At 70.7% G+C, this 55,849-nt stretch carries 53 protein-coding genes and 1 rRNA gene (1 of these 54 cut by a window edge); 18 read left to right on the forward strand and 36 right to left on the reverse strand.

All coding sequences use genetic code 11. The features are described from left to right. Positions 1 to 52: 52 nt before the first annotated feature. Positions 53 to 1,580 (reverse strand): 16S ribosomal RNA (locus D1369_RS17625). An 837-nt stretch (positions 1,581 to 2,417) separates the two neighbouring features. Here D1369_RS17625 and trpS point away from each other — a divergent pair. Beyond that, positions 2,418 to 3,464, forward strand: coding sequence for a tryptophan--tRNA ligase (gene trpS / locus D1369_RS17635; RefSeq protein WP_007383804.1), 1,047 nt, complete (start codon positions 2,418 to 2,420; stop codon positions 3,462 to 3,464). Between the two features lie 73 nt (positions 3,465 to 3,537). On the opposite strand, the gene proC is transcribed toward trpS, so the two are convergent. The 7 genes from proC to D1369_RS17670 form a co-directional block, all read right to left on the reverse strand. Next, complete coding sequence (gene proC / locus D1369_RS17640; RefSeq protein ID WP_037901010.1) at positions 3,538 to 4,350, reverse strand: pyrroline-5-carboxylate reductase; 813 nt, start codon at positions 4,348 to 4,350, stop codon at positions 3,538 to 3,540. An 86-nt stretch (positions 4,351 to 4,436) separates the two neighbouring features. Then, complete coding sequence (locus D1369_RS17645; protein WP_007383802.1) at positions 4,437 to 5,222, reverse strand: ABC transporter permease; 786 nt, start codon at positions 5,220 to 5,222, stop codon at positions 4,437 to 4,439. Next, on the reverse strand, positions 5,219 to 6,034 hold the full coding sequence (locus tag D1369_RS17650) for an ABC transporter ATP-binding protein (protein ID WP_007383801.1): 816 nt from the start codon (positions 6,032 to 6,034) through the stop codon (positions 5,219 to 5,221). The genes D1369_RS17645 and D1369_RS17650 overlap by 4 nt, the downstream gene beginning before the upstream one ends. 77 nt (positions 6,035 to 6,111) lie before the next feature. Then, positions 6,112 to 6,891 (reverse strand): class I SAM-dependent methyltransferase, encoded by a 780-nt coding sequence (locus D1369_RS17655; RefSeq protein WP_007383800.1) that lies wholly within the window; start codon positions 6,889 to 6,891, stop codon positions 6,112 to 6,114. Positions 6,892 to 6,982: 91 nt separating this feature from the next. Then, on the reverse strand, positions 6,983 to 7,492 hold the full coding sequence (locus tag D1369_RS17660) for a hypothetical protein (RefSeq protein ID WP_007383799.1): 510 nt from the start codon (positions 7,490 to 7,492) through the stop codon (positions 6,983 to 6,985). A gap of 44 nt (positions 7,493 to 7,536) precedes the next feature. Then, complete coding sequence (locus D1369_RS17665) at positions 7,537 to 7,845, reverse strand: SH3 domain-containing protein (protein WP_050789903.1); 309 nt, start codon at positions 7,843 to 7,845, stop codon at positions 7,537 to 7,539. A gap of 47 nt (positions 7,846 to 7,892) precedes the next feature. Continuing rightward, positions 7,893 to 8,210, reverse strand: coding sequence for an SH3 domain-containing protein (locus D1369_RS17670; protein ID WP_007383797.1), 318 nt, complete (start codon positions 8,208 to 8,210; stop codon positions 7,893 to 7,895). 182 nt (positions 8,211 to 8,392) lie between these two features. Here D1369_RS17670 and D1369_RS17675 point away from each other — a divergent pair, with 182 nt between their 5' ends. Then, the gene (locus D1369_RS17675) at positions 8,393 to 10,483 is read left to right on the forward strand and encodes a serine/threonine-protein kinase (RefSeq protein ID WP_007383796.1); all 2,091 of its coding nucleotides are present in this window, start codon (positions 8,393 to 8,395) and stop codon (positions 10,481 to 10,483) included. A gap of 52 nt (positions 10,484 to 10,535) precedes the next feature. Here D1369_RS17675 and ilvD read toward each other — a convergent pair whose 3' ends face one another. From ilvD to D1369_RS17695, 4 genes are all read right to left on the reverse strand, one after another. Then, complete coding sequence (ilvD, locus tag D1369_RS17680) at positions 10,536 to 12,389, reverse strand: dihydroxy-acid dehydratase (protein WP_007383795.1); 1,854 nt, start codon at positions 12,387 to 12,389, stop codon at positions 10,536 to 10,538. A 136-nt stretch (positions 12,390 to 12,525) separates the two neighbouring features. Next, positions 12,526 to 13,137: a TetR family transcriptional regulator gene (locus tag D1369_RS17685; RefSeq protein ID WP_007383794.1), complete on the reverse strand. Its 612-nt coding sequence runs from the start codon at positions 13,135 to 13,137 to the stop codon at positions 12,526 to 12,528. A gap of 50 nt (positions 13,138 to 13,187) precedes the next feature. Then, positions 13,188 to 14,012, reverse strand: a complete 825-nt coding sequence (locus D1369_RS17690; RefSeq protein ID WP_037901007.1) for a sugar phosphate isomerase/epimerase — start codon at positions 14,010 to 14,012, stop codon at positions 13,188 to 13,190. A 177-nt stretch (positions 14,013 to 14,189) separates the two neighbouring features. Continuing rightward, positions 14,190 to 15,131 carry a Ppx/GppA phosphatase family protein gene (locus D1369_RS17695; protein ID WP_007383792.1) on the reverse strand — a complete coding sequence of 314 codons (942 nt, stop codon included), beginning with the start codon at positions 15,129 to 15,131 and terminating at the stop codon, positions 14,190 to 14,192. Positions 15,132 to 15,295: 164 nt separating this feature from the next. Here D1369_RS17695 and D1369_RS17700 point away from each other — a divergent pair, with 164 nt between their 5' ends. Beyond that, positions 15,296 to 16,060: a hypothetical protein gene (locus D1369_RS17700; protein ID WP_086023215.1), complete on the forward strand. Its 765-nt coding sequence runs from the start codon at positions 15,296 to 15,298 to the stop codon at positions 16,058 to 16,060. Positions 16,061 to 16,148: 88 nt separating this feature from the next. On the opposite strand, the gene D1369_RS17705 is transcribed toward D1369_RS17700, so the two are convergent. Beyond that, complete coding sequence (locus D1369_RS17705) at positions 16,149 to 17,825, reverse strand: sigma-70 family RNA polymerase sigma factor (protein ID WP_118082522.1); 1,677 nt, start codon at positions 17,823 to 17,825, stop codon at positions 16,149 to 16,151. A gap of 230 nt (positions 17,826 to 18,055) precedes the next feature. Between D1369_RS17705 and radA the strand changes: the two genes are divergently transcribed. Continuing rightward, positions 18,056 to 19,465, forward strand: a complete 1,410-nt coding sequence (radA, locus tag D1369_RS17710) for a DNA repair protein RadA (protein WP_007383788.1) — start codon at positions 18,056 to 18,058, stop codon at positions 19,463 to 19,465. An 81-nt stretch (positions 19,466 to 19,546) separates the two neighbouring features. After that, complete coding sequence (disA, locus tag D1369_RS17715) at positions 19,547 to 20,671, forward strand: DNA integrity scanning diadenylate cyclase DisA (protein ID WP_007383787.1); 1,125 nt, start codon at positions 19,547 to 19,549, stop codon at positions 20,669 to 20,671. 115 nt (positions 20,672 to 20,786) lie between these two features. Here the strand turns inward: disA and D1369_RS17720 are convergent, their stop codons facing one another. Continuing rightward, positions 20,787 to 21,656 (reverse strand): hypothetical protein, encoded by an 870-nt coding sequence (locus D1369_RS17720; RefSeq protein WP_082319440.1) that lies wholly within the window; start codon positions 21,654 to 21,656, stop codon positions 20,787 to 20,789. Between the two features lie 464 nt (positions 21,657 to 22,120). On the opposite strand from D1369_RS17720, the gene D1369_RS17725 reads away from it, so the two are divergent. The 5 genes from D1369_RS17725 to cseC all read left to right on the forward strand — a co-directional run bounded on the left by D1369_RS17725 (position 22,121) and on the right by cseC (position 26,647). Beyond that, the gene (locus D1369_RS17725) at positions 22,121 to 23,083 is read left to right on the forward strand and encodes an A/G-specific adenine glycosylase (protein WP_007383785.1); all 963 of its coding nucleotides are present in this window, start codon (positions 22,121 to 22,123) and stop codon (positions 23,081 to 23,083) included. 237 nt (positions 23,084 to 23,320) lie between these two features. After that, positions 23,321 to 23,863, forward strand: a complete 543-nt coding sequence (locus D1369_RS17730) for a SigE family RNA polymerase sigma factor (protein ID WP_007383784.1) — start codon at positions 23,321 to 23,323, stop codon at positions 23,861 to 23,863. Next, entirely contained in the window at positions 23,848 to 24,525 is a 678-nt protein-coding gene (locus tag D1369_RS17735; RefSeq protein ID WP_007383783.1) for a hypothetical protein, read from the forward strand. The genes D1369_RS17730 and D1369_RS17735 overlap by 16 nt, the downstream gene beginning before the upstream one ends. A 66-nt stretch (positions 24,526 to 24,591) precedes the next feature. Continuing rightward, positions 24,592 to 25,296, forward strand: a complete 705-nt coding sequence (cseB, locus tag D1369_RS17740) for a two-component system response regulator CseB (RefSeq protein WP_007383782.1) — start codon at positions 24,592 to 24,594, stop codon at positions 25,294 to 25,296. 16 nt (positions 25,297 to 25,312) lie between these two features. Continuing rightward, positions 25,313 to 26,647, forward strand: a complete 1,335-nt coding sequence (gene cseC / locus D1369_RS17745) for a two-component system sensor histidine kinase CseC (protein WP_007383781.1) — start codon at positions 25,313 to 25,315, stop codon at positions 26,645 to 26,647. Between the two features lie 2 nt (positions 26,648 to 26,649). Here the strand turns inward: cseC and D1369_RS17750 are convergent, their stop codons facing one another. The 4 genes from D1369_RS17750 to D1369_RS17765 all read right to left on the reverse strand — a co-directional run bounded on the left by D1369_RS17750 (position 26,650) and on the right by D1369_RS17765 (position 30,130). Continuing rightward, a complete protein-coding gene (locus D1369_RS17750; RefSeq protein ID WP_037901001.1) occupies positions 26,650 to 27,498 on the reverse strand; it encodes a class I SAM-dependent methyltransferase in 849 nt (282 codons plus the stop codon). Then, entirely contained in the window at positions 27,495 to 27,929 is a 435-nt protein-coding gene (locus D1369_RS17755; RefSeq protein WP_007383779.1) for a VOC family protein, read from the reverse strand. Before D1369_RS17755 ends, D1369_RS17750 begins: the two co-directional genes overlap by 4 nt. Continuing rightward, positions 27,926 to 28,420 carry a helix-turn-helix transcriptional regulator gene (locus D1369_RS17760; RefSeq protein ID WP_037900998.1) on the reverse strand — a complete coding sequence of 165 codons (495 nt, stop codon included), beginning with the start codon at positions 28,418 to 28,420 and terminating at the stop codon, positions 27,926 to 27,928. Before D1369_RS17760 ends, D1369_RS17755 begins: the two co-directional genes overlap by 4 nt. A 144-nt stretch (positions 28,421 to 28,564) precedes the next feature. Next, a complete protein-coding gene (locus D1369_RS17765) occupies positions 28,565 to 30,130 on the reverse strand; it encodes an MDR family MFS transporter (protein ID WP_037900996.1) in 1,566 nt (521 codons plus the stop codon). A gap of 142 nt (positions 30,131 to 30,272) precedes the next feature. Here D1369_RS17765 and D1369_RS17770 point away from each other — a divergent pair, with 142 nt between their 5' ends. Beyond that, a complete protein-coding gene (locus D1369_RS17770) occupies positions 30,273 to 30,869 on the forward strand; it encodes a TetR/AcrR family transcriptional regulator (protein ID WP_037900994.1) in 597 nt (198 codons plus the stop codon). Positions 30,870 to 30,935: 66 nt separating this feature from the next. Here D1369_RS17770 and D1369_RS17775 read toward each other — a convergent pair whose 3' ends face one another. Further along, a complete protein-coding gene (locus D1369_RS17775) occupies positions 30,936 to 31,484 on the reverse strand; it encodes a M23 family metallopeptidase (RefSeq protein WP_037900993.1) in 549 nt (182 codons plus the stop codon). Between the two features lie 379 nt (positions 31,485 to 31,863). Between D1369_RS17775 and D1369_RS17780 the strand changes: the two genes are divergently transcribed. Next, positions 31,864 to 32,505 (forward strand): HAD family acid phosphatase, encoded by a 642-nt coding sequence (locus D1369_RS17780; RefSeq protein ID WP_037900991.1) that lies wholly within the window; start codon positions 31,864 to 31,866, stop codon positions 32,503 to 32,505. Positions 32,506 to 32,800: 295 nt separating this feature from the next. Here the strand turns inward: D1369_RS17780 and D1369_RS17785 are convergent, their stop codons facing one another. Next, positions 32,801 to 35,326 carry an ATP-dependent Clp protease ATP-binding subunit gene (locus D1369_RS17785; RefSeq protein ID WP_007383773.1) on the reverse strand — a complete coding sequence of 842 codons (2,526 nt, stop codon included), beginning with the start codon at positions 35,324 to 35,326 and terminating at the stop codon, positions 32,801 to 32,803. A gap of 431 nt (positions 35,327 to 35,757) precedes the next feature. Here D1369_RS17785 and D1369_RS17795 point away from each other — a divergent pair, with 431 nt between their 5' ends. Next, a complete protein-coding gene (locus tag D1369_RS17795) occupies positions 35,758 to 36,552 on the forward strand; it encodes an SCO3374 family protein (protein ID WP_037900989.1) in 795 nt (264 codons plus the stop codon). Positions 36,553 to 36,599: 47 nt separating this feature from the next. Here the strand turns inward: D1369_RS17795 and D1369_RS17800 are convergent, their stop codons facing one another. The 10 genes from D1369_RS17800 to D1369_RS17845 form a co-directional block, all read right to left on the reverse strand. Then, positions 36,600 to 36,935 (reverse strand): Lsr2 family protein, encoded by a 336-nt coding sequence (locus D1369_RS17800; RefSeq protein ID WP_007383771.1) that lies wholly within the window; start codon positions 36,933 to 36,935, stop codon positions 36,600 to 36,602. 222 nt (positions 36,936 to 37,157) lie between these two features. Next, positions 37,158 to 37,706 carry an amino-acid N-acetyltransferase gene (locus D1369_RS17805; RefSeq protein WP_007383770.1) on the reverse strand — a complete coding sequence of 183 codons (549 nt, stop codon included), beginning with the start codon at positions 37,704 to 37,706 and terminating at the stop codon, positions 37,158 to 37,160. Positions 37,707 to 37,715: 9 nt separating this feature from the next. Next, positions 37,716 to 38,108, reverse strand: coding sequence for a BlaI/MecI/CopY family transcriptional regulator (locus D1369_RS17810; protein WP_007383769.1), 393 nt, complete (start codon positions 38,106 to 38,108; stop codon positions 37,716 to 37,718). A gap of 146 nt (positions 38,109 to 38,254) precedes the next feature. Then, entirely contained in the window at positions 38,255 to 38,419 is a 165-nt protein-coding gene (locus D1369_RS17815; RefSeq protein ID WP_007383768.1) for a hypothetical protein, read from the reverse strand. A gap of 58 nt (positions 38,420 to 38,477) precedes the next feature. Then, complete coding sequence (locus tag D1369_RS17820) at positions 38,478 to 39,170, reverse strand: hypothetical protein (RefSeq protein ID WP_007383767.1); 693 nt, start codon at positions 39,168 to 39,170, stop codon at positions 38,478 to 38,480. Between the two features lie 133 nt (positions 39,171 to 39,303). Further along, positions 39,304 to 40,101 (reverse strand): type III pantothenate kinase, encoded by a 798-nt coding sequence (locus tag D1369_RS17825; protein ID WP_007383766.1) that lies wholly within the window; start codon positions 40,099 to 40,101, stop codon positions 39,304 to 39,306. 5 nt (positions 40,102 to 40,106) lie between these two features. Next, positions 40,107 to 41,093 (reverse strand): carboxylating nicotinate-nucleotide diphosphorylase, encoded by a 987-nt coding sequence (nadC, locus tag D1369_RS17830; protein ID WP_007383765.1) that lies wholly within the window; start codon positions 41,091 to 41,093, stop codon positions 40,107 to 40,109. A 5-nt stretch (positions 41,094 to 41,098) separates the two neighbouring features. Beyond that, the gene (locus tag D1369_RS17835; protein WP_118083140.1) at positions 41,099 to 42,847 is read right to left on the reverse strand and encodes an L-aspartate oxidase; all 1,749 of its coding nucleotides are present in this window, start codon (positions 42,845 to 42,847) and stop codon (positions 41,099 to 41,101) included. Between the two features lie 11 nt (positions 42,848 to 42,858). Next, the gene (panC, locus tag D1369_RS17840; protein ID WP_007383763.1) at positions 42,859 to 43,851 is read right to left on the reverse strand and encodes a pantoate--beta-alanine ligase; all 993 of its coding nucleotides are present in this window, start codon (positions 43,849 to 43,851) and stop codon (positions 42,859 to 42,861) included. Further along, positions 43,848 to 44,777: a DUF2520 domain-containing protein gene (locus tag D1369_RS17845; protein ID WP_037900985.1), complete on the reverse strand. Its 930-nt coding sequence runs from the start codon at positions 44,775 to 44,777 to the stop codon at positions 43,848 to 43,850. The genes panC and D1369_RS17845 overlap by 4 nt, the downstream gene beginning before the upstream one ends. 171 nt (positions 44,778 to 44,948) lie before the next feature. Here D1369_RS17845 and D1369_RS17850 point away from each other — a divergent pair, with 171 nt between their 5' ends. Further along, entirely contained in the window at positions 44,949 to 46,187 is a 1,239-nt protein-coding gene (locus D1369_RS17850) for a beta-eliminating lyase-related protein (protein WP_007383761.1), read from the forward strand. Positions 46,188 to 46,190: 3 nt separating this feature from the next. On the opposite strand, the gene D1369_RS17855 is transcribed toward D1369_RS17850, so the two are convergent. Next, complete coding sequence (locus tag D1369_RS17855) at positions 46,191 to 46,406, reverse strand: hypothetical protein (protein ID WP_007383760.1); 216 nt, start codon at positions 46,404 to 46,406, stop codon at positions 46,191 to 46,193. A gap of 99 nt (positions 46,407 to 46,505) precedes the next feature. Between D1369_RS17855 and D1369_RS17860 the strand changes: the two genes are divergently transcribed. Further along, the gene (locus tag D1369_RS17860; RefSeq protein ID WP_007383759.1) at positions 46,506 to 47,612 is read left to right on the forward strand and encodes a DUF5937 family protein; all 1,107 of its coding nucleotides are present in this window, start codon (positions 46,506 to 46,508) and stop codon (positions 47,610 to 47,612) included. A 109-nt stretch (positions 47,613 to 47,721) separates the two neighbouring features. On the opposite strand, the gene D1369_RS17865 is transcribed toward D1369_RS17860, so the two are convergent. Together D1369_RS17865 and D1369_RS17870 are read right to left on the reverse strand one after the other, a co-directional pair. Next, positions 47,722 to 48,393: a response regulator transcription factor gene (locus D1369_RS17865; protein WP_007383758.1), complete on the reverse strand. Its 672-nt coding sequence runs from the start codon at positions 48,391 to 48,393 to the stop codon at positions 47,722 to 47,724. A gap of 81 nt (positions 48,394 to 48,474) precedes the next feature. Then, positions 48,475 to 49,677 (reverse strand): sensor histidine kinase, encoded by a 1,203-nt coding sequence (locus D1369_RS17870; protein WP_007383757.1) that lies wholly within the window; start codon positions 49,675 to 49,677, stop codon positions 48,475 to 48,477. A 118-nt stretch (positions 49,678 to 49,795) separates the two neighbouring features. On the opposite strand from D1369_RS17870, the gene D1369_RS17875 reads away from it, so the two are divergent. Then, complete coding sequence (locus tag D1369_RS17875; protein ID WP_007383756.1) at positions 49,796 to 50,839, forward strand: SAM-dependent methyltransferase; 1,044 nt, start codon at positions 49,796 to 49,798, stop codon at positions 50,837 to 50,839. Here the strand turns inward: D1369_RS17875 and D1369_RS17880 are convergent. Continuing rightward, a complete protein-coding gene (locus D1369_RS17880) occupies positions 50,804 to 51,955 on the reverse strand; it encodes an NADH-quinone oxidoreductase subunit D (protein ID WP_007383755.1) in 1,152 nt (383 codons plus the stop codon). The genes D1369_RS17875 and D1369_RS17880 overlap by 36 nt on opposite strands. Positions 51,956 to 51,986: 31 nt before the next feature. Here D1369_RS17880 and D1369_RS17885 point away from each other — a divergent pair, with 31 nt between their 5' ends. Both D1369_RS17885 and D1369_RS17890 read left to right on the forward strand, forming a co-directional pair. Continuing rightward, entirely contained in the window at positions 51,987 to 52,490 is a 504-nt protein-coding gene (locus D1369_RS17885) for a PH domain-containing protein (protein WP_007383754.1), read from the forward strand. Then, on the forward strand, positions 52,487 to 53,830 hold the full coding sequence (locus D1369_RS17890; protein ID WP_007383753.1) for a PH domain-containing protein: 1,344 nt from the start codon (positions 52,487 to 52,489) through the stop codon (positions 53,828 to 53,830). The genes D1369_RS17885 and D1369_RS17890 overlap by 4 nt, the downstream gene beginning before the upstream one ends. Positions 53,831 to 53,869: 39 nt before the next feature. Here the strand turns inward: D1369_RS17890 and D1369_RS17895 are convergent, their stop codons facing one another. Both D1369_RS17895 and D1369_RS17900 read right to left on the reverse strand, forming a co-directional pair. Next, positions 53,870 to 55,126 (reverse strand): hypothetical protein, encoded by a 1,257-nt coding sequence (locus D1369_RS17895; RefSeq protein ID WP_162951019.1) that lies wholly within the window; start codon positions 55,124 to 55,126, stop codon positions 53,870 to 53,872. 155 nt (positions 55,127 to 55,281) lie between these two features. Beyond that, a protein-coding gene (locus D1369_RS17900) for an alpha/beta hydrolase-fold protein (RefSeq protein WP_007383751.1) crosses the window boundary here: on the reverse strand, positions 55,282 to 55,849 show its 3' portion. It continues 560 nt past the right edge of the window; 568 of the gene's 1,128 nt are visible here — the last part of the coding sequence; the start codon falls outside the window, past its right edge; the stop codon is at positions 55,282 to 55,284.

Raw genomic sequence — 55,849 nt, forward strand, 5'->3', positions numbered from 1 at the left:
CGTAGTGGCCTCTGACCTCACCCCGAGGGGATCGGTAAGAAGTGCTCCTTAGAAAGGAGGTGATCCAGCCGCACCTTCCGGTACGGCTACCTTGTTACGACTTCGTCCCAATCGCCAGTCCCACCTTCGACAGCTCCCTCCCCACAAGGAGGTTGGGCCACCGGCTTCGGGTGTTACCGACTTTCGTGACGTGACGGGCGGTGTGTACAAGGCCCGGGAACGTATTCACCGCAGCAATGCTGATCTGCGATTACTAGCAACTCCGACTTCATGGGGTCGAGTTGCAGACCCCAATCCGAACTGAGACAGGCTTTTTGAGATTCGCTCCACCTCACGGTATCGCAGCTCATTGTACCTGCCATTGTAGCACGTGTGCAGCCCAAGACATAAGGGGCATGATGACTTGACGTCGTCCCCACCTTCCTCCGAGTTGACCCCGGCGGTCTCCTGTGAGTCCCCATCACCCCGAAGGGCATGCTGGCAACACAGGACAAGGGTTGCGCTCGTTGCGGGACTTAACCCAACATCTCACGACACGAGCTGACGACAGCCATGCACCACCTGTACACCGACCACAAGGGGGGCACCATCTCTGATGCTTTCCGGTGTATGTCAAGCCTTGGTAAGGTTCTTCGCGTTGCGTCGAATTAAGCCACATGCTCCGCTGCTTGTGCGGGCCCCCGTCAATTCCTTTGAGTTTTAGCCTTGCGGCCGTACTCCCCAGGCGGGGAACTTAATGCGTTAGCTGCGGCACCGACGACGTGGAATGTCGCCAACACCTAGTTCCCACCGTTTACGGCGTGGACTACCAGGGTATCTAATCCTGTTCGCTCCCCACGCTTTCGCTCCTCAGCGTCAGTAATGGCCCAGAGATCCGCCTTCGCCACCGGTGTTCCTCCTGATATCTGCGCATTTCACCGCTACACCAGGAATTCCGATCTCCCCTACCACACTCTAGCTAGCCCGTATCGAATGCAGACCCGGGGTTAAGCCCCGGGCTTTCACACCCGACGTGACAAGCCGCCTACGAGCTCTTTACGCCCAATAATTCCGGACAACGCTTGCGCCCTACGTATTACCGCGGCTGCTGGCACGTAGTTAGCCGGCGCTTCTTCTGCAGGTACCGTCACTTTCGCTTCTTCCCTGCTGAAAGAGGTTTACAACCCGAAGGCCGTCATCCCTCACGCGGCGTCGCTGCATCAGGCTTTCGCCCATTGTGCAATATTCCCCACTGCTGCCTCCCGTAGGAGTCTGGGCCGTGTCTCAGTCCCAGTGTGGCCGGTCGCCCTCTCAGGCCGGCTACCCGTCGTCGCCTTGGTGAGCCATTACCTCACCAACAAGCTGATAGGCCGCGGGCTCATCCTTCACCGCCGGAGCTTTCAACCCGCACAGATGCCCGTGCGAGTGGTATCCGGTATTAGACCCCGTTTCCAGGGCTTGTCCCAGAGTGAAGGGCAGATTGCCCACGTGTTACTCACCCGTTCGCCACTAATCCCCACCGAAGTGGTTCATCGTTCGACTTGCATGTGTTAAGCACGCCGCCAGCGTTCGTCCTGAGCCAGGATCAAACTCTCCGTGAATGTTTACCCGTAATCGGGTGCACACACACGAGAGCGGAACAACCACCGGAATAAGGCGGTCGTTCACAGCGTCCTCGCTGTGTTTATTTCAAAGGAACCTCGTCCCAGCAGATGCTGGAGACGGGGTATCAACATATCTGGCGTTGATTTTTGGCACGCTGTTGAGTTCTCAAGGAACGGACGCTTCCTTTGTACTCACCCTCTCGGGCTTTCCTCCGGGCAGTTTCCCTTCGGTCTTGCGTTTCCGACTCTATCAGACCGTTTCCGGTTCTGATTTCCTCGGTGCTTTCCAGGTTCCCGCTCTCGCGTTTCCCTTTCCGGCGGTTCCGACTCTATCAGATCCTTTCGGGCCTGATTCCCAGTCAGCGGGGCTTGTCTTCCCGGCCGTTGGGCCGTTCCGACGAGTGAGACTTTAGCGGATTCCCGGCTCCCGAGCTAATCGGGGGCCACCGTCCTTTCGAACGTGGATTCCTCGTTTCGCGAATACGCACGCCAATACAGCGACGGCAGACAGAGCGACTGTCGTCGTTTGTTGGTTGGTACCTGCGGAATGGCTGTCCGGGGACCGACCGGAGTCGGCGCTCACGTCGGACAACTCGGAGAACACTACGTACCGGGCTGGGGGGTGTCAACTCAGGTCCGGACGAGCCCGTACAGGCGTAGGCTGGCCTGCATGACAACGCGTACGTGCACCCAGCAGTGGCGGGCCGCCTGACGGCGGCCGTAAGCACGTATGCACTCAACGGCCGCCTCCTCGGCGGCCGTTCGCATATCTCCCTCCAGGACTCCTGAGGGTCGGCCGGCCGGGGACGGCGGTCTCGACCAGGAGGTGGAGAGATGACGCGGGTCTTCAGCGGGGTCAAGCCGACGGGGCATCTGACGCTGGGGAACTACCTGGGAGCCATGCGGCAGTGGGCCGCGGTCGACCAGCACCGGGCGGAGTCGCTGTTCTGCATCGTCGACCTGCACGCCCTGACCGTCGACCATGATCCGGCGCGGGTGCGCCGGCTGAGTCGGCAGGCGGCGACGCTGTTGCTCGCGTCGGGGCTGGATCCCGAGTTGTGCACCGTGTTCGTGCAGAGTCATGTGGACGAGCACACGCGGCTGTCGTACGTGCTGGAGTGCGTGGCCACGGACGGCGAGATGCGGCGCATGATCCAGTACAAGGAGAAGGCCGCTCGGGAGCGGGCGCGCGGCGGGAGTGTCCGCCTGTCGCTGCTCACCTATCCCGTCCTGATGGCGGCGGACATCCTGGCGTACGGGGCCGACGAGGTGCCGGTCGGGGACGACCAGGCTCAGCATGTGGAGCTGACCCGGGATCTGGCGGTGCGGTTCAACCAGCGGTACGGCTACACGTTCGTGGTGCCCCGGGCCACCGTGCCGAAGGTGGGCGCGCGGGTCATGAACCTCCAGGATCCGCTGTCGAAGATGGGGAAGTCCGACGACTCCGGGCCGGGGATCGTCTATCTGCTCGACGAACCGGATGTGGTGCGGCGGAAGGTCATGCGGGCCGTGACCGACAGCGGGACGGACGTCGTGTACGACCGGGAGGACCGGCCCGGGCCGGCGAACCTGTTGGAGATCCTCGCGTCCTGCACGGGTGGGAACCCATCGGAGCTGAGCGGTGTATATGAGTCGTACGGCGCCTTGAAGAAGGACACCGCCGAGGCCGTGGTCGAGGTCCTGAGGCCCGTACAGGAGAGGCACAAGGAGTTGTGCGCGGATCCTGGCTATGTGGAGGGGGTGCTGCGGGATGGCGCGGAGAGGGCTCGGGCGATGGCGCGGCCGACCGTGGATGCCGCTTATCGCGCGATCGGGCTGCTTCCGGCCTCGGTCGATACCGGCGCGGTCGACAGCGGTGTCGTGATGAACGCCGCCACGTAGGACTGGTCCGCCCTGACGGGCGGTGGCGAGGCGCGATGCGCAGCGCCCGGCACATCGCGCCTCGCTGCCGGCGTCAGTCCTTCTTGCCGGAGGCCAGTGCGCGGCTGCGGTCGCGGGCGGCTTCGAGGGCGGCGATGAGGGCCGCTCGTACGCCGTGGTTCTCGAGTTCGCGGATGGCGTTGATGGTGGTGCCCGCGGGGGACGTGACGTTCTCGCGGAGCTTCACCGGGTGTTCGCCGCTGTCGCGGAGCATCGTGGCGGCGCCGATCGCGGACTGGACGATCAGGTCGTGGGCCTTGTCGCGGGGCAGGCCGAGCAGGATGCCCGCGTCGGTCATGGCTTCGACCAGGTAGAAGAAGTACGCCGGTCCGGAGCCGGAGAGGGCGGTGCAGGCGTCCTGCTGGGACTCGGGGACGCGGAGGGTCTTGCCGACGGCGCCGAAGATCTCCTCGGTGTGGGCGAGGTGGTCGGCGGTGGCGTGGGTGCCGGCGGAGATGACCGACATGGCCTCGTCGACCAGGGCGGGTGTGTTGGTCATGACGCGGACGACCGGGGTGCCGGTGGCGAGGCGCTCCTCGAAGAAGGAGGTGGGGATGCCGGCGGCACCGCTGATGACCAGGCGGTCGGCCGGGACGTGCGGGGCGAGTTCGTCGAGGAGGGTGCCCATGTCCTGCGGTTTGACCGTGAGGATCAGGGTGTCGGCGGACTTGGCGGCCTCCGGGTTGGTGACCGGGGTGACGCCGTAGCGGCTGCGGAGTTCCTCGGCTCGCTCGGGGCGGCGGGCGGTGACCAGGAGGTCGGCCGGGGCCCAGCCGGCGCGGATCATTCCGCTGAGCAGGGCTTCGCCGATCTTGCCGGTGCCGAGGACTGCGACTTTCTGGCTCATGCGGTTCAGTCTGGCACCGGGCCGGGACGGGCAGGGTGGGTGTCCGGTGGGCGGGACATGGGGGTGATGGCTGTTCTTGGGCGGTCCTATGCCGTCCTGCGCCTCAGTGTCGCCGCTCCCAGGCCCAGGACGAGCAGTGCGCAGCCCGCCACGATCAGTGCGTCGCGGACGAAGGTCGCTGTCATGTCCGTGTGCCTGAGGACCTCGTTCATGCCGTCGACGGCGTAGGACATCGGCAGGACGTCGGAGAGGGTCTCCAGGACGGGGTGCATGTTGTCGCGGGGGGTGAAGAGACCGCAGAGGAGGAGTTGGGGGAAGATCACGGCCGGCATGAACTGGACGGCCTGGAATTCGGAGGCCGCGAAGGCCGAGACGAACAGGCCGAGGGCGGTGCCGAGCAGGGCGTCGAGCAGGGCGACCAGCAGCAGGAGCCAGGGGCTGCCGGTGACGTCGAGGCCGAGGGTCCAGACGGCGAGGCCGGTGGCGAGGGCGGACTGGATGATCGCGAGGGTGCCGAAGGCGAGGGCGTAGCCGGCGATGAGGTCGCCTTTGCCGAGCGGCATGGCGAGGAGGCGTTCGAGGGTGCCGGAGGTGCGTTCGCGCAGGGTGGCGATGGAGGTGACCAGGAACATCGTGATCAGCGGGAAGATCCCGAGGAGGGAGGCGCCGATGCTGTCGAAGGTGCGCGGGCTGCCGTCGAAGACATAGCGCAGCAGGAAGAGCATCACGCAGGGGATGAGGATCATCATCGCGATGGTGCGCGGGTCGTGGCGGAGCTGGCGCAGGACCCGGGTGGCGGTGGCGGTGGTGCGGGAGAGGCTGAGGGCGCTGGTGGGGGCAGGCGCGAGACGGGGTGTGGTGGTCGTGCTCATCGCGTGTGCTCCTTGGTGCGGCTTGCCTCGACGGCCTGGTCGACCAGGTGGAGGAAGGCGCTCTCGACGGTGTCCGTGTCGGTGCGGGTGCGGAGGGCTTCGGGGGTGTCGTCGGCGAGGATCTGGCCCTCGCGCATCAGGAGGAGGCGGTGGCAGCGCTCGGCCTCGTCCATGACGTGGGAGGAGATGAGCAGGGTGGCGCCGCGGCGGGCGGCGATGTCGTGGAAGAGGTTCCACAGGTCGCGTCGCAAAACGGGGTCGAGACCGACGGTGGGTTCGTCGAGGACGAGGAGTTCGGGGGTGCCGAGGAGGGCGACGGCGAGGGAGACGCGGCTGCGCTGGCCGCCGGAGAGGTTGCCGGCGAGGGAGTCGGCGTGGGTGGCGAGGTCGACGTCGTCGATAGCCCGGGTGACGTCGGTGCGGCGGCGCTCGACGGCGGCGCGGCCGGGGGCGAGGATCGCGGCGAAGTAGTCGAGGTTCTGGCGGACGGTCAGGTCGTCGTAGACGGAGGGGGCCTGGGTGACGTAGCCGATGCGGGTGCGCAGGGTGGGGTGGCCCGCGGGTCGGCCGAGGACGTCGAGGGTGCCGGTGACCTTGGCCTGGGTGCCGACGATCGAGCGCATCAGGGTGGACTTGCCGCAGCCCGAGGGGCCGAGGAGGCCGGTGATCTGGCCGCGTGGGACGTCGAAGGCGAGGCCGCGCAGGACGGTGCGGGGGCCTCGGACGACGGTGAGGCCGTCGGCGTGGACGGCGGGAGTGGCCGGCTCTTCGTCCGTGCGGTCGGCGGGTGGCCCGGACTCCTTATTCATCATGCGATGAATAATGCTCTCGCGAGTCCGGGCCGTCAACCACGCGCGTGCGGCGGCGGGGGGCGGGCCGCGGCGCGGGGTCAGGCGTTGACCGCGACCAGCAGTTCGACGTCGTAGGTCTCCTCGACTGTTCCGTCGGGGAAGAGGTCCAGCAGGATGCGCCGCTCCTCGGTGAGGAAGACGCCCGCGTGGTCCTCACCCGCCACGAGGAACATCGAGTGGCTGCCGATGTTGGCGAGGTGGGTGTCGACGGGGACGTGGCGGCTCCAGCGGACCAGCCGGTGGGTGAAGTCGAGGCGGCCGCTGGGGTCGGCCAGGGCGGATCGGGCTCCGTTGCCGTTCACCTCGACGGTCGGGTGGGCGCCGTAGTCCTTGAAGTGTTCGGCGACCCGGTCGACCTGCCCCTCGATCCAGGGGATGTCGAGGGCGTAGGTGTTCCACCACAGGGCCAGCGCACCGCCCGGCCGCAGCACGCGGCAGGCTTCCGGGACCGCGCGGGCCGGGTCGGTCCAGTGCCAGGACTGGGCGTAGGTGAGGAGATCGGCGGAGTCCGTGAGGAGGGGGAGGTCGTTGCCGTCGCCCCTGATGATCGGGATGTCGGCGTGGGAGCGACGGAACTGCTCGGCCATGCCGCTCCCGGGTTCGACCGCGACCACCTCGGCGCCTCGGGCGTGCAGCAGCTCGGTCGCTATCCCGGTACCGGCTCCGACGTCGGCGACCCGGGCGCCGGCTAGGGGGCGCCCGGCGAGTTCCTCGATCGCGTCGAAGAGGGCGGGCGGATAGGAGGGGCGGTTGGCGGCGTACTGGGCGGCGGCGGAGTTGAAGGAGTGGGCTCGGGCGGTGTGAAAGGAAGCGGCCATGAGGCCATGGTGGCCGGATGGGGATCAGCAGGCGGTGAGTTTCCGGTGAGAGAAGCGCGGGAGCGGCACCCCGGGGAAAGCCCGAAGGTTCTCAGCGGCGGCGCTTCTTCTTCGAGGGGTTCCCGGTGCGACGGGCACCGCGCGTCTCGTGCTCCCTGCGGGCGGCCTCGTACTCCTGCCGGTGCAGTTTCTCGCCCGGCGCCTCCGCGAGGGACCGGAAGAAGTACGCGAGGAGGGATCCGACGAACCCGATGGCCAGGAGCCCGCGGAGGGAGGCCTGGCGGTCCGGGTCCGGGCGGCCGCCGAAGCCGTCCCAGGTGTTGCGGAAGGCCAGCGCGCTGCAGATCGCGAACATCGCGATGACGAGGACGGTCACGAAGCTGCCGGTGTCGGCGATCTCCAGGCCCTCGTAGGCGAAGCGGAGGATCAGGCAGGAGGCGACGGCGGCGGCGAGGGAGCCCACAGCGGCGCCGACGCGGCGGAGGGCGTAGCCGTTGCCGTGGTCCACCCAGGTGGTGCCGAAGAAGCGGATGGGTTCAGGGCGGGGGCCGCCCGAGGGGGAGCCCGCGGGGATGTCCTGGGTGCCGGATTCGTCGCTCACGGGACGATTATGGCTCCGGGACGGGGGCGGGCTCCCTTCGGGGATCAGCCGCAGCGTGACGCCACGTAGCCGTCGCTGCCGGTGTGGACGTAGGCGTCCGAGACGAACTCGCCGTTGGCGATGTTGTCCCAGATGTTCGACGTGCCGTAGTAACCCGACACCGTCTCGCCCGGCGTCTGGCAGTAGATCGCCACCTTGGCGCCCTCGGGCAGGACACGGACGATGCCGTACTGCGATCCGGGACCACGACGGACGTTGAGCCGTACATCCGGCGCGACGTCGTAGTAGTGGACGGCGGCCTCGGCGTGGGCCGCGCCGACCATGAGGAAGGCGGCGGCGAGGCCCAGGAGCATGGTGGATCTGCGTTTCAGGGACGTCATCAGGATTCCCCCAGGGAGGTTCAGGAGCAGCGGTCGGCGACGTAGCCGTCGCTGCCGGTGAGTACGTAGGCGTCGGCGACGTACTGGCCGTTGCTGATGTTGTCCCAGATGTTGCTGGTGCCGTACGGGCCGCTCACTGAGGTGCCCGGGGTCTGGCAGTAGATCGGGACCTTGGCGCCCTCGGGCAGCACCCGCACGACGCTGTAGCTCGTGCCCGGGCCGTTGCGGACGTTGAGCCGGACTCCGGGCGCGACCGAGTAGTAGCGGATCGATGCCACCGCCGACAGGGCCTCGGTCGCCTCGGCGCCCCCGGTCTCTTCCACACGGTCAACAGACATGCAAGTCCTCCCCCGTTGGTCCCCATGACTGCCATGGGGACCCGTTGATTCCCCTGAATCACGCCATGAAACACATGTGCGTAACTCGCACGCGGACACTAGCAAGCCGCCTCTGTCCCGTACGAGTCATCGAATAGGCTCCGTGTGTCGCGCGCGCGGACGATCAGCACGGGGGTGGTTCCATGGCGCCACAGGGCAACACCGGAGCGGGCGCGGAAGCGGAACTTCCCGAGTACGCCGGTCACTACCGGCTGGAGTCATGTCTCGGGTCCGGCGGGATGGGCGTGGTGCACGTCGCGCGCAGCACCTCGGGGATGAAGCTCGCGGTGAAGATCGTGCACACCGAGTTCGCCAAGGATCCCGAGTTCAGGGGACGTTTCCGGCAGGAGGTGGCCGCGGCGCGGAAGGTGAGCGGGGCATTCACCGCGTCCGTCGTCGATGCCGATCCCGATGCCGAGCGGCCGTGGATGGCCACGTTGTTCATCCCCGGGCCCACACTCTCCGACGAGGTGAAGCGGAACGGCCCGATGGCGCCGGACCAGTTGCGGCGCCTGATGGCCGGTCTGGCGGAGGCGCTGCGTGACATCCATCGGGTCGGCGTCGTGCACAGGGACCTCAAGCCGAGCAACGTGCTGCTCGCCGAGGACGGTCCCAAGGTCATCGACTTCGGCATTTCTCGGCCAAAGGACAGCGAACTTCGCACCGAGACGGGGAAGTTGATCGGGACTCCGCCGTTCATGGCGCCCGAGCAGTTCCGGCGGCCGCGTGAGGTGGGTCCCGCCGCCGACATCTTCGCCCTGGGCTCCGTGATGGTGCACGCGGCCACGGGACGCGGGCCGTTCGATTCCGACAGTCCGTATGTCGTCGCCTACCAGGTCGTGCACGACGAGCCGGACCTGACCGGCGTACCGACGAATCTCGCGCCGATCATCGTGCGGTGTCTCGCCAAGGAGCCCGAGGACCGGCCGACCCCGGACGAGCTGATGCGGGAGCTGCGGTCCGTCGCGGCCTCGTACGACACCCAGACGTTCATACCGGCGCAGCGCACGGGTGACGTGCCGGGGCCCGAGCCGAAGGAGCAGCCGTCACGGCCCGGGCGGCGTCCCTCCCGAAGGACGCTCCTCGTGGCCGTCGCGGTCGTGCTGGTCCTGGCCGGTGTCCTTGCCTCCGTCCAGTGGCTCGGCAGCAGCGAGGACGCCACCGCGAAGAGCGGTGACAAGCCCACAGCAGCCGCCCGGTTCGCCGGCTGGACGGCGAACCCGGTGCCCAAGGCCACGAGTCCGGCGCAATGCTCCTACGGGGCCGGTCAGTTGATCTGTGCGCAGTCCGGCACCGTCTTCGCTCTGAACCCGGCCGACGGCGCCCTGATGTGGCGACACTCCGTCGCCGAGTCGAAGCCCAGCAAGCCACCGGCCGTCGAGGGTGGTCTCGTACAGCCGATGGTGGAGGAATCGCGACGCCTCGAAGCGCTCGACCCCGCCTCGGGCGAGACGCGTTGGCAGCGCACTCTGCCCGAACACCACGGGATGCAGATCGTCGGAGGAATGCTCCTGCTGACTCTGCTCGACGGGACGGTCACCGGTGTGGACGCGGCGACGGGTGACACCAAGTGGAACCTGCGGATACCGGGGCAGCCCACGCCGGCCTTCGTCTCGTTCGACGGGGACCCTCTGGCGTACACGACCAACCTCTCCCTCGACGGCTTGAGCACCCGGGTCACCGCGGTGGACCCCAGGACCGGGACCGTGCGATGGGACTCCCGGCTGAGCGGCAACCTCACCCCAGTGGGCGCGCACGGAGGGTCCGTCTTCTTCCTCTCGACGAACAACCTGTACGGCGACACGGACGCTGTCGTCCGCTACACACCGGCCACCGAGTCGTCGCGCCGGGTGAAGCTCCCGGTGGCACGCCCCGATGCCCAGGCCACGGTGCGCGGGAACATGGTCTACGTACTGGCGATGAGTGGTTCCCTCGACGCCGTGGACACGGCGGCGGGCAAACGGCTCTGGAATCTCGAGACATCGGTGAGCCGGGGTTCCGTACCGGTGGCCGACGACCGCCATGTGTACTTCGCCACGGCAGACGGACGGCTGCTCGCCGTCGACGCCGGCAAGGGCCGGCTCGTCGGGCAGACCCCGGCGCGTCTCGGTTCGAACTCGGGTACGGTCGCCGGCGCACTGCCCTCACCTACCGTCGCCGACGGCCGGATCTACGCCACCGCCCCCGACGGCACCGTCTTCGCCGTGGACGCTCGCGAGCCGTCGGCCTGGTGATCCGGGCAACGCGAAGGGCCGCCCCCGAGGAGGCGGCCCCCGCGTCAGGTGCTCAGCCCAGCTTCGACACGTCCCGCACCGCGCCCTTGTCCGCGCTGGTGGCCATCGCCGCGTAGGCCCGCAGCGCGGCCGACACCTTGCGCTCGCGGTTCTTCGGGGCGTACACGCCGTCCAGGGCCGCCTCGCGGCGGGCGAGCTCGGTGTCGTCGACCAGGAGCTCGATCGAGCGGCCGGGGATGTCGATGCGGATGCGGTCCCCGTCCTCGACGAGGGCGATGGTGCCGCCGGCCGCCGCCTCCGGGGAGGCGTGGCCGATGGACAGGCCCGAGGTGCCGCCGGAGAAGCGGCCGTCGGTGATCAGGGCGCAGGCCTTGCCGAGGCCGCGGCCCTTCAGGTACGAGGTCGGGTAGAGCATCTCCTGCATGCCGGGGCCGCCCTTGGGGCCCTCGTAGCGGATGACGACGACGTCACCCTCCTTGACCTGCTGGGTGAGGATCTTCTGGACGGCCTCTTCCTGCGACTCGCAGACGACCGCAGGCCCCTCGAACGTCCAGATCGACTCGTCGACGCCGGCCGTCTTCACGACACAGCCGTCGACCGCCAGGTTGCCCTTGAGGACCGCGAGGCCGCCGTCCTTGGAGTACGCGTGCTCGGCGCTGCGGATGCAGCCCTCTGCGGCGTCCTCGTCCAGGGACTCCCAGCGCTCGGACTGGGAGAACGCCTCGGCGGAGCGGACGCAGCCGGGGGCCGCGTGCCACAGTTCCAGGGCCTTGGGGGACGGCGAGCCACCACGGACGTCCCAGGTCTTGAGCCAGTCCGCGAGGGAGGGGCTGTGGACCGAGTGCACGTCCTCGTTCAGCAGGCCGGCGCGGTGCAGTTCGCCGAGGAGGGCGGGGATGCCGCCCGCGCGGTGCACGTCCTCCATGTAGTACGTGCGGTTCTTCGCCACGTTCGGGGCGACCTTCGCGAGGCAGGGGACGCGGCGGGAGACGGCGTCGATCTCGGCGAGACCGAAGGGGACCTCCGCCTCCTGGGCCGCGGCCAGCAGGTGCAGGATCGTGTTGGTGGAGCCGCCCATGGCGATGTCGAGGGCCATGGCGTTCTCGAAGGCCGCGAAGGTGGCGACGTTGCGCGGCAGGACCGTCTCGTCGTCCTGCTCGTAGTAGCGGCGGGTGATGTCCATGACGGTGTCGGCCGCGTCGACGTACAGCTGCTTGCGGGCCGTGTGCGTGGCCAGGACCGAGCCGTTGCCGGGGAGCGAGAGGCCGATGGCCTCCGTCAGGCAGTTCATCGAGTTGGCCGTGAACATGCCGGAACAGCTGCCGCAGGTCGGACAGGCGTTCTCCTCGATACGGAGCATGTCCGCGTCCGAGATCTTCTCGTTCACGGCCTCGGACATCGCGTCGACCAGGTCGAGCGTGCGGACCGTACCGTCCACGAGGGTCGCGCGGCCGGACTCCATCGGGCCGCCGGAGACGAAGACCGTGGGGATGTTCAGGCGCAGGGCCGCGTTGAGCATGCCCGGGGTGATCTTGTCGCAGTTCGAGATGCAGATCAGGGCGTCGGCGCAGTGGGCCTCGACCATGTACTCGACCGAGTCGGCGATCAGGTCGCGGGAGGGCAGCGAGTACAGCATGCCGCCGTGGCCCATCGCGATGCCGTCGTCGACGGCGATGGTGTTGAACTCGCGCGGGATGCCGCCGGCCGCGACGATCGCCTCGGAGACGATCCGGCCGACCGGCTGCAGGTGGGTGTGGCCCGGCACGAACTCCGTGAAGGAGTTGGCGACCGCGATGATCGGCTTGCGGCCGATGTCCGCACCGGGTACACCGGAGGCGCGCATAAGGGCGCGTGCGCCCGCCATGTTGCGGCCGTGGGTGACTGTGCGGGACCTCAGCTCGGGCATCGTCGCTCGCTCCTTCAGAGACGGTCGTCAGAGACTTCGGAGACGGTCGTATCAGACTTCTGACTGCTGACGAGCGTACGCCGGTCATCCAGGGGCCGGGACAGGGTGTCCGGAATGCGGGACGCCCGTCTCGGAGTCAGGGACCGGTCAGATGGCCCTGCACCACCGGGGCCACCCGCGCGATGATCCGCTCGATGTCCGTCGACGCCAGCGGCTCCACCTTGATCACGTACCGCAGCATGGCCGTCCCGACGAGCTGCGCGGCCGCCAGTTCGACCCGCAGCTCCGCGTCCGGCAGGTCCAGCTGGTCGGCGACGCGGCGCAGCAGCTGGGCGGCGACCAGCCGGCGGAAGACGGCGGCCGCGGTCTCGTTGTTCACCGCGGAGCGGACGATCGCCAGGATCGGCAGGCGCGTCGCGGGGTTCTCCCAGACGCCGAAGATGAAGCGGGTGAAGCGCTCTCCGATGTCCTCCAGGGGACCCTCGGCGAGCGCGGCGGGCGCGCTCAGCGCGGGCGCGGCGGCGACCTCCACGGCCGCCTCGAAGACCTGTTCCTTGGTGCCGAAGTAGTGGTGGACCAGGGCCGAGTCGACCCCGGCGGCCTTGGCGATCCCGCGCACGGACGTCTTCTCGTAGCCCCGCTCGGAGAACTCCTCACGGGCCGCGACGAGGATCCGGTCCCGGGTGCCGGCCGCGTCCGATTCCGTACGACGGGGCCGGCCGCGCTTGCGGGCGGTGACGTCGCCCACGGCCGGGGCGGGATCGCTGTTCTTCACGGCCGGGGCGGGATCGCTGTTGCTCACCGCCGGGGCACCCGCACCGGCGAGGCCAGATGGAGGCGGGTGAAGGCCAGGGCCTCGGCGAGGTCGGCCTCGCGTTCGGCGCCGGACATCGCGCGGCGGGTGTTGACCTCGATGACGACATGGCCGTCGAAGCCGCTCAGCGCGAGGCGCTCCAGGAGCTCGGCACAGGGCTGGCTGCCGCGGCCGGGCACGAGGTGCTCGTCCTTCGCGGAACCCTTGCCGTCGGCGAGGTGGACGTGGCCGAGGCGGTCACCCATCCGGTCGACCATCTGCATCGCGTCGGTCCGGGACGTCGCCGCGTGGCTGAGGTCGATCGTGAAGTGCCGGTAGTCGTCCTTGGTGACGTCCCAGTCGGGGGCGTAGGCGAGCATCTCGCGGTCGCGGTAGCGCCAGGGGTACATGTTCTCGACGGCGAACCGTACGTCCGTCTCGTCCGCCATCCGCCAGATCCCGCTGACGAAGTCCCGGGCGTACTGGCGCTGCCAGCGAAAGGGCGGGTGGACGACGACGGTGCTCGCGCCCAGTTTCTCGGCGGCCGCCCGGGCGCGCTGGAGCTTGACCCAGGGGTCCGTGGACCACACGCGCTGCGTGATGAGCAGGCAGGGGGCGTGCACGGCGAGTACGGGGATGCCGTGGTAGTCGGAGAGGCGGCGCAGGGCCTCGATGTCCTGGCTGACCGGGTCGGTCCACACCATGACCTCGACGCCGTCGTATCCGAGGCGCGCGGCGATCTCGAAGGCCGTCGCCGTCGACTCCGGGTAGACGGAGGCCGTCGAGAGGGCGACCTTCGCATCCGGGATCCGTACGACTGGTTCTGCCACGGAGGTCAGCCTAAAGGGTTCGCTCGGGTGGATGTGGGGCCCCTGTTGGCCGTTGTGGTGATTGCCACTGGTCGAGTGCGGGTGCGCGGGTGCGGGTGCGGGTGCGTCGCGCCTCGTCGCGGGCCGCGGCTGAGTCGCGGGCCGCGGCTGAGTCCGGATCGATACGGCCCCGCGCCCCTAGAGGCCCTGCGCCGACCCCATGTGGTCGAGTCTGCGCAGGATCACACCCTCCCGCAGCGCCCATGGGCAGATGTCGACCGTTTCCACGCCGAACAGGTCCAGCGCCCCCTCGGCCACCAGGGCGCCCGCCAGGAGCTGGTTCGCGCGGCCCTCGGAGACGCCCGGGAGTTCGGCTCGCTGGGCCGTCGTCATGCCGGCCAGCTTCGGGACCCAGGCCTCCAGGGACTCGCGCTTCAGTTCGCGCTGGACGTAGAGGCCCTCGGCGGAGCGGGCCGCACCGGCCAGGCGGGCCAGCTGCTTGAAGGTCTTGGAGGTGGCGACCACGTGGTCGGGAGCGCCGAAGCGGGCGAACTCACCGACCGTGCGGGCGATCTGGGCGCGCACGTGCCGGCGTAGGGCCCGGACGGCATCCGGGGTCGGGGGGTCCCCGGGGAGCCAGCCCGCCGTGAGACGGCCCGCGCCCAGGGGCAGGGACACCGCGGTGTCCGGCTCCTCGTCGATGCCGTAGGCGATCTCCAGGGAGCCGCCGCCGATGTCGAGCACCAGGAGCTTGCCCGCCGACCAGCCGAACCAGCGGCGGGCCGCGAGGAAGGTGAGACGGGCCTCCTCGGCGCCGGTGAGCACCTGGAGCTCGACGCCGGTCTCGGCGTGCACGCGCGCGAGGACGTCGTCGGCGTTGCTGGCCTCGCGGACGGCGGAGGTGGCGAACGGGAGCAGGTCCTCGACGCCCTTGTCCTCGGCGGCCTGGAGTGCGTCCTTGACGACCGAGACCAGTTTCTCGACACCTTCGGGGCCTATCGCCCCGGCGTCGTCGAGGAGTTGGGCCAGGCGCAGTTCCGCCTTGTGCGAATGCGCGGGCAGCGGGCGGGCGCCGGGGTGCGCGTCCACCACCAGCAGATGCACCGTGTTCGATCCCACGTCGAGGACACCGAGTCTCATGTAGGGAACGCTACTGCCAGCCGGACGTTCCACTGGCTCCGGAGGGGCCTCGGGCGACTTACCCTGGACGCGTGCCAAAGACGAAAAAGGTGAAGGACGACAAAACGGCCGTATCTGCCGACGGTCCTTCGCGGGTGAAGCCACCGAAGCAGTCGCGGAAGGCCATGAAGGCTCTGAAGGCCGACGAGAAGGGGCTCGACTTCGCGCGCGCGTGGGTGGAGTTCCCGGATCCGGCGGACGACGAGCAGGTGTTCCGCTGCGATCTGACATGGCTCACCTCTCGGTGGAACTGCATCTTCGGCAGCGGCTGCCAGGGCATCCAGGCGGGCCGGGCGGACGACGGGTGCTGCACGCTGGGTGCCCACTTCTCCGACGAGGACGACGAGCAGCGGGTCGCCGAGCATGTGGCGCGACTCACTCCGGACGTCTGGCAGCACCACGCCGAGGGCACGGCGAACGGCTGGATCTCGGAGGACGAGGACGGCGACCGGCAGACCCGGCCCTTCCAGGGCTCCTGCATCTTCCAGAACCGGCCCGGCTTCGCGGGCGGCCAGGGCTGCTCGCTGCACATCCTGGCGCTGCGCGAGGGCCGCGAGCCGCTGGAGACCAAGCCGGACGTCTGCTGGCAGCTGCCGGTGCGCCGGACCTACGACTGGATCGACCGGCCCGACGACACCCGCGTGCTCCAGGTGTCGATCGGCGAGTACGACCGGCGCGGCTGGGGCCCGGGCGGCCACGACCTGCATTGGTGGTGCACGTCGGCGACCTCGGCACACGGCGCCGGCGACCCGGTGTACGTCTCCTACCGCCCCGAGCTGATCGAACTGATGGGCAAGGCGGGCTACGACCGCCTGGTCGAACTCTGCGAGCAGCGCCTGGCCTCCCAACTGCCCCTGCTGGCACCGCATCCGGCGGACCCGACCGCCTGAGCACCGGGCACCCCCGACACCACGCACCCCGACCCCCGGGCCACGGTTCTGCCGCATCCGCTGGGCCGCCTCCACTGGGCCGCATCCACTAGGACGTGGACGGGCTCGGGTCGCCGCTGTCCGTGGGCGAGGGCGTCGGGCTTGCCGGATCGGACGAGGTGGGGTCCGGCGGGGTCGGTGAGGGGGACGAGGACGGCGGGTCGCTCGGAGGGGGGTCCGAGGGGGCCGAGGCCGTGGGGCTGGGGCTGGACGGGGGCGTCGTCGGCTCGCCGGGGGCGGACGGTGCGGGCGCCGTGCCGTAGCCCTGGATGGTGACCACGGCGCCGGCCGGTGAGACCGCCACGCGCGCGCTCCAGGGCCCTGACGGCTCGCGCAGGTGGTCGACGTACACCTTGATCGTCAACGACTCGCCGGGCTTCAGGACTCCCGAGGACTGGCTCAGGTAGAGCCAGGAGGCACCCGTGGTGGCCGACCAGCGGACCGGGGCGTCGCCGGTCGCGGTGAGGGTGATCAGCGTGGTGTCGCCGTCATTGCCTGCGCCCACCTCCAGGTGTCCGGCGCCCTTCTTGCCGGCGCCCGCCACGCTGACGACCTCCACAGAGACGTCGGGACGGCCGTCCTTGGCGAAACGGATGCCGGGTCTCGTGCTCGCGTTGCCCGCGTTCTGGTAGCCGCCGCTCGCCGCCACGCCGTCCAGGCTGTCGGGGCCGTGCGCCTCGCTCGCGCTGGCGGAGTGGCCGTCGGCCCCCTCGCCGGGACCGCCCCGGTAGGCGGCCCACAGGGCGAGCACGGGGGCGGCGACGACGGTGGCGACGACGGTCGTGGTGACGGCACGCGCGCGCAGCCGGTCGCGGCGCGCGGCCCGGTCCTTGGGGTCCATCGGGAAGCCGCGCCGGTCGAAGCGGGGCACGGCGGCGCCACGCGCGCGTGGCGAATGCGTCGGCGCCGTGCACAGGGCCGCGCGCGGCGCTTCGAGCACGGGCAGCTCGGCGGGCGTGATCATGGCGCCGGGCCAGCGGCCGGGGATCGCGCGCTCGGCGCTGCGGCGACAGCGCGGGCAGTCGTCGACATGGCGCACGAGTTCGCGGCGCAGGGCGGAGCTGAGCACGAACTGGTTGTCGCCGGTGAGCCGCGCCACGCTCGGGCAGTCACCGATCTCGACGACGGCGAGGGCGGCGCGCGTGCGCTCCACCTCGCAGGCGGCGGAGGCGAGCAGTTCGCGGGCGCCGGCGAGGTCCATGCCGAGGACGGCCGCGACCTCGTGGGCGGCGAGATGGTGGCGCACGGCGAGTTCGAGCGCCTCGCGCTGCTCGGGGGTCGTACCGGCCGCCTCCGGCCAGGCCAGCAGCGAGAGTTCGCGGCGCCGCGCCTCCAGGACGTCCTCCGCGACCGGGGGCCCAGCGGGCGCGTGAGAAGCCCCGTGACGCCCTGCCGCGTGCGTGGCCTGACGTTTCTGCTTGGCCTCGGCCAGCTTGCGCAGACAGGCCCAGCGGGCCAGCGCGTACAGCCAGGCCCGTCGGTCGCCGGCCGCGTCCGGGCCGCCGCGCCTCTCGGCGAGCGCGAGGACGTCGCCGAGGGCGGCGGTCGCCGCGTCGTGGTCGCAGAGCACGGACATGCAGTAGGTGAACAGGCCGTCGAGGTACGGCTCGTAGCGCGCGGGCGGACGCTGCGCCAGCGTGCGCGCCGCAGCGCGGTCGCGCTCCTGCCGTTGCGCCCGGTGCGCGCCGGTGGTGCGGGTCGAGGTCTCCGGACTGCTGCTCATCATCCGTGGACCGTAGGGGGCGAAAGATGGCCTCTTCCTGCGCCTTGAGCACTTTTACTCCGTACGGGTGAAACGATCCCTCAATAGGGGACAGGAACCCCCGATTCCGTGGCTCGTTCCCATCAGGACATGGCCGATTCACGTGCCGGCGCACGGGACGGCCCGATGACCGGAGCGCAGGCCGTCCCGCGGGCGGCGGTCGTGTTGTCAGTGGCGGCGGTTACGGTTCGTGCATGGCTGCCCGTACGAAGTCCGCCAAGGAGCGTCCGTCCTACCGCTGCACCGAGTGCGGCTGGCAGACGGCCAAGTGGCTCGGCCGCTGCCCCGAGTGCCAGGCATGGGGGACGATCGAGGAGTACGGCGCGCCCGCGGTGCGTACGACCACCCCCGGCCGCGTCACCACCTCCGCCGTGCCCATCGGCCAGGTCGACGGCCGCCAGGCCACCGCCCGCTCCACCGGCGTGCCCGAGCTGGACCGGGTGCTCGGCGGTGGTCTCGTGCCCGGCGCGGTGGTGCTCCTCGCGGGCGAGCCCGGCGTCGGCAAGTCCACGCTGCTGCTGGACGTGGCGGCCAAGTCGGCGAGCGACGAGCACCGCACGCTCTATGTGACCGGCGAGGAGTCCGCGAGCCAGGTCCGGATGCGCGCCGACCGCATCCGCGCGATCGACGACCAGCTGTATCTCGCCGCCGAGACCGACCTGTCCGCCGTCCTCGGACATCTGGACGCGGTGAAGCCGTCGCTGCTGATCCTCGACTCGGTGCAGACGGTCGCCTCCCCCGAGATCGACGGCGCCCCCGGCGGCATGGCCCAGGTGCGCGAGGTGGCCGGGGCGCTGATCCGGGTCTCCAAGGAGCGCGGGATGTCCACCCTCCTGGTGGGCCATGTCACCAAGGACGGCGCGATCGCCGGACCGCGTCTGCTGGAGCACCTCGTGGACGTGGTCCTGAGCTTCGAGGGCGACCGGCACGCGCGCCTCAGGCTCGTACGGGGCGTCAAGAACCGCTACGGCGCAACCGACGAGGTCGGCTGCTTCGAGCTGCACGACGAGGGCATCACGGGCCTCGCCGACCCAAGTGGACTTTTCCTGACACGTCGTGACGAACCGGTCCCCGGCACCTGTCTCACCGTCACCCTGGAGGGCCGCCGGCCGCTGGTGGCCGAGGTCCAGGCGCTCACCGTCGACTCGCAGATCCCCTCGCCCCGGCGCACCACCTCGGGTCTGGAGACCTCCCGTGTCTCGATGATGCTCGCCGTCCTGGAGCAGCGGGGTCGGATCAGCGCGCTCGGCAAGCGGGACATCTACTCCGCGACGGTCGGCGGGGTAAAGCTTTCGGAACCTGCCGCGGACCTGGCGATCGCCCTCGCCCTGGCGTCTGCGGCCAGCGACACCCCGCTGCCCAAGAACCTCGTCGCGATCGGCGAAGTGGGCCTCGCGGGCGAGGTCAGACGGGTCACGGGCGTCCAGCGCAGGCTCTCCGAGGCACACCGTCTGGGCTTCACCCACGCGCTCGTACCGGGCGATCCCGGCAAGATCCCGGCCGGCATGAAGGTGATGGAAGTCGCGGACATAGGGGACGCCCTGAGGGTCCTTCCGCGCTCGCGTCGGCGAGAGGCCCCACGGGACGCGGAGGACCGCCGGTAGACTTTGCCCTGGTCTCGCCCGTCCGTACGAACCGAATGTGCGACACGGGAGCGCCCAAGACCCCGCGACCGGAGGAGAGCAGTGGCAGCCAACGACCGGGCAGCAGCTCCCGGAAAGTCCGGTGGGAGTGCCGGTTCCGATGGCCTGATGCGCGCCTCCCTGAGCGCCGTGGCCCCCGGCACCCCCCTGCGCGACGGCCTCGAGCGGGTGCTGCGCGGCAACACCGGCGGACTGATCGTGCTCGGCTTCGACAAGACCGTGGAGACGATGTGCACGGGCGGTTTCGTCCTGGACGTCGAGTTCGCGGCCACGCGCCTGCGTGAGCTGTGCAAGCTGGACGGCGGCATCGTGCTCTCGTCCGACCTGTCGAAGATCCTGCGGGCGGGCGTGCAGTTCGTGCCCGACGCGACGATCCCGACGGAGGAGACGGGCACCCGGCACCGCACCGCGGACCGGGTGAGCAAGCAGGTCGGCTTCCCGGTCGTCTCGGTCTCCCAGTCGATGCGCCTCATCGCGCTGTACGTCGACGGGCAGCGCCGCGTCCTGGAGGACTCGGCGGCGATCCTGTCCCGCGCGAACCAGGCTCTTGCGACCCTGGAGCGCTACAAGCTGCGCCTGGACGAGGTCGCGGGCACGCTCTCCGCGCTGGAGATCGAGGACCTCGTGACGGTCCGGGACGTCTCGGCCGTGGCCCAGCGCCTGGAGATGGTCCGCCGTATCGCGACCGAGATCGCCGAGTACGTGGTCGAGCTCGGCACGGACGGTCGCCTTCTGGCCCTCCAGCTCGACGAGTTGATCGCGGGCGTGGAGCCGGAACGCGAACTGGTGGTCCGGGACTACGTCCCCGAGCCCACGGCGAAGCGCTCCCGCACGGTCGAGGAGGCGCTGTACGAACTGGACGCGCTGACCCACGCCGAGCTTCTCGAACTGCCCACCGTGGCCCGCGCCCTGGGCTACACCGGCTCCCCCGAGGCGATCGACTCGGGTGTCTCTCCGCGGGGCTTCCGCCTCCTGGCCAAGGTCCCCCGTCTGCCCGGCGCGATCATCGACCGCCTGGTGGAACACTTCGGCGGTCTCCAGAAGCTGCTGGCAGCCAGCGTCGACGACCTCCAGACGGTGGACGGAGTGGGCGAGGCAAGGGCGAGGAGCGTCAGAGAGGGCCTGTCCCGCCTGGCGGAGAGCTCGATCCTGGAACGGTACGTGTAGGAGCTTTCAGGGACGCGGGGCTGTGTCCGTCTGCGGCTCCGCCGCGTGGCCGCGACCAGCCCCCCCCCACACACACACAAGGCCGCGGACGACGAACAGCCGTCCGCGGCCCCCCTCAGTCGTTCTCCAGCACGAACGAAGTCTGCGCGGTCGCGTACCCGGGCGCCTTGACCTCCACCAGGTAGGTCCCGGAACCCGCGGACCCCGCGGGAGGCGTCGCGCACTGCGGAGCGCTCGGCTTGCGGTCCCACTTCACGGTGTACGTGATGCTGCTCCCGGCCGGAGCCCGGTAGACCAGGTTCCCCGCGGTCCTGGGGCAGTCGGCGGACGACCAGTACGCGTCGTCCGAGTCGGCCTGAGTGATCGTCAACACCGCGTTCTTGGGCCCGAGATCGACCTTGCAGTCAGTGCCGGAGGAGTTCGTCGCGGTCAGCAGCAGCGTGGGCGTCTGGCCGGGGTCGTAGGCGTTGTGCAGACTGCGCACGCTCAACCTCACCGCACCGGCGGTGCAGTTGGGCAGCGGGGAACCGGCCGGAAGGGTGTCGCCCTGGCCGACCCCGATGCCCGTACCGCCGCCCCCGGTGCCGGCCCCGCCGACCCCGCCGACCCCGGCTGAACCACCCGTACCGGTGTCACCACCGGCACCCGAGCCGCCCCCGGTGCCGGCACCTGCACCTGCACCTGCGCTGGAACCGGAGCCCGATCCCGCGCCCCCGCCGGTGTCCCCACCGGTCGTCGACTCGTCGCGGCCGCCCGGGGCTTGACTGATCGCCGGCCCGGAACCGGACGGTCCGGGGGTGATCGTCGAGGGGGAGGGATTCTTGTCGTTGGGCCCGTCCGCGCCGTTGTTGCCGCCTCCGCCGCCGGAGCTGACGATCCACGCGATCAGCAGCGCCAGCACGGCGAGGACGGACAGCATGACAGCCCTCCGTCGCCAGTAGATGGAGGAGGGAAGCGGCCCGACCGGATTGCGCAGAGATCCCACGGCGCAAACTGTACGAGAGATCGGCGAGTTCGCTGTCCTCACCCGCCGCCCGGCGACACAACTTTTCAGGATCATCATTCCGGAAACTGACACGTGACGATCGCGGGGCGTGACCGTATCGGCCCGCCGCCTACGGTCCGTGACCACGGACTTCGAGTCCGCCGGGATCCACCGGGACATCACCGTTCTCACGGACGACACCCCCACGTGGGTACGACCGAGGGGCGCGACATGGACGGGAGCCGGACTCCTGCGCCTCGGCGCGCTGTTCGCCTCTCCCACTCACGGGTTCGCGATCGCGTCCCTTGCACCTCTGGCCACGACTGCCGCCCGACTCCGTCGCTCACGCCATCAGTTGCTCGGCGTGGCGGTCCCTACCGCCGTCGACCGTCGGAGGTCCGGTGTCCCCCCGGGGGTGGCGGTCCGCCCGCACCGGCCCCCGGCCATGGCAGGATCGGAAGGCCATGACTGCGCCCACGAAGCCCCAGCCCCAGCCCCCGCACGGCAGCCGCGCTGACGGCAGCCCCGCCGACGACATCACCGACGCCCCCGGCGGAGCGGACCTGCACTCCCCTGTCATCGACTGGTTCGACGAGCACGCCCGGGATCTGCCGTGGCGGCGGCCCGACGCCGGCCCGTGGGGGGTGATGGTCAGTGAGTTCATGCTCCAGCAGACGCCCGTGAGCCGGGTCCTGCCGGTCTACGAGCAGTGGCTCGCGCGGTGGCCGCGGCCCGCCGATCTGGCCGCGGAGGCGCCCGGCGAAGCGGTGCGCGCCTGGGGCCGGCTCGGTTATCCGCGCCGGGCGCTGCGGCTGCACGGCGCCGCGGTCGCCATAACGGAACGGCACGGCGGTGACGTACCCACCGACCACGCCCAGCTGCTCGCGCTGCCCGGGATCGGCGAGTACACGGCGGCCGCCGTCGCCTCCTTCGCGTACGGGCAGCGGCATGCCGTGCTGGACACCAATGTGCGGCGGGTGTTCGCGCGAGCGGTGACCGGTGTGCGGTACCCGCCGAACGCCACCACCGCCGCCGAGCGCAAGCTCGCCCGCGCGCTGCTGCCGCAGGACGAGAGCACCGCCGCGCGCTGGGCCGCCGCCTCCATGGAGCTCGGGGCTCTCATCTGCACGGCCAAGAACGAGTCCTGTCAGCGCTGTCCGATCGCCGCCCAGTGCGCCTGGCGGCTCGCGGGCAAGCCCGAGCACGACGGGCCGCCGCGGCGCGGGCAGACGTACGCCGGTACCGACCGCCAGGTGCGCGGCAAGCTGCTCGCCGTGCTGCGGGAGGCCCACACACCCGTCCCGCAGACGGTGCTCGACCGGGTGTGGCAGGAGCCGGTGCAGCGGGCGCGGGCGCTGGACGGTCTGGTCGCGGACGGACTCGTCGAGCCCCTCCCGGGTGGTTTGTATCGGCTGCCGTTGACGTAGCCCGCGATATAGCAAACGGGCAAATCTCCCTGAACCGGCGCGAATGGCCGCGTCGGTTTACCCGTTTTCGGCTTCCGTTACACAACCGACGGACAGCCGATTGCCAGCCGCGCGCTGCTTCGCACAGCCCCGTGACAACAGCTCCGTAGCTTCATTGCCATGCCGCACACCAGGCGGCAGCACACGGGATGAGAACCGGCAGGTACTGCCGGAAACGGGGATCAGGAGGCGGTCGACATGGCGCAGGGAGAGGTGCTCGAGTTCGAGGAGTACGTCCGCACCCGGCAGGACGCGCTGCTGCGCAGCGCACGCCGGCTGGTCCCGGACCCGGTCGACGCGCAGGACCTGCTCCAGACGGCGCTCGTACGGACGTACGGCCGCTGGGAGACCATCGAGGACAAGCGGCTCGCGGACGCCTATCTGCGCCGGGTGATGATCAACACCCGCACGGAGTGGTGGCGGGCGCGGAAGCTGGAGGAGGTCCCGACCGAGCAGCTCCCGGACGCCTCGGTGGACGACGCCACCGAGCAGCACGCGGACCGCGCCCTGCTGATGGACGTCATGAAGGTGCTCGCCCCCAAGCAGCGCAGCGTCGTGGTGCTGCGACACTGGGAGCAGATGTCCACGGAGGAGACGGCCGCCGCCCTCGGCATGTCGGCCGGTACGGTCAAGAGCACGCTGCACCGGGCGCTCGCCCGGCTCCGGGAGGAGCTGGAGACCCGCGACCTGGACGCACGCGCGCTGGAGCGTGAGGAGCGGGAGCGTTGCGCGGCGGCCTGACCGAACCCGGGCCCACCCGGCCGGACCTCGCTCCGGTCCGGGGGATCTTCCAGGCGGCGAGCACGGCGGTGGTCGTGCTGGCCGCCCTCGCCCTTTTCGTCTCCGCCTGCGCCACCGGCGGCACCGGCACCCGTGACGAGGGTCCGGCGCACGCGGCCGCGGAGGCCGGCGCCTCGCCCTCGGCCCTGCCGTCCGCCGTGGCCTCCCCGCGCCTGGACCGCAAGGGCGCGGTCGCTCTCCTCAGGTCGGACCCCAAGGTCTCCGAGGCGGTCAAGCGTGATCTGGAGCCCTGCGGCACCGACCAGTACCCGGTCGACCTGTTCTACGGCGACCTGACCGGCGGCTCGGCCGACGACGTCGTCGTCAACGTCGTGACCTGTGCGGATCTGGTGGGCGTCGGCTCGTACGTGTACCGCGAGGAAGACGGTTCGTACCAGAATGTCTTCCAGACCGAGGAACCTCCGGTCTACGCCGAGATCGACCGCGGCGACCTGGTGGTGACCAAGCAGGTGTACGAGAAGGGCGACCCGGTGGCGGACCCGTCCGGCGAGAACGTGATCACGTACCGCTGGGTCTCGGGGCGGTTCGCCGCGGTGTACCGGACGCACAGCGACTACAGCGACGTCGTCGGCACCGATCCGACGCCGACGACCGACAGCTGAACCGATCGGGCCGCCCGGAACGATCCCCCAGTGACCGCAACGACCCCGAAGAGTGAGAGCACCCGGATGGCAGACCAGACCCACGTGCTGTTCGTGGAGGACGACGACGTCATCCGCGAGGCCACCCAACTCGCCCTGGAGCGGGACGGCTTCGCGGTCACCGCCATGCCCGACGGTCTGTCGGGCCTGGAGGCGTTCCGGGCGGACCGTCCCGACATCGCCCTGCTGGACGTCATGGTCCCGGGCCTGGACGGGGTCAGCCTGTGCCGCCGTATCCGCGACGAGTCCACCGTGCCGGTGATCATGCTGTCGGCGCGCGCCGACTCGATCGACGTGGTGCTCGGCCTGGAGGCCGGCGCCGACGACTACGTGACCAAGCCGTTCGACGGGGCCGTCCTGGTCGCCCGGATCCGTGCGGTGCTGCGCCGCTTCGGGCACGCGGGCGGCACCGACCGGGGCGAGGTGAGCGCGGACGCGGCCGCCGGGGGTGTGCTGACCTTCGGCGAGCTGGAGATCGACACCGAGGGCATGGAGGTGCGCAGGGCCGGGCAGCCGGTGGCGCTCACTCCGACCGAGATGCGGCTGCTGCTGGAGTTCTCGTCCGCGCCGGGCACGGTCCTGTCCCGGGACAAGCTGCTCGAGCGGGTGTGGGACTACGGCTGGGGCGGTGACACCCGGGTCGTCGACGTCCATGTGCAGCGGCTGCGCACCAAGATCGGCCAGGACCGGATCGAGACGGTCCGTGGGTTCGGCTACAAGTTGAAGGCCTGAGCGGGGGACCTGGAGCATGCGGGGGATCCTGCGGGGGCCGGTGACGGAGCGCGTGGTGGTGCGGACGGGGCTGAGATGGAAGCTCAGTGCGGCCATCGCGCTGGTCGGCGCGCTCGTGGCCGTCGCGCTGAGCCTGGTCGTGCACAACGCGGCCCGCGTCTCGATGCTGGACAACGCGCGTGATCTCGCGGACGAGCGGATCCGGATCGCCCAGCGCAACTACGAACTGACGGGCAAGCCGAACTTCCCCAGCATCGCGGTCGACGACCCTCATCTGCCGCCCCCGCTGCGCGAGAAGGTCGAGGAGGGCCGCCGGGCGACGTACGTCTCCGACCGGCCCGACCGGGGCCCGGACATCTGGGCCGCGGTCCCGGTCAAGGGCGGGCATGTGCTGTCCCTGCACACCGGGTTCACCGACCGCAGCACCGACATCCTCAACGACCTCGACCAGGCGCTGGTGATCGGCTCCATCGCGGTGGTGCTCGGCGGCAGCGCGCTCGGCGTGCTCATCGGGGGCCAGTTGTCGCGGCGGCTGCGCAAGGCGGCGACCGCGGCGAACCAGATGGCCAAGGGCGAGACGGACGTCCGGGTGCGGGACGCGATCGGCGGGGTCGTACGGGACGAGACCGACGACCTCGCGAGCGCCGTGGACGCCATGGCGGACGCGCTCCAGCAGCGGCTGGAGGCGGAGCGGCGGGTCACCGCGGACATCGCGCACGAGCTGCGGACACCGGTGACGGGCCTGCTGACGGCGGCGGAACTGCTGCCTCCCGGCCGGCCCACGGAACTGGTCCTGGACCGCGCGAAGGCCATGCGCACCCTCGTCGAGGACGTCCTGGAGGTGGCCCGGCTCGACGGGGCCAACGAGCGGGCCGAGCTCCAGGACATCCTGCTCGGCGAGTTCGTCACCCGCCGGGTGGCGGCCAAGGACCCGGAGATCGAGGTCCGCGTGGTGCACGAGTCGGAGGTCACGACCGATCCGCGCCGACTGGAACGCGTGCTGTTCAACCTCCTCGCCAACGCCGCCCGGCACGGCAAGCCGCCCGTCCAGGTCACCGTCGAGGGCCGCGTCATCCGGGTCCGCGACCACGGCCCCGGCTTCCCCGAGGACCTCCTCGCGGACGGCCCGAGCCGCTTCCGCACGGGCAGTGCGGACCGCGCGGGGCACGGCCACGGGCTCGGTCTGACCATCGCGGCCGGTCAGGCGCGGGTGCTGGGGGCGCGGCTGACCTTCCGCAACGTACGGCCGGCGGGGGCTCCCGACGGGGTGCACGCGGAGGGCGCGGTGGCGGTGCTGTGGCTGCCGGAGCATGCGCCTACGGCGACGGGGAGCTACCCCCTGCTGCCGTGATCTCAGGTGCCCGCCACCAGCAGCTCCTCTCCCCTGGACGGTCGTACGCCGTCCGTCCTGCCCTCGAAGTAGCGCCGGTCCAGCTCCTCCACCGGCACGTGCCGGGCCTCGCGGAAGCCGGACGCGCGGGCCAGGGTCAGGATCTCGGCGGGCCGGAAGAAGCTCAGGAACGGTGTGCCCGCCGCCCGAGCCCCCGCCACCGCCATCTCCAGCTGCGGGCGCTGCTCCGGTTCGACGTCCGCCGGTGGCCGTAGGAAGGTCGTCACAAGAACGGATCCCGGGGCGAGCCCGGCTACCAGGCGGAACGTGGCGGCGTTCGCCTCCCGGGTGAGGTACATGGTGACGCCCGTGGAGGCCACCACCGCGGGGCGGCCAGGGTCGAACCCGGCCTCGGTCAGCCGACCCCACCAGTCCCCCTCGAAGTCGACCGGCACGAGCCGCAGCCACTCGGGGACACCGAAGCCGAGTTCCTCCAGCCGCTGTCGCTTCCAGGCCTGCGGTCCCGGCTGGTCGACCTCGAAGACCCGCAGCCCGCGCTCGGCGGCGATCTCCGGTCCTCTGCGCTGGGCGAACGTGTCGAGACCGGCGCCGAGGACGACGTACTGGTCCACGCCCCGCTCCAGGACGAGGTCCTCCACGTACCGAGTCCGGGCCACGATCGACGCCCGGGTGCGGCGCGTGGCGTCCACGTCCATGTCGGGCCGCTCGCGCCACCCGTCGTCCGGACCGGCGAGCCGGAGCCCGATCTCGTCCTCCAGGACGTGCGGCGGCGGATCGGCGCGCACATGCAGGGCCCGCCAGAGGGCGACCCGTACGGCCGTGTGGTCGGCCTCGGCCACGTCTTCCGTCACGCCCAGTCCTTGGAGAAGTCCAGCTCGTCGCTGCGCTGGGTCAGCGAGTACCAGTTGCCGCTGTCGTCGCGGAAGATCGCCTCGATGCCGTACGGCCGCTCCTGCGGCTCCTGGATGAACTCCACCCCGCGCGCCCGGAAGGTCTCGTAGTCACCGCGGCAGTCGTCGGTCCGGAACGCTCCCGCGCCCATCACGCCCTTGCCGACGAGCTTCCTCAGTGCCTCGGCGGACTCGGGGTCCAGTCCCGGGCCGTCGAGACTCATCAGCGCCAGCTCGACGCCCTCCTGCTCCTTGGCGCCGACGGTGACCCATGTCATCTCGCCCATCGCGACCTCGCTGCGCACCTCGAAGTCCAGCTTCTCGGTGAAGAAGGCCTTGGTGCGTTGCTGGTCGAAGGTCCATACGGTGGCGATGCCCAGTCCCTGGATCATGGTTCCGCTCTCCTGTCGTCCCGGGGTTCCTGCTTGTCACCGTAGGCAGCGGCGGGGCCGGGACGCTTCTTCGAAGTTGCGGTCCCTTCGGCGGTTCTCGCGGTGGGGAAGCCGCCGGCCCAGAGCATGGCGTAGCAACCGGGGATCAGGGCGGCACCGCGACCCACGTTCTTGCTGCGGTACTCGCTCGGGGTGAGTCCGGTCCGCGCCTTGAAGCGGGCGGAGAAGGTGCCGAGGCTGCTGAAGCCGACCAGGTGGCAGATCTCGGTGACGCTCAGATCGGCTGCCCGCAGCATTTCCTCGGCCCGCTCGATCCGCCGGTGCGTGAGGTACTGCCCGGGGGTCTCGCCGTACGCCTCCTTGAAGGCGCGGAGGAAGTGGTACCGCGAGTACCCGGCATGCGCGGCGACGGCGCCGAGGTCCAGCCCCGGGTCGGCCCAGTCCCGGTCCATGGCGTCCTTGGCCAGCCTGATCTGCCGCACTTTGTCCATGGGCCGATGGTGACATGCGGCACTGACATCGACACCGCCCTCGACACCGCCCTCGCGACCGCCCTCGTGCGCGCACGAAGAAGGCCCCCCGGGGGCGGACACCGGTCCGGGGGGCCTTCGGTTCGGGTCGGGACCCGGTTCTGATCAGACCTCGACGAGCGGAGCCGGCGCCGCGTCGTCCGCAGACTTCTGGGGCCCCGCGCCCTTGAGCGGCACCTCCTTGACGAACACCGCCGCCACCAGCGCGACCACGGCGACGATCGAGCCGAGCAGGAACGCCGAGTGCGTGCCCGCCGACACCGCGACCTGGTACGCCTCGCGCACCGCGTCGGGCAGCTTCTCCAGGCTCTTCGCGTCCAGCTGCGCCGACTGCTCGGTCACCTTGGAGCCCAGAGCCCCGCCCCGCTCGGCCATGACGTCCTGGACCCGGTGGTTGAACAACGCGCCCATGATGGCGACACCGAAGGAGGAGCCGAGCGTACGGAACAGGGTGGTGGAGGAGGACGCGACGCCCATGTCCTTCATCTCGACGCTGTTCTGCGCGACCAGCATGGTGATCTGCATCAGGCAGCCCATGCCGAGACCGACCACGGCCATGAAGACACCGGAGGTGAGCCGCGAGGTCCCGGTGTCCATCGTCGACAGCAGGTACAGCCCGACGATCATCAGGGCGCTGCCGAGGACCGGGAAGACGTAGTACCGCCCGCTGTTGGTGGTGATCCGGCCCGCGACCATCGAGGTCACCAGCATCGCGCCGAGCATCGGCAGGAGCAGCAGCCCGGAGTTGGTCGCGGAGGCGCCCTGCACGGACTGCTGGTACAGCGGCAGGAAGAGGGTGGCGCCGAACATCACGAAGCCGGTGATGAAGCCGATGATCGACATCAGCGTGAAGTTGCGGCTGCGGAAGATGTGCAGCGGGACCACCGGCTCGGTCGCCTTGGTCTGCCAGAACACGAACCCGACGAGCGCGGCCACGCCGATGCCGATCAGCTCCATGATCCGCGCGGAGGTCCAGGCGTACTCCGTGCCGCCCCAGGTGGTCACCAGCACGATGGAGGTGATGCCCACGGTCAGCAGGGCGGCGCCCAGGTAGTCGATGCGGGCCTGTGCGCGCTTCTTCGGCAGGTGCAGCACCGCGCTGATCAGGCCGAGCGAGACGACACCGAGCGGCAGGTTGATGTAGAAGGACCAGCGCCAGCCCCAGTTGTCGGTGATGGTGCCGCCGACCAGCGGTCCGCCGATCATCGCGAGCGCCATGACGCCGGCCATCATGCCCTGGTACTTGCCGCGCTCCCGCGGCGGGATCAGGTCGCCGATGATCGCCATGACGCCGACCATCAGACCGCCGGCGCCGAGGCCCTGCACGGCCCGGAAGCCGATCAGCTGCCCCATGTCCTGGGCCATGCCGCTGAGCGCGGAGCCGATCAGGAAGAGCACGATCGAGCTCATGAAGACGCCCTTGCGGCCGTACATGTCGCCGAGCTTGCCCCAGAGCGGGGTGGCGGCCGCGGTGGCCAGCGTGTAGGCCGTCACGACCCACGAAAGGTGTTCGAGCCCGCCGAGCTCGCCCACGATCGTCGGCATCGCGGTGCCCACGATCATGTTGTCGAGCATCGCGAGCATCATGGTGATCATCAGCGCGAGCAGGACGACCCGCACGCTGCGCTGTTTCTTGTCCGGCTCCGTCTCGACCGTCTGTGTGTCCGCCATCGTTCCCACTCCCCTGAGATCCCGCGGTACTGCCCCGCCGGGGCACTTACTTGCCGCCCGGCTAGTTGTCTACACTGGGGAAGGTAGACGCGTAACTAGCCGGGCGTCAAGTAAGTTTTATGGGAAGCCGAGGAGCAAGAGGATGGGCGGCACCATGGACGTCACGAAGCAGCAGCGGCGCGGCAACACGCGCCAGCGCATCCAGGACGTGGCCCTCGAACTCTTCGCGGAGCAGGGGTACGAGAAGACGTCCCTGCGAGAGATCGCCGAGCACCTGGATGTCACCAAGGCGGCGCTGTACTACCACTTCAAGACCAAGGAAGAGATCCTCGTCAGCATCTTCGACGACCTGACGCAGCCGATCCTCGACCTGATCGAGTGGGGCAGGAAGCAGCCGCACACGCTGGAGACCAAGCAGGAGATCGTACGGCGCTACAGCGCGACACTCGCCGGCGCGACGCCGCTGTTCCGCTTCATGCAGGAGAACCAGGCGGCGGTCCGCGAACTGCGCGTCGGCGAGACCTTCAAGGAGCGCATGCAGGGGCTGCGCGAGATCATCGTCGACCCCGAGGCGGACCTGACCGACCAGGTCCGCTGCGTCAGCGCGATCTTCACCCTGCACGCCGGGATGTTCTTCCTCCAGGACATCGCCGGTGACCCGGAGGCCAAGCGCAAGGCGGTCCTGGAGGTCGCGACGGAGCTGGTCACCCGCGCGCACCGGGGCGGCGCGGACGCCTGACGCCGGTAAGGCCTTGACGCCGGTCAGACCTTGACGCCGGTCAGACCTTGACGCCGGTCAGGCCTTTCAGACCTTGACGCCCTTGGCGCGCAGGAACGCGACCGGGTCGATGGCCGAGCCGTAGTTCGCCGTCGTGCGGATCTCGAAGTGCAGGTGCGGGCCACTGGAGTTGCCGGTGTTGCCGGACAGGGCTATGCGCTGACCGGTCTTGACGACCTGGCCGACCTTGACCTTGATCCGGGAGAGGTGGGCGTACTGCGAGTACGTCTTGTTGCCGTGCTTGATCACGATGGCGTTGCCGTAGGCGGCACCGTCACCGGCACCCCCCGAGCCGGCCTTCACGACGGTCCCGCCGTGCGCGGCGACGACCTTCGTGCCGCTCGGCACCGCGAAGTCCTGCCCGCTGTGGGTGGACTGCCACATGCCCCCGGCCTGCGCGTAGCTGGCGCTGAGCGTGTACTTCTTCACCGGGTCGACCCAGGACGCCGAGGAGGACGCGGCGGAGGCGACTCCGGCCCCCAGTACGGCCGACGCGCCGACGGACACGGCCACGACGGCCACACGGGTGCGCAGCAGGGACGTACGGGAAGAGCGGTGGGAGACGCGCTGGAACATTCGGAACCTCATGAAGCCGGGGACAGGAGAACCAACCCGGCGCATGACGGCGGCCGGTTGGCGCATCCCTTGGTAACCCGGAGGGCCGAATACGCCCAAACAACCCATCTACGACGGAACGTAGTAATGGGTAAGAACGGACGACCGAGAAGTCCATTTCCCTCCCGGAATCACCCCTTGAATCCCCCCACTATTCCGCCTAGTAATGGACAAATCGCCTGTGCGGCAAGTCACCGGCGGCCCTCAGGGAAAGTCCCGTCATGTGACGCACGTCTCTGGCGACTTACCGCCCAGTAACCCTACGGTTCCCCTCGCGCCACCCTCGCCACCGAACATGCACCAGACAACGGCATACGGACGTGAGAGGACCCCCACGAACATGAGAATCCGACGCCCCTGGGCGCGCCGCACCGCCGTAACCACCGTCTCCGCAGCCGCACTCGTCGCCCTGGCCATCCCCGCCGAGGCCGCGACGACCACCGCGAGCACCGCGAGCACCTCCACGACCGCCACCGCCGCGGCCGAAGACGTCGACTACGCCACCTGGCAGACCGACTGCCAGGCCGTGATGAACCAGGCCCTGCCCTACCTCAAGACGCGTATCGCCGCCCCCCGGCCCGGCGAGAAGCAGGCGGTCGTCCTCGACATCGACAACACGGCCCTGGAGACGGACTTCGGCTTCAGCTACCCCCAGCCGGCCAACAAGCCCGTCCTGGAGGTCGCGAAGTACGCCCAACAGCACGGCGTTTCCCTGTTCTTCGTGACCGCCCGCCCCGGCATCATCGCCTCGGTGACCGACTACAACCTCAAGCACGTCGGCTACCAGGTGGGCGGCCTCTACGTCCGTGGCTTCGTCGACCTCTTCAAGGACGTCGCCGCCTACAAGACCGCCCAGCGCGTCGACATCGAGAACAAGGGCTACACGATCATCGCGAACATCGGCAACAGCGCCACCGACCTGTCGGGCGGCCATGCCGAGAAGACCTTCAAACTCCCGGACTACGACGGCCAGTTGTCCTGACCTCCGGCCAGGCTTCATCCGCCGTCGCGCTCACGGCAACGGCGGATGGAACCCCTTCCGGCCGGGCCGGCCGGTCAGCCGACCCCGGCGTCGGCGCCGGCCTGGTCGGCTAAACCCTCGGACTCCCCGGGCGGGCCACACTTCCCGGCCGAAGAAGAAGCCGCCGCCATCGCCCCCTCATGCGCCAACTGCCCACCCTGCGCCACACGACGAACTCTTCCGCGCCGTGGGCACACAAAAGGGCCGCTCCAGAACCGTGGTTCCGAAGCGGCCCTTCAACGCATCGCCCTGAGGCTTACGCGTCCTTGCTCAGGTTCGGTCCGGCACCGCCGGCCGCCTGCTCGATCGGCGGGACGTCCGGCAGGGCCGCCTTCTCCTCGCCGCGGAAGGTGAAGGTCTTGGTCTCGCCCTCGCCCTCCGTGTCGACGACCACGATGTGACCGGGACGCAGCTCACCGAAGAGGATCTTCTCCGAGAGCGTGTCCTCGATCTCGCGCTGGATCGTGCGCCGCAGCGGACGCGCGCCCAGCACCTGGTCGTAACCCTTGGTCGACAGCAGCTCCTTGGCGGACTGGGAGAGCTCGATGCCCATGTCCCGGTCCCTGAGGCGCTCGTCCACCTTGGCGATCATCAGGTCGACGATCGCGAGGATGTCCTCCTGCGTCAGCTGCGGGAAGACGACCACGTCGTCGACGCGGTTGAGGAACTCGGGCCGGAAGTGCTGCTTGAGCTCGTCCGAGACCTTGTTCTTCATGCGCTCGTAATTGGTCTTCTTGTCGCCCGAGGCCGCGAAGCCCAGGTTGAAGCCCTTGGAGATGTCCCGGGTGCCGAGGTTGGTCGTCATGATGATGACCGTGTTCTTGAAGTCCACGACCCGGCCCTGGGAGTCGGTCAGACGACCGTCCTCCAGGATCTGCAGCAGCGAGTTGAAGATGTCCGGGTGGGCCTTCTCGACCTCGTCGAACAGGACGACGGAGAACGGCTTGCGGCGGACCTTCTCGGTCAGCTGGCCGCCCTCTTCGTAGCCCACGTAACCGGGAGGCGAACCGAAGAGCCGCGAGACCGTGTGCTTCTCGCTGAACTCCGACATGTCGAGGGAGATCAGCGCGTCCTCGTCACCGAAGAGGAACTCCGCGAGCGCCTTGGACAGCTCGGTCTTACCGACACCGGACGGGCCGGCGAAGATGAACGAACCACCGGGACGCTTCGGGTCCTTCAGACCGGCACGCGTACGACGGATCGCCTTCGACAGCGCCTTGACGGCGTCGACCTGGCCGATGACCCGCTTGTGGAGCTCGTCCTCCATGCGCAGCAGACGCGAGGACTCCTCCTCGGTCAGCTTGAAGACCGGGATGCCGGTGGCGGTCGCGAGGACCTCGGCGATCAGCTCGCCGTCGACCTCGGCGACGACGTCCATGTCGCCGGCCTTCCACTCCTTCTCCCGCTTGGCCTTGGCGGCCAGGAGCTGCTTCTCCTTGTCGCGGAGGGAGGCGGCCTTCTCGAAGTCCTGCGAGTCGATCGCGGACTCCTTGTCCCGGCGGACACCGGCGATCTTCTCGTCGAACTCGCGCAGGTCCGGCGGCGCGGTCATCCGGCGGATGCGCATCCGCGAACCGGCCTCGTCGATCAGGTCGATCGCCTTGTCCGGCAGGAAGCGGTCCGAGATGTACCGGTCGGCCAGGGTGGCGGCCTGGACGAGGGCCTCGTCCGTGATCGAGACACGGTGGTGGGCCTCGTACCGGTCGCGCAGACCCTTGAGGATCTCGATCGTGTGCGGCAGGGACGGCTCCGCGACCTGGATGGGCTGGAAGCGGCGCTCCAGGGCCGCGTCCTTCTCCAGGTGCTTGCGGTACTCGTCCAGCGTGGTCGCACCGATGGTCTGCAGCTCACCACGGGCCAGCATCGGCTTCAGGATCGAAGCGGCGTCGATGGCGCCCTCGGCGGCACCCGCACCGACCAGCGTGTGCAGCTCGTCGATGAACAGGATGATGTCGCCGCGGGTGCGGATCTCCTTGAGAACCTTCTTCAGGCGCTCCTCGAAGTCACCGCGGTAGCGGGAGCCGGCGACCAGCGCGCCGAGGTCCAGGGTGTAGAGGTGCTTGTCCTTGAGGGTCTCGGGCACCTCGCCCTTGACGATGGCCTGGGCGAGGCCCTCGACGACGGCGGTCTTGCCGACGCCGGGCTCACCGATCAGCACCGGGTTGTTCTTGGTACGGCGGGACAGCACCTGCATGACCCGCTCGATCTCCTTCTCGCGCCCGATGACCGGGTCGAGCTTGGACTCACGAGCGGCCTGGGTGAGGTTCCGGCCGAACTGGTCGAGGACCAGGGACGTCGAGGGGGTGCCCTCGGCAGGCCCGCCGGCGGTGGCGGTCTCCTTGCCCTGGTAACCGGAGAGCAGCTGGATGACCTGCTGCCGCACCCGGTTGAGATCTGCGCCCAGCTTGACCAGGACCTGGGCGGCGACGCCCTCGCCCTCACGGATCAGGCCGAGCAGGATGTGCTCCGTGCCGATGTAGTTGTGGCCCAGCTGAAGGGCCTCGCGGAGCGACAGCTCCAGGACCTTCTTGGCACGGGGGGTGAAGGGGATGTGCCCGGACGGGGCCTGCTGCCCCTGCCCGATGATCTCCTCCACCTGCTGGCGGACCGCCTCGAGCGAAATCCCGAGGCTCTCAAGGGCCTTGGCGGCGACACCCTCACCCTCGTGGATCAGGCCCAGGAGGATGTGCTCGGTGCCGATGTAGTTGTGGTTGAGCATCCGGGCTTCTTCCTGAGCCAGGACGACAACCCGCCGCGCGCGGTCGGTGAACCTCTCGAACATCGTTAATCGCTCCTCAGAGCGGTCAGGCAGTGGGGGGAACTTCCCCTCCCTGTCCTTCCGCAGCTTAGTCCCGCAAGCGGGGACCGCTCATTCCAACTGCCGACACCGTCGATGGCCTCCTGACCCCGAACGCCGACATCTGCTCCAACCCGATGGTGCGAGACGATGTTCCCGCAGGCCAGGCAGTTACCCCAGTCGCCAGTACGCCGATGGCGAACGTGAGACGGCCTTTCCCTGCGTGTCGCCCCCTCCCACTAGGGATGTCTTACCCGCTCGGACCGACAGTCCATGCCGTACGCCCCCCGTCCCTCCGCTACGGGCGAACAACCTTGTGCCACCCCGCACCTCCGCACGCCCCCTCTTCGGACACTCTTCGCACACGCAGGCACACCCAGCGTAACTCTCGCGCCTTTCCGGCGGTTGCACTTGGCATGGTCGCCAGCCGCCCCTCTCTCACCACTGATCTCACCGTGGTCCCGCTCCCCCGTCGGCCGCTGGAACGGGCCGCTTTCGGCGACGATCCGGTCCGTCGCTGGTACGAGAACGAACTGGGCTGGCCCACGGTGCCCGCGAGCGCCCCTGAATCTCCCGTACGACTGCGCCTGGGGCTTCGTTTCGACGTCCTGGACGTGCCGGCCGAGGCGGGACGCGTGGCCCTGCGCCACCTCGCCGAGGCCTCTCCGGTGGCGCTGTGGGGCGACCGGATGCTGCTCCTGGTGGCGGCGGGCAGCGCGGAGGAGCTGCCGGGCCTGCTGGACTGGCTGGAGTGGGGCACGCTGGCGCTCGACCTGCGGATGGTGGGGACGGGCGGCGAGATGCAGGCACCGTGTCCGCCGGAGCCCGGGGTGGGCCGGCTCACGGAGCTCTCGTCGGGACGGTCCGGGAGTCCGGTGTCCGGCGAGGACCCGTCCCGTGTCCTGCCGTCACTCCCGGAACCGGGCGGGCTCATGCCCCGGCCGTCGCGGAAAGAGCTGGAAGCGGCGAAAGAGCCGCAGGAGACGAGCCGGGCCGGCGGAAGCCGGCGACCTCTCGTCCTGGGCCGCCCGGGCGCCCTGCAGGGGGCCGCCGTGTGGGTGCGGCCCCCCGAGCCTGGGTGCGAGGTCGAGGCCTCGCTGCCGACGGTGTCGGCCCTGAGGGGCGGTGGGGGCGCCCCCGATCTCGTACGCGTCGTGAACACGGTGGCCACACAGTGCCACCGGCTGCGGCTGCGGTGCGCTCGGCCATAAGCCGTCGCGGCCCGGCCTTCGTGGACCCGGCCTTGGCGGACCCTCGATCAGGCGTTGGCCTTCTCGTAAGCCTCGCGAATGCTCGCCGGAACACGGCCGCGGTCATTGACCTCGTAACCGTTCTCCTTCGCCCAGGCGCGAATCTGAGCGGTGTCCTGGCTGCCACCGGAAGCGGCCCGCGTCTTTCCGCGCCCACCCGAAGCACGGCCTCCGGTACGGCGACCGCCCTTCACGTAGGGGTCGAGAAGGCCACGGAGCTTGTCCGCATTGGCAGTCGTGAGATCGATCTCGTACGTCTTGCCGTCCAACGCGAACGTGACGGTCTCGTCCGCCTCGCCGCCGTCGATGTCATCGACAAGAAGGACCTGAACCTTCTGTGCCACCGGATTTCCTTTCATCCAATACTTGAGGGCCGGGGGTCTGCGGCGTCCGCCGTTTCGCCGTCCCCTGTTATATGCAGTACTGCACTACGTCGGAAAGCAAACCGCTTTTGCTGGGAAAACACAAACCCCCGGGAGAGACCGACAGGGGTCGCCCCGTCCGGAAACATGCGCGTTTCGGACATAGGGAACCCGGGCAGGGCCGAGCGGCAGAATCCCTGGCGATCACAGATGCAGAAGCATCCGGCTGTTGCCCAAGGTGTTCGGTTTCACCCGTTCGAGACCGAGGAACTCTGCCACGCCTTCGTCATAGGAACGCAGTAGCTCGGCGTAGACATCGGTGTCAACGGGTGTCTCACCGATCTCGACGAAGCCGTGCTTGCCGAAGAAGTCCACTTCGAAGGTGAGACAGAAAACGCGACGAACACCGAGCCAGCGGGCCGTCTGCAACAACTTCTCCAGCAACTGATGTCCGACCCCGGCGCCCCTCAGCCCTGGCTTCACGGCGAGAGTGCGCACTTCCGCGAGGTCTTCCCACATGACATGCAGGGCGCCGAAGCCGACCAGCTCGGCGTTGTCGTCGCGCTCGGCGACCCAGAACTCCTGGATGTCCTCGTAAAGCGTCACCGTCGCTTTGTCGAGCAGGATGCGGTCGCGGACGTAGGAGTCAAGGAGCCGACGGATGCCGGCGACATCGCTGGTGCGGGCCCGCCGGACGGTGATGGCTTTTGCGGTGACTTCGGGGTTCTCGGCTGAGGGGCTCTTCGCGGACATGAGCGGACGCTATCGCCCGCCGTCCCGCGATGCCGAGTCGGGGTTCTCCACGGTCGGTCCCCCGACGATCCGTACGGCGTCCTGGAGTGCCTGTCGCTGTTCCTCGCTCATCATCCCGAAGAAGGCGACGAGAGCGGCGGCGGGGTTGTCGCTCTGGGACCAGGCGTCGTTCATCAGTGCGGCGGCGTAGGCGGCCCGTGTGGAGACCGCCTCATATCGATAGGCCCGGCCTTCCGCCTCACGACGCACCCAGCCCTTCTGATGGAGATTGTCCAAAACGGTCATCACCGTGGTGTACGCGATGGACCGTTCCTGCCGAAGGTCTTCCAGGACTTCTCGAACGGTGACCGGGCGGTTCCACTTCCACACCCGCGTCATGACCGCGTCTTCGAGTTCTCCCAATGGGCGAGGCACACCTCAGCACAATAGTGGGAGATCCGGCTATCGGCGTGCGACGGGCCCTTTCAACGCCAAACAGCAACAAAAAGGGCGTACGACTCCGAAAGCGCGGTGGCTCGGAGAGTCGTACGCCGACGAGGCGCGGCCGGTCAGTCGACCTGCTTGGCCGCCTCCGCGCGCGCGAGGGCGGCGTCGACGGCCGCGTCCTCCTTGGCCTTGTTGGCCCCGCCCTGGGTCTTCACGATGACCCGGATCAAACCGATGAAGAACACGGCCATGACGACCGGGGGCACGAGCGCGGAGACATAGTCCATGCGTCCAGGGTAGCCAGCGGCACCGGGACAACTCGGGCGGGGTGCGGACTGCCCGGAATCAGCCCGCGGCCAGTTGCTGCGGCGGGTTCGCCGGGGGCGGGGCCGGCTTGCGACGGGGGAAGACCTCGCCCGGGGTGGGGATGGGCCGGGAGGGCTTCGGGGCGGCGGGGGCGGGTTTCTCGGCGGGCTTGACCGGGGCCTTCTCCGGACGCTTCGCCGGCTCCTTGGCGTCCTGTTCCGCCGGACCGCCCGGCGCGAGCCCGGAAGGCCCTTCGCGGAGCTCTCCGGAAAGACCTCCGGAGAGACCTCCGGGAAGCGCCAGGAGGCGCGTGCGGGAGGCCGGGACGACGGGGGTCACCGGGGCACGCCGGGCGCCCGTGGCGCCCGCGAGACGGGCCCGTACGTCGCGTTCGGCCAGCATCTGGCAGCGGATCAGCAGCGCCGCCGCGACGGGGGTGCCGCGCAGCGCCCGCAGCGCGGCGAGATCGTCGGGCTGGGGCCGGTACCCGGCGCCCAGCGCCTCCTCCAGGAGGGTGAGGTAGCCGGCGGCGGTGCCGGGCAGCGCGGCGCGGTACCGGTCGAGGTCGGCCACCAGGAAGGCGCGCAGCCGGGCACCCTCACGCACCGCCTCGTCGAGGGACTCGGCGAGGCGGTGGCAGTCCTTGATGTCCTCGGCCGAAGCAGGGGCGGGGTGAAGGGCGAGGGCGAGAGCGCGGCGGAGCACACGCAGCTCCTCCACGCCGAACGCCATGCCGCCGCGGGATCCATATGGCGTGGGCATGCGGCGACAGTACGCGCTAATCAGACAAACCCGTCATAGGGGGCGGGTGTGGCGCGACCGGGCCACCCCAATGCCGGTCCACGCGTCCCGGCCCGGCCCCAGGTCACATCCGCGACACGTTCCGCTCGTACACCAGCCGCAGCCCCACCAGCGTCAGCCAGGGCTCGTGCTCGTCGATCACCGACGACTCTCCGAGCACCATCGGCGCCAGCCCGCCCGTGGCGATCACCGTCACGTCCTCCGGGTCCTCCGCGAGCTCCCGGGCCATCCGGCCCACCACGCCGTCGACCTGCCCGGCGAAGCCGTACACGATCCCGGACTGCATCGCCTCGACCGTGTTCTTCCCGATCACGCTCCGCGGCCGGGCCACCTCGATCTTCCGCAGCTGCGCCCCCTTGACCCCGAGCGCCTCCACGGAGATCTCGATACCGGGCGCGATGACACCGCCGACGTACTCCCCGCGCGCGGACACCGCGTCGAAGGTCGTCGCCGTGCCGAAGTCCACGACGATCGCGGGGCCGCCGAACAGTTCGACGGCCGCCACCGCGTTGATGATCCGGTCCGCGCCGACCTCCTTGGGGTTGTCGGTGAGGATCGGCACCCCCGTCTTCACCCCGGGCTCGACCAGCACGGCCGGCACATCGCCGTAGTAGCGCCGCGTCACCTCGCGCAGCTCGTGCAGCACGGACGGCACGGTCGCGCAGATGGCGATCCCGTCGATGCCGTCGCCCAGTTCGTCCCCGAGGAGCGGGTGCATGCCCATCAGGCCCTGGAGCAGTACGGCCAGCTCGTCCGCCGTGCGGCGGGCGTCCGTGGAGATCCGCCAGTGCTCGACGATGTCCTCGCCGTCGAACAGCCCGAGGACGGTGTGCGTGTTGCCTACGTCGATGGTGAGGAGCATCGCGACTACTCCGCCTCGCGCAGATCGAGGCCGATGTCGAGGATCGGCGAGGAGTGGGTGAGCGCACCCACGGCGAGGTAGTCGACCCCGGTGTCGGCGTACGCGCGCGCGTTGGCCAGCGTCAGCCGCCCGGAGGCCTCCAGCGCGGCCCGCCCGTGCACGAGCGCGACCGCCTCCTCGCACTCACCGGGCGTGAAGTTGTCCAGCAGGATCAGGTCGGCGCCCGCGTCCACGACCTCCCGCAGCTGGTGCAGGGTGTCGACCTCGACCTCGATCGGCACGTCCGGGAAGGTCTCCCGGACGGCCTTGAAGGCCTGGGCGACGCCACCGGCGGCGACCACGTGGTTGTCCTTGACCAGCGCCGCGTCGGACAGCGACATCCGGTGGTTGACCCCGCCGCCGCAGCGCACCGCGAACTTCTCCAGTGACCTGAGGCCGGGAGTCGTCTTCCTCGTGTCCCGCACGCGTGCCTTGGTGCCCTCCAGTGCGTCCGCCCACGCGCGCGTGGCGGTCGCGATGCCCGAGAGCCGGCACAGCAGGTTGAGCGCGCTGCGCTCGGCGGTGAGCAGGTCACGCGTGCGCGTGGTGACCGACAGGAGCTTCTGTCCCGCCTCCACCCGGTCGCCGTCCTCCACGTGCCGCTCGACCTCGAACTCGTCCTCGCAGACCACCGAGACGACCGCCTCGGCGACCCTGAGGCCGGCCACGACGCCCGCCTCGCGCGCGACGAAGTCGGCCGTGGCGACGGCGTCCTCGGGGATGGTCGCGACGGTCGTCACGTCCACGCCGTGGTCGAGGTCCTCCTGGATGGCGACATTGGCGATGTCCTCGACCTCCACGGGGTCGAGCCCGGCATCGGCCAGGAGCTGCGCGAGCGCGGGGTCGAGCCCGCACTCCAGGTACTCCTCGTCGAGGCCGTCGGAGGCGGTGCCACAGGCACAGCCGTCGCCGCAGCCGCCGGACGAGGCGAGGGGAAGGTCGTCGGTGCTCACTGGTGTCACTGCTCCTGGAGGTGCTGCCGGGTCGGGGGGAAGTCTGCGGTATCCGTGGTGTGTACGGCGAGGGTCCGGTCGGGATTCAGCCGTACGACGATGTGGCGGCGCCACGCCGTGTCGTCGCGGTCGGGCGCGTCCTCGCGCCAGTGGCAGCCGCGCGTCTCCTCGCGCTGCAGGGCCGCGGCGGCCAGGACACGGGCCACGCACAGGAGGTTGGTGGCCTCCCAGGTGTCGACGCCGGGCTCGGCCGTCTTGCCGTTCTCGGCGAGGGCGTCCCGGGCGTCGGTGTGCAACTGCTGCAACTCGTCGGCGGCCTTGGACAGGGACTCGGCGGAGCGCAGCACGCCCGCGCCCTGGGTCATGATCCGCTGGATCGCGAACCGGGCCTCGGGGGCGAGCAGCGGGTGCGCGGGCCTCTCGGGCTGTTCGACGGGGGCGGGCACGCGCGCGTGGAGGCCGGCGCGGCTCGCCGTGATGTCGGCGGCGATGCGCTCGGCGTAGACAAGTCCCTCCAGGAGGGAGTTGGAGGCGAGCCGGTTCGCGCCGTGCACGCCGGTGCAGGCGACCTCGCCGCACGCGTACAGGCCCGGGACGGTCGTGCGGCCCTTGGAGTCGGTGCGCACGCCGCCGGAGGCGTAGTGGGCGGCCGGTGCGACCGGGATGGGCTCGGTGACCGGGTCGATGCCGTGGGCGCGGCAGGCGGCGAGGATCGTCGGGAAGCGGTGCTCCCACATCTCGGCGCCGAAGTGCCGGGCGTCGAGGAACATGTGCTCGGCGTCCCGCTCCTGCATGCGGCGCATGATGCCCTTGGCGACGATGTCGCGGGGGGCGAGCTCGGCCAGTTCGTGCTGCCCGGTCATGAAGCGCACGCCGTCGGCGTCGACCAGGTGGGCGCCCTCGCCCCGCACGGCCTCGGAGACCAGCGGCTGCTGGCCCTCGGCGTCCGGGCCGAGGAACAGCACGGTGGGGTGGAACTGCACGAACTCCAGGTCGCTGACCTCGGCGCCCGCGCGCAGGGCGAGCGCCACACCGTCGCCCGTCGACACGCTCGGGTTGGTGGTCGCGGAGAACACCTGGCCCATGCCGCCGGTCGCGAGGACGACCGCGGGGGCGTGCACGGCGCCCACGCCGTCGTGCTGGCCCTCGCCCATGACGTGCAGGGTGACACCCGCCGTGCGGCCGTCGGCGTCGGTCAGCAGGTCGAGCACGAGCGCGTTCTCGATGGTGCGCAGTCCTCGCGCGCGTACGGCCTCGACGAGCGCCCGGGAGATCTCCGCGCCGGTCGCGTCACCGCCCGCGTGCGCGATCCGGCGCCGGTGGTGGCCGCCTTCGCGGGTGAGCGCGAGGTCGCCCGCCTCGGACTCGTCGAAGTGCGCGCCGGTCGCGATGAGGCGGCGTACGGCGTCGGGTCCCTCGGTGACGAGGATCCGCACGGCCTCCTCGTCGCACAGGCCCACGCCCGCGACCAGCGTGTCGTCCAGGTGCTGTTCGGGGGTGTCGCCCTCGCCCAGGGCCGCGGCGATGCCGCCCTGCGCCCAGCGGGTGGAGCCGTCGTCGAGGCGGGCCTTGGTGACCACGACGGTGCTCAGGCCCTCGGCCTGGCAGCGCAGGGCCGCGGTGAGGCCGGCGACGCCGGAGCCGACGACCACGACGTCCGCGTCGATGGACCACCCGGGGGCGGGGGCGTGGAGGTGGAGGTGAGCGCGAAGCGCTCTCGTTTGAGGGTGGTGGTGGGCGACGGGCGGGCGTATGCCTGTGCTGGTCACGAGGCGGCTCCGAAGGTCAGCGGGATGTTGTCGATCAGCCGGGTCGTCCCCACCCGGGCTGCGACGGCGAGGACGGCCTCGCCGGTGAAGTCGTCCTCGATCTCGGTGAAGTCGGTCGGGTCGACGAGTGCGAGGTAGTCCAGGGCGAGCGGGGGGTCGAGGCGCCCGGCGTCGTCCAGGACCAGCCGGGCGGCCGCGCGGACCGCCGACGGGGCTCCGGGCAGGGCCTTCGCGACCGCGTGCGCGTCGGCGGCCGCGCGGGACTCGCCCAGGGCGCTCAGGGCCTCGGCACGCGCGTGCGTGGCGGGCACCTCGAGGGCCCGCGCGCGCAGCGCCTCCTGTGCAGCGTGCCGGTCGCGCCCCGCGAACAGGGCGCGGGAGAGCGCGAGCGCCGTGCGCCGTTCCCGCGGTGAGAGGTAGCGGTTGCGGCTGGAGAGGGCCAGGCCGTCGTCCTCGCGCACAGTGGGCACGCCGACGATCTCGACGCCGAAGTTCAGGTCGCGCACCATCCGGCGGATCAGGGCGAGCTGCTGGGCGTCCTTCTGGCCGTAGAGGGCGATGTCGGGGCGGGTGAGGTGGAGCAGCTTGGCGACGACGGTGAGCATGCCGTCGAAGTGGCCGGGGCGCGAGGTGCCCTCCAGGCGCTCTCCCATCGGGCCCGCGCTGATGCGCACCTGGGGCTCGCCGCCGGGGTAGACCTCGTCGGCGGCGGGCGCGAAGACGGCGTCCGCACCGGAGTCCTCGGCGATCTTGAGGTCGGCGTCCAGGGTGCGCGGGTAGCGGTCGAGGTCCTCTCCCGCGCCGAACTGGAGGGGGTTCACGAAGACGGTGACGACGACCTCGCCGTCCGGTCCGGCGATCTCGCGCGCGGTGCGGACCAGGGTGGCGTGGCCCTCGTGCAGGGCGCCCATGGTCATCACGACGGCCCGGCGTCCCACGCGCGTGCGGGCGTGCAGTTCGTCGGCGGTACGCAGCAGGGTGGTGGTCATCGGGCGTCTCCCTCGGCGCCGTCGGTCCCGGTGGCGAGTACCCCCAGGAGGTCCTCGGCGAGCTCCGGCTTGAGCAGTCCGTGGGCGAGCGCGCGGTCGGCGGTCGCGCGGGCCATCGCCAGATAGCCCGCGACGGTCTGCGGGGCGTGCTCGCGCAGTTCCGTGACGTGCGCGGCGACCGTTCCCGCGTCCCCGCGCGCGACGGGTCCGGTGAGCGCCGCGTCTCCGGAGCGCAGGGCGTTGTCCAGGGCGGCGCCGAGCAGCGGGCCGAGCATCCGGTCGGGGGCTTCGACACCCGCCGAGCGCAGCAGCTCCATGGCCTGTGCGACCAGGGTGACCAGGTGGTTGGCGCCGAGGGCGAGGGCCGCGTGGTACAGCGGGCGCTTGTCCTCCTCGATCCACTCGGGCTCGCCGCCCATCTCGATGACGAGGGCCTCGGCGGCCAGCCGCAGTTCCTCGGGGGCGGTGACGCCGAAGGAGCAGCCCGCGAGGCGCTGGACGTCCACCGGGGTGCCCGTGAAGGTCATCGCCGGGTGCAGGGCCAGCGGCAGGGCGCCCGCGCGCAGAGCGGGGTCGAGGACCTTCGCGCCGTACCGCCCGGAGGTGTGCACGAGCAGCTGCCCCGGACGCACCGCGCCGGTCTCGGCGAGGCCCTCGACGAGACCGGGCAGGGTGTCGTCGGGGACCGTCAGCAGCACCAGGTCGGCGCGCTGGAGGACGTCCGCCGGGGTGACGAGCGGGACGTCCGGGAGCATCAGCGCGGCTCGTCGCCTGGAGGAGTCTGAGACTCCGGAGACGGCCACCGGACGGTGTCCGGCGAGCTGGAGGGACGCGGCGAGCGTCGGCCCCACCCGGCCGGCGCCGACGACGCCGACGGTGAGCCGCGCGGGGCGGTCCTTGCTGTCTGGCTGTTGGGCTGTACTCACGCGACGGCGGCCTTCCCGTTCCAGTCCGCATCTGGGTACCGGACGATTTCTCGTCATGTTAACGCGATCGGTTCGGGGGGCGTCCGGTTGTCCACAGGCTGTGGGTTTCCGTGGGCCGCGCGTGCGGAAATCGGCGTGCCCGGGTTCGGGGGCGCAGGAGATGATCCGCGCATGAGTGACAAACAGGAGCACGGGGCCGGGCAGGCGGCGGACCAGGTACGGCCGGAGCAGGTCACGGAGGAGGCGCCGTCGGAACACCTCACGGAGGAGGACCGGCTCCTGCGCCGCCGCGCACGGCGCATCGGCGCCTACCGGAGCGCGGAGCGCACACTGGCGCGTCTCGGACTGTACGCGCCCCTCCGCGAGCGCCTGGCTCTGCTCGACGGGGCGCACACCTTCTACGACCTGGACGAGCCGTCCGACCTCTACGGCAACGGCGTCGTCGCTGCTCTGGAGGAGAAGGTCGCGGGTCTCCTCGGCAAGGAGGCCGCCGCGTTCTTCCCGACCGGCACGATGGCCCAGCAGGTGGCACTGCGCTGCTGGGCGGGCCGCACCGGCGACCCCACCGTCGCCCTGCACCCCCTGGCCCACCCCGAGGTGCACGAACGCGACGCCTTCCAACAGGTCTCCGGTCTGCGCCCGGTCCATGTGACGAGCGAACCGCGACAGCCCACGGCCGACGAGATACGCCACTTCGAGGAGCCCTTCGGGGCGCTGATGCTGGAACTGCCCCTGAGGGACGCCGGCTTTCTGCTGCCCACCTGGGAGGAGCTCACCGAGGTCGTGGAGGCGGCACGCGAGCGGGACGCGGTGGTGCACTTCGACGGGGCACGCCTGTGGGAGACCACCGTCCACTTCGGCCGCCCCCTGGCCGAGATCGCGGACCTCGCGGACAGCGTCTACGTGTCGTTCTACAAGTCCCTCCAAGCCTTCGGGGGTGCCGCGCTCGCCGGCCCGAAGAGCCTGATCGAGGAGGCGAGGACCTGGCGGCACCGCTACGGAGGCGCGGTCTTCCAGCAGTTCCCCACCGCCCTGTCGGCCCTCGCCGGACTGGAACACGAACTGCCCAGGCTGCCCGAGTACGTGACCCACGCGCGCGTGGTGGCCGCCGCACTGCGCGAGGGGTTCGCGCAGGCCGGGGTGCCGTGGGCGCGGGTCCACCCCGAGGTGCCGCACACCTTCGACTTCCAGGTCTGGCTGCCGTACGGCGTCGACGAGCTCTCCGAGGCGGCGATCCGGCAGTCGGAGGAGACGAAGACGGCCCTGTTCATCTCCCCCTGGGACGAGAAGGGCCCTGGCCTGTCCATGACCGAGGTCAACGTCCGTGCCGCCGCCCTGGAGTGGACGGCGGCCGACGTGAAGGCGGCGGCGGTCGATTTCGTCGCCCGGCTGCGGGAGGTCGCCGCCTAGGGATCAGCGGCTCGGGCGGGCCTGCCCGTGCAGCCGACGGCGCAGCGCGTGCCTCAGCCGCGCCCGGGCGGGCCGCTCCGCCAGGACCGCCCGGAACCGCCGGTACTCGCGCAGTTCGCGCACGACCCGTACGTCGTGGGTGCCGGGCGCGGGCGGAGCGGGGGTACCGAACTGCCGGGCACGGTAGGTGTCGAGGAGGTACTGCTGGGTGATGCTCATGACTCCAGGCTGAGCCGCTGGCGGCGGCCGCGTCGCGTCGATTGACGGCCACCGTCAATCGTGGACGGCGTTGTCAGTGGCGGGGTGCACCATGAGGTCATGAGCGTGCGCATCGACATCGCGGGGCTGCGGCCGGAGAGGGTCGCCGTCGTGCCCTCGCCCCTGGCCGAGCTCGGCATGGCGCTGCACGCGCTGGCCGAACCGGGGCACCATCCGGGACTCCAGGCCTGGGTGACGGGTGTGACCGCGCGGCTCGACCCGCATCTGGCCGACCGGATGTGCGAGGCGGACTTCCTGTGGCGGACGACGTTCTCGGACCTGTTCATGCCGTTCGCCGGGGTCGCCGGCCGGGCCACCCTCCCCGGCACCTGCATCGCCGAGGACCTGGACCTGCTCGACAAGCTGACGGACGAGCAGTTCGTAGACGCGGCCCTGGAGTTCACCTGTGCGCTGCCGTACTCCTCGCACGGCCCGAGCGTGCTCTCCGACAGCGCGCTGCACCGGCGTGCCCTGGAGCTGGCCGCCTCGCGCGGACCGCGCCAGGTGCGGTTCGCCGAGCGGCTGCTGGCCGACCCGCCCCGGATCCGCGCCTGGTTCCGGCAGTTCGTGGCGGACTGCGACGAGGCGTTCTTCGCGGACACCTGGTCGCGGCTGCGCCACCAACTCGCGGCGGACGCCCGCCACAAGACGGACCTGCTGCGCCGCAAGGGCCTCGCGGAGGCGCTGACCGCGGTGTCGCCGGCGGTCACGCTCGACGAGCACGCGGGCCACATCACGGTCGACAAGCTGGGCATCGGACACAGCGCCACGGCGGACGGCGGTCTGCTGCTGATCCCCACGAGCCTGGGCTGGCCGCACCTGAGCGTCCTGCACCGGCACGGCTGGCAGCCCGCCCTGCACTACCCGGTCGGCTCCCCCGAGCTCGCCTCCCCGCCCTCGGTCGAACAGCTGACCCTGCGGCTGACCGCGCTGTCCCATCCCGTCCGGATGCGCCTGTGCCGGCACCTGGCCCGCAGCGCCTACACGACCAGCGAGCTGGCCCAGGTGCACGGCATGACCGCCCCGGAGATATCCCGGCACCTGAGCGTCCTCAAGAAGGCGGGCCTGGTCACCACCCGCCGCCGCGGCCGGTACGTCCTGCACCAGCTGGACGTCACCGTGGTGGCGCGGCTCGGCAGCGACTTCCTGGAAGGGATATTGCGGTAGCCCGAGCCCGGACGGTGTCTGCCCGGGCCGTGGGTTCCCGAGCCGTGTCCGTCCGAGCCGTGTCCGTCCGGACCGCATCCGTCCGGACCGCGTCCGGCCGGGCCGTCTCTCAGCCCTGCCCGCCCGCGCGCACCAGCCCCGTCTCGTAGGCGAGGACCACCACCTGCACCCGGTCCCGGAGGCCCAGCTTGGTCAGGATGCGGCCGACATGGGTCTTCACGGTCGCCTCGGACAGCACCAGCCGGGCCGCGATCTCACCGTTGGACAACCCCTGGGCGACCAGCACCATGACCTCGCGCTCGCGGCCGGTGAGCCGCTCCAGCTCCTTGTGCTGGGGCTCCTTGCCGGTGGTGGGCAGCATGGGCGCGAACCGGTCGAGCAGGCGCCGGGTCGTCGAGGGGGCGACCACGGCGTCACCGCTGTGCACCGAGCGGATCGCGGTGAGCAGCTCGCCGGGAGGCACGTCCTTGAGCATGAAGCCGGAGGCGCCCGCCTTCAGCCCGGAGAAGGCGTACTCGTCGAGGTCGAAGGTGGTCAGGATCAGCACCTTCGGCGGGTCGGGCTCCGAGCAGATGCGGCGGGTGGTCTCCACACCGTCGAGCTTCGGCATGCGGACGTCCATCAGGACGACGTCCACGGCGGTCGAGCGCAGCACCTGGAGGGCCTCCACACCGTCCCCCGCCTCCGCGACGACCTCCATGTCCGGCTGGGCCGCCAGCACCATCCGGAACCCGGTGCGCAGCAGCACCTGGTCGTCGACGAGCATCACGCGGATCGTCATCGGGCCTCTTCCGTTTCCTCGGGGTCGTACGGCATGTCGTCAGGGGGCGTGACAGGTGTCAACAGGGGGCGCGCGTCGGTGTCAATGCGCTGGTTTGAGCGGGAGCAGCGCGCTGATGCGGAATCCTCCGCCGGGGCGGGGGCCCGCGTCCAGGGTGCCGCCGACCATGCCGACCCGCTCGCGCATGCCGATCAGGCCGTGGCCCGCGCCGTCGGCGCCGCCTTCCTCGTACAGCTCGTGCGGGGCGCCCTTGCCGTCGTCCTCGACGAGCAGGCCGAGGCCGTCGTCGAAGTAGACCAGGCGCACGCTCGCGCCCGCGTTGGGCCCGCCGTGCTTGCGCGTGTTGGTCAGCGCCTCCTGCACGATGCGGTACGCGGTGAGCTCGACACCGCTGGGCAGCGGGCGCGGGGTGCCCTCGATCTTGAAGTCGACGGGGAGCCCGGAGCCCCGGCACTGCTCGACGAGGTCCTCGATCTGCTCGACATCGGGCTGCGGCACGTACTCGCCGCCCTCCTGGTGCTCGCCGGTGCGCAGCACGCCCAGCAGGCGGCGCATCTCGGCGAGGGCCTGGCGGCCGGTGGAGGAGATGGTCTCCAGGGCCTTCTTGGCCTGGTCGGGAGCGGCGTCGAGGACATAGGCGGCGCCGTCGGCCTGGACGACCATGACGGACACGTTGTGCGCGACGACGTCGTGCAGCTCGCGGGCGATCCGGGCGCGCTCGGCGGCGACGGCGACCTTGGCCTGTGCCTCGCGCTCCTTCTCCAGGCGGGCGTTGCGCTCCTCCAGCTGCGCGAAGTAGGCGCGGCGGGTGCGGATCGAGTCGCCGAGCACCCAGGCCAGGGCGAACGGCACCGTCTGGAAGATCACGATCGCGACGTTGCCCAGCACGCCGGAGTGCTCGTTGGGCCAGCGCAGCTGCGCGACGGGGGCGGCGCACAGGCCGATCGTCAGCGCCAGCCGGGAGGCCCAGCGGGCGCCCGTGGCGGCCACCGTGTAGACGATCACCAGGAAGGCGAAGTCCGCGCTCGTGGTCTCCACGTCCAGCGCGAGCTGCGCCACACCGAGCCCGACGGCCAGCAGCAGCATCCGCTCCGGCATGCGCCTGCGCAGCGCGACCACCAGGCACAGCAGCAGGACGATCGGAACGATCGCCAACGAGGACTCGGTCCCCCGGGACTCCCCACGGGCGGTTTCGCTGGCGAGCGAGACCCCGAACAGGAAGACGGCCCAGAAGACGTCCACCCCTGTCGGGTGCCTGCGGAGGAAGTCATAGAGGCGCTGCACGTAACCCAGCGTAGGGAAGCGTGATGCGTGCAGGGGTCAACCGGAGGACCGATCCGTACCGCCCGCGCGTACTCCCCAAGGTGGAGGCCCTGTTCCCCTGGGCGCCTAGCCTGACGGCGTGACCAATGACACGACCGACGGCTGGACCGGCTGGCGGGCGGCAACCGAGGCCGCCCTCTACGGCCCGGACGGCTTCTACCGCAGGCCGGAGGGGCCCGCCGGACACTTCCGTACGTCCGTGCACGCCTCCCCGTTGTTCGCCGAGGCCGTGGCCCGGCTGCTGTGCCGCCTCGACGAGGCGCTGGACCGGCCGGCCCGGCTCGACTTCGTCGACATGGCCGCGGGGCGGGGCGAGTTGGCGGGCGGCGTTCTCGCCGCGCTGCCCGCGGAGGTGAACGCCCGCACGCGCGTGTACGCCGTCGAGGTCGCCGACCGCCCTGCCGCTCTCGATCACCGGATCGAGTGGCTGTCCGAGCCGCCGAAGGACATCACCGGGCTGCTGTTCGCCAACGAATGGCTGGACAACGTGCCCGTGGAGATCGCCGAGACGGACTCCTCGGGCCTGCCGCGACGGGTTCTCGTACGGCGTGACGGCCGCGAACGCCTCGGGGAACCGGTCGCCGGCGCGGAGGCCGAGTGGCTGGACCGGTGGTGGCCGCTGCCGGCCGAGGAAGGGCTGCGGGCCGAGATCGGCCTGCCCCGGGACGAGGCGTGGGCGTCGGCGGTGGCGACGGTCGGCCGGGGGCTCGCGGTGGCCGTCGACTACGCGCACACGGCGTCCTCGCGCCCCCTGTTCGGGACGCTCACCGGCTTCCGTGAGGGGCGCGAGAGCGCACCCGTGCCGGACGGCTCGTGCGACCTCACGGCCCATGTGGCGCTGGACGCGTGCGCGCTCCCCGGAGGGCGCGTACTGACACAACGCGATGCCCTGCGCGCCCTGGGCATCGAGGGCGCACGCCCCCCGCTTTCACTGGCCTCCACGCAACCCGCTGAGTACGTACGCGCCCTCGCGCGCGCCGGGCAGGCCGCCGAACTCACCGCGGCGGGCGGCCTCGGCGACTTCGGCTGGCTGATCCAGCCCGTCGGCGTCGACGGCCTACTTGTCGACGGCCTATTCGTCGACGGCCTACTTGTCGATGTCCCCGACCACGAAGAACAGTGAGCCCAGGATCGCCACCATGTCCGCGACCAGCGTGCCCGGCAGCAGCTCGACCAGCGCCTGGATGTTGTTGTAGGAGGCCGAGCGCAGCTTCAGCCGGTACGGGGTCTTCTCGCCCTTGCTGACGAGGTAGTAGCCGTTGATGCCGAGCGGGTTCTCGGTCCACGCGTACGTGTGGCCCTCGGGCGCCTTGAGCACCTTGGGCAGGCGCTGGTTGATCGGCCCGGGTTCGAGTTCCGCGAGCCGGTCCAGGCAGGCGTCGGCGAGGTCGAGGGCGTTGTGGGTCTGCTCCAGGAGGACCTCGAAGCGGGCCAGGCAGTCGCCCTCGTCCCGGGTCACCACCTTCAGGGTGTCCTGGAGTTCCCCGTAGGCGAGGTACGGCTCGTCGCGGCGCAGGTCGAAGTCGACGCCCGAGGCGCGCGCGACGGGCCCGCTGACGCCGTACGCGTGGACGGTCTCCGGGGCGAGGACGCCCACGTCCCTGGTGCGCCCCCGGAAGATCTCGTTGCCGAGCACCAGGTCGTCGAAGCGGTCCATGCGCGAGCGCACGGCGGAGACGGCCGCACGCGCGCGTGTGCTCCAGCCAGCCGGCAGGTCCTCCTTGAGGCCGCCGACCCGGTTGAACATGTAGTGCATCCGGCCGCCGGAGACCTCCTCCATGACGTTCTGGAGGACCTCCCGCTCCCGGAACGCGTAGAAGACCGGGGTGATGCCGCCGAGCTCCAGCGGATACGAGCCCAGGAACATCAGGTGGTTCAGCACCCGGTTGAGCTCGGCGAGCAGCGTGCGCGTCCACACCGCGCGCGTGGGGACCTCCATGCCGAGCATCCGCTCCACGGCGAGGACCACGCCCAGCTCGTTGGAGAAGGCCGACAGCCAGTCGTGGCGGTTGGCGAGCATGATGATCTGGCGGTAGTCGCGCGCCTCGAACAGCTTCTCCGCGCCGCGGTGCATGTAGCCGATCACCGGCTCCGCGCTCATGATGCGCTCGCCGTCCAGGACCAGCCTCAGGCGCAGCACGCCATGGGTGGACGGGTGCTGCGGTCCGATGTTGAGCACCATGTCGGTGCTCTCCGCGGCGCCACCGATGCCGACCGTGGTCTCCGTCGTAGGAGTCATGGACACAGTCTCTCCTACGTACGCTGGCCCCATGGAGACGGGGAGCGGGCAGAACACAGAGGTCGCGGGCGACGAACCGGTATGGACCGGGCTGCCGCGGGGGCTGCTGCGGATGCGGCGGCTGTTGCTGGTGGTGTGGCTGGGACTGCTCGCGGTGGCCCTGGGGCTGCTGCTCGGGCTGTTGTGCCGGCCGGTGTGGGCGGCGTTCGCGCTGCTGCCGCTCGCCCTCGCCGGCTGGGGCTGGGTGGTGCTCGGCCGCAACTGGCGCTCCTGGCGCTACGCCGAGCGCGCCGACGACCTGCTGATCAGCCGGGGTGTGCTGTGGCGCGAGGAGACCGTCGTGCCGTACGGCCGCATGCAGCTGGTGGAGGTCACCTCCGGACCCGTGGAGCGGCACTTCGGGCTGGCCAGCGTGCAGCTGCACACCGCCGCCGCGGCGACCGACGCCACCATCCCGGGTCTCGACCCGGCCGAGGCGGAGCGGCTGCGCGACCGGCTCACCGAGCTCGGCGAGGCCCGATCGGCGGGCCTGTGACGACGCCGGGCGTCGACGACGCCGTACACGAGAAGCGGGAGCAGGAGCCCGTCGCCGAGCGGCGGCTGCATCCCATAACGCCGCTCAGGCGGGCGTGGGCTCCGGTCGCCGTCGTCATCGGGTGGGCCGTGCACGACCCCGACCAGGCACAGCGCCAGCTGACCCGGCTGACGACCACCACCTTGCTGATCGCCCTCGCCGTCATCGTCCCGGCCGCCGCCCTGTACGGCTTTCTCACCTGGTGGTTCACCCACTTCGCGGTGACCGACACCGAACTGCGCATCCGCACCGGCCTGTTGTTCCGGCGCACCGCGCACATCCGGCTGGAGCGGATCCAGGCGATCGACGTCACCCAGCCGCTCCTCGCGCGCGTGGCCGGTGTCGCGAAGCTCCGGCTGGACGTCGTCGGCACCGACAAGAAAGACGAACTGGCCTTCCTCGGGGAGCGCGAGGCGCGGGCCCTGCGCGCGGAACTCCTCGCGCGCGCCGCCGGGTTCGCCCCCGAGACCGCGCACGAGGTCGGCGAGGCACCGGCGCGCGAGCTGATGCGCACGCCTCCACGCGATCTCGCACTCTCCCTGGTGCTGACGGGCGCCACCTGGGGCGCGCTGGTCTCCGCCCTCGTCGTACCGCCACTGCTGTGGTGGGCCACCCACAGCCTGTGGACGGTCCTCGCGACCGCCGTACCGCTGCTCGGCGCGGCGGGGGCGAGCAGCGTGGGCCGGTTCGTCACCGAGTACGACTGGACGGTGGGCGAGTCCCCGGACGGGCTGCGCATCGACCACGGCCTCCTGGACCGCACCCACGAGACGGTGCCGCCGGGGCGGGTGCAGACCGTACGGATCGTGGAGCCGCTGCTGTGGCGGCGGCGCGGCTGGGTGCGCGTCGAGCTGGACGTGGCCGGGTCGTCCAACTCCGTGCTGGTGCCGGTCGCGCCGCGCGAGGTCGCCGAGGCGGTCGTCGCGCGCGTGCTGCCCGGAGTGACCGTGCCGCCGCTCTCGGCGCTGCCACGGCCTCCGCGGCGGGCCCGGCGGTGCCTGCCCCTGTGGTGGCGCGGCCACGGACTCGCCGTCACCGACGCGGTGTTCGCCTCGCGGACGGGGCTGCTGCGCCGGCGCCTGGCGCTCGTCCCGCACGCGAAGGTCCAGAGCGTCCGGCTCACGCAGGGGCCCTGGGAGCGGCTGTGGCGGGTCGCCGATGTTCATGTGGACACGGGAGCGAACAAGACCGTCACGGCCCGCCTGAGGGACGCTCAGGAGGCCGCGGAGCTGCTCGGGGCGCAGGCGGAGAGGTCGCGGACGGGACGGAAAGGGGCACGGCCCGACCGCTGGATGGTCTGACCGTGCCCCGTCGGGGCCTTCGCGCGACCCGCGCGTCCGTCAGGACACGGCGCTGCGCAGCCCCTGCAGGTCGATCTGTTCCGTCTCGTCGTGGGCCGTCAGGTCGATGACCTGGCCGATGCCCCGCGACTCCTCGTCGGCCGGCTTGAACTCCGACTCCGACTCGGCCTTGTGCAGGGCGAGGGCCTCCTGGCCGACGACATCGGCGAGGTCCTCGTTCTGCACGGCCTCCAGCGCGTCCTTCGAGGCCCCCGCCTTCGTGCCGAAGAAGTCGAACCCGCCCTCGACCCGCGGGCGTCGCACGGGAGCCGTGGGCACGACCGCCACCGCGGTCGGCGCGATGAAGTGCCCGGCGGGCTGCTGCGGCTGGGCGGCTCTCGCCGTGGTGGTGGCGGCCGCGCGCTCATGCCCGTCGACCGCCTCGGGCTTCCCCCGCGCCTCGTCCTCCTGCGCGGCCTCCGCGTCGGTACCGGCGGTGTCCGCCGCGGCGGGACCGGTGTTCGACGGCTGCTTCTCGGAGTCGGCCTCGGCCTTGGGACCGGTCTTGGGATCGACCTTCGCCCGCGTCTTGACGGGCCCGTCGCCGCCGTCCTCGTCGAGCCGCTTCAGCGCCGCGTTCGCCCGCAGGAACAGCCGGGACCCCTCCGGGGAGAAGATCGCGGGCCGCTCCGGCTTCTCCTCCGTGTCCTCAGAAGTCCCCGTGCCCTCAGAAGTCTTCGCGTCCTCGGCCTTCCCCGGCGCCTCGGTCCCCGCCTCGGCCTCGGTCTCGGGCCCGTCCTCGGCAGCCACCGCCACGGGCTGCCCGTCGGCCGGCTCGGCCGACGGCAGCGCACGCGCCGGGGCGGCTTCTATCTCCAGCAGCCGGCGGCCCTCCAGGGCGCTCGCCCGCTCGGTCTCCGCCGTGGCGTACCGCCGCAGCAGCGCCGCGTGTTCGTTGCGCAGGCCCGCCAGTTCCGCGCGCTTCGCCCGCAGCCGCTGCTCCAGCTTGACGCGCAGCTCCCGCGACTCCTCGAGGTCGGTCTCGAGTTCGGCGACCCGCTCCTCGTGCCGCCACTCGTCGCTCGCCCGCGCGCGCGTGAGGTCGGCGACCTGCTTGCCCGCCTGCGCGTCCCAACGGCGCATGACGGCCGCCCCGACGACCGCGACCGCCGCGGCGAACGCGGCTATCACGCGCAGCACGGCCTGTTGGGAGAACACCCAGGGGCCGAAGGCGCAGACGAGGGAGACGCCTGCGATCGCCGACGGCGGCAGCAGCCTGTGCAAAGGCGGGGAATGGCGGTGACGTCCACGTGGCATGGCCAGAAACTTACCGCGAGTAGGCGAACCTTGGTGCCCCGCCCCGTAAAAACACAGCCATCCCGCGGCCTTCACATGACATCAGGAATCGCAACGGCCGCCGAATTCGGCCTATTGATCACTCCTCGATCACGCACCGATCACGCACCGGTCGCTCATCGGCCGCTCAGCCGCCCACTGACCCACTCCAGGGTCGCCGGGATCTCCCGCCGCCAGGTGTTGAAGTTGTGCCCGCCGCTTTCGAGGATGATCGACGAGATCCGTGTCGTTTCCGTCGCCTTCACCCGCTCTATGAACTTCAAGGTGTCCTTGTAGTTCTTCTCGCCCACCTTGCTGCTGGTGACGAGCAGTGAGGTGTCCGGCGCGGGCAGGTGCTTGAGGCACCACCACAGGTTCGCGCGGTTGCGCAGCTTCTTGTCGCCCTGGAAGAGATCGCCCGTGGTGGCGTCGACGGGGGCTTTGTAGTACGGGGACAGGCCCGCCCCCGCCGCGTAGACCTGGGGATGGTGCATGGCGAGCTTCAGTGCGCAGTAACCACCCGTGGAGTCCCCGATGATCCCCCAGCTCCCCCGTTCCCTGCCCACCCTGTAGTGCGCGGTCACCGCTTCCGGAAGGTCCTTCGCGAAGAACGTCTCGGTCTGCGGACCGTCCGGAACGTCCGCGCACTCGGTGTCGCGCGGCGGCGCCACCGTCGGCCGCAGCATCACCAGGATCATCGGCCGC

Source organism: Streptomyces sp. CC0208, from assembly GCF_003443735.1.
Lineage (GTDB): Bacteria > Actinomycetota > Actinomycetes > Streptomycetales > Streptomycetaceae > Streptomyces > Streptomyces sviceus.

What these genes read in the sequence shown, in the direction of transcription:
- trpS (WP_007383804.1), top strand. Translation starts at nt 2,418, where the DNA reads ATGACGCGGGTCTTCAGCGGGGTCAAGCCGACGGGGCATCTGACGCTG.
- proC (WP_037901010.1), bottom strand. Translation starts at nt 4,350, where the DNA reads ATGAGCCAGAAAGTCGCAGTCCTCGGCACCGGCAAGATCGGCGAAGCC.
- D1369_RS17645 (WP_007383802.1), bottom strand. Translation starts at nt 5,222, where the DNA reads ATGAGCACGACCACCACACCCCGTCTCGCGCCTGCCCCCACCAGCGCC.
- D1369_RS17650 (WP_007383801.1), bottom strand. Translation starts at nt 6,034, where the DNA reads ATGATGAATAAGGAGTCCGGGCCACCCGCCGACCGCACGGACGAAGAG.
- D1369_RS17655 (WP_007383800.1), bottom strand. Translation starts at nt 6,891, where the DNA reads ATGGCCGCTTCCTTTCACACCGCCCGAGCCCACTCCTTCAACTCCGCC.
- D1369_RS17665 (WP_050789903.1), bottom strand. Translation starts at nt 7,845, where the DNA reads ATGCTCCTGGGCCTCGCCGCCGCCTTCCTCATGGTCGGCGCGGCCCAC.
- D1369_RS17670 (WP_007383797.1), bottom strand. Translation starts at nt 8,210, where the DNA reads ATGTCTGTTGACCGTGTGGAAGAGACCGGGGGCGCCGAGGCGACCGAG.
- D1369_RS17675 (WP_007383796.1), top strand. Translation starts at nt 8,393, where the DNA reads ATGGCGCCACAGGGCAACACCGGAGCGGGCGCGGAAGCGGAACTTCCC.
- ilvD (WP_007383795.1), bottom strand. Translation starts at nt 12,389, where the DNA reads ATGCCCGAGCTGAGGTCCCGCACAGTCACCCACGGCCGCAACATGGCG.
- D1369_RS17695 (WP_007383792.1), bottom strand. Translation starts at nt 15,131, where the DNA reads ATGAGACTCGGTGTCCTCGACGTGGGATCGAACACGGTGCATCTGCTG.
- D1369_RS17700 (WP_086023215.1), top strand. Translation starts at nt 15,296, where the DNA reads ATGAAGGCTCTGAAGGCCGACGAGAAGGGGCTCGACTTCGCGCGCGCG.
- D1369_RS17705 (WP_118082522.1), bottom strand. Translation starts at nt 17,825, where the DNA reads ATGATGAGCAGCAGTCCGGAGACCTCGACCCGCACCACCGGCGCGCAC.
- radA (WP_007383788.1), top strand. Translation starts at nt 18,056, where the DNA reads ATGGCTGCCCGTACGAAGTCCGCCAAGGAGCGTCCGTCCTACCGCTGC.
- D1369_RS17725 (WP_007383785.1), top strand. Translation starts at nt 22,121, where the DNA reads ATGACTGCGCCCACGAAGCCCCAGCCCCAGCCCCCGCACGGCAGCCGC.
- D1369_RS17730 (WP_007383784.1), top strand. Translation starts at nt 23,321, where the DNA reads ATGGCGCAGGGAGAGGTGCTCGAGTTCGAGGAGTACGTCCGCACCCGG.
- cseB (WP_007383782.1), top strand. Translation starts at nt 24,592, where the DNA reads ATGGCAGACCAGACCCACGTGCTGTTCGTGGAGGACGACGACGTCATC.
- cseC (WP_007383781.1), top strand. Translation starts at nt 25,313, where the DNA reads ATGCGGGGGATCCTGCGGGGGCCGGTGACGGAGCGCGTGGTGGTGCGG.
- D1369_RS17755 (WP_007383779.1), bottom strand. Translation starts at nt 27,929, where the DNA reads ATGATCCAGGGACTGGGCATCGCCACCGTATGGACCTTCGACCAGCAA.
- D1369_RS17760 (WP_037900998.1), bottom strand. Translation starts at nt 28,420, where the DNA reads ATGGACAAAGTGCGGCAGATCAGGCTGGCCAAGGACGCCATGGACCGG.
- D1369_RS17765 (WP_037900996.1), bottom strand. Translation starts at nt 30,130, where the DNA reads ATGGCGGACACACAGACGGTCGAGACGGAGCCGGACAAGAAACAGCGC.
- D1369_RS17770 (WP_037900994.1), top strand. Translation starts at nt 30,273, where the DNA reads ATGGGCGGCACCATGGACGTCACGAAGCAGCAGCGGCGCGGCAACACG.
- D1369_RS17775 (WP_037900993.1), bottom strand. Translation starts at nt 31,484, where the DNA reads ATGTTCCAGCGCGTCTCCCACCGCTCTTCCCGTACGTCCCTGCTGCGC.
- D1369_RS17780 (WP_037900991.1), top strand. Translation starts at nt 31,864, where the DNA reads ATGAGAATCCGACGCCCCTGGGCGCGCCGCACCGCCGTAACCACCGTC.
- D1369_RS17785 (WP_007383773.1), bottom strand. Translation starts at nt 35,326, where the DNA reads ATGTTCGAGAGGTTCACCGACCGCGCGCGGCGGGTTGTCGTCCTGGCT.
- D1369_RS17795 (WP_037900989.1), top strand. Translation starts at nt 35,758, where the DNA reads ATGGTCGCCAGCCGCCCCTCTCTCACCACTGATCTCACCGTGGTCCCG.
- D1369_RS17805 (WP_007383770.1), bottom strand. Translation starts at nt 37,706, where the DNA reads ATGTCCGCGAAGAGCCCCTCAGCCGAGAACCCCGAAGTCACCGCAAAA.
- D1369_RS17815 (WP_007383768.1), bottom strand. Translation starts at nt 38,419, where the DNA reads ATGGACTATGTCTCCGCGCTCGTGCCCCCGGTCGTCATGGCCGTGTTC.
- D1369_RS17820 (WP_007383767.1), bottom strand. Translation starts at nt 39,170, where the DNA reads ATGGCGTTCGGCGTGGAGGAGCTGCGTGTGCTCCGCCGCGCTCTCGCC.
- D1369_RS17825 (WP_007383766.1), bottom strand. Translation starts at nt 40,101, where the DNA reads ATGCTCCTCACCATCGACGTAGGCAACACGCACACCGTCCTCGGGCTG.
- panC (WP_007383763.1), bottom strand. Translation starts at nt 43,851, where the DNA reads ATGACCACCACCCTGCTGCGTACCGCCGACGAACTGCACGCCCGCACG.
- D1369_RS17850 (WP_007383761.1), top strand. Translation starts at nt 44,949, where the DNA reads ATGAGTGACAAACAGGAGCACGGGGCCGGGCAGGCGGCGGACCAGGTA.
- D1369_RS17855 (WP_007383760.1), bottom strand. Translation starts at nt 46,406, where the DNA reads ATGAGCATCACCCAGCAGTACCTCCTCGACACCTACCGTGCCCGGCAG.
- D1369_RS17860 (WP_007383759.1), top strand. Translation starts at nt 46,506, where the DNA reads ATGAGCGTGCGCATCGACATCGCGGGGCTGCGGCCGGAGAGGGTCGCC.
- D1369_RS17865 (WP_007383758.1), bottom strand. Translation starts at nt 48,393, where the DNA reads ATGACGATCCGCGTGATGCTCGTCGACGACCAGGTGCTGCTGCGCACC.
- D1369_RS17880 (WP_007383755.1), bottom strand. Translation starts at nt 51,955, where the DNA reads ATGACTCCTACGACGGAGACCACGGTCGGCATCGGTGGCGCCGCGGAG.
- D1369_RS17885 (WP_007383754.1), top strand. Translation starts at nt 51,987, where the DNA reads ATGGAGACGGGGAGCGGGCAGAACACAGAGGTCGCGGGCGACGAACCG.
- D1369_RS17895 (WP_162951019.1), bottom strand. Translation starts at nt 55,126, where the DNA reads ATGCCACGTGGACGTCACCGCCATTCCCCGCCTTTGCACAGGCTGCTG.